The organism is [Clostridium] ammoniilyticum (assembly GCF_025566905.1).
GTDB classification, from domain to species: Bacteria; Bacillota_I; Bacilli_A; order Erysipelotrichales; family Coprobacillaceae; genus Faecalibacillus; species Faecalibacillus intestinalis.
This window is the reverse complement of record NZ_JAOQJR010000002.1, coordinates 196,060-253,730: the sequence shown is the minus strand read 5'-3', so window position 1 is coordinate 253,730 and position 57,671 is coordinate 196,060. Positions and strand designations below refer to the sequence as shown.

Annotated in this window: 63 protein-coding genes and 2 pseudogenes (2 of these 65 only partly in view); 60 read left to right on the top strand and 5 right to left on the bottom strand. The window is 29.2% G+C overall.

The features are described 5' to 3' along the window. The 22 genes from OCV55_RS03370 to OCV55_RS03265 all read left to right on the top strand — a co-directional run. Window positions 1-559: the 3' portion of a heme-binding Shp domain-containing protein gene (locus tag OCV55_RS03370; RefSeq protein WP_267309791.1), read on the top strand. Its footprint begins 314 nt before the window's first position; 559 of the gene's 873 nt are visible here — the last part of the coding sequence; the start codon falls outside the window, past its left edge; the stop codon is at window positions 557-559. Then, window positions 537-1,427 (top strand): heme ABC transporter substrate-binding protein IsdE, encoded by an 891-nt coding sequence (isdE, locus tag OCV55_RS03365; RefSeq protein ID WP_147579798.1) that lies wholly within the window; start codon window positions 537-539, stop codon window positions 1,425-1,427. The genes OCV55_RS03370 and isdE overlap by 23 nt, the downstream gene beginning before the upstream one ends. Further along, entirely contained in the window at window positions 1,414-2,391 is a 978-nt protein-coding gene (locus OCV55_RS03360) for a FecCD family ABC transporter permease (protein WP_147579797.1), read from the top strand. The genes isdE and OCV55_RS03360 overlap by 14 nt, the downstream gene beginning before the upstream one ends. Beyond that, window positions 2,381-3,139, top strand: coding sequence for an ABC transporter ATP-binding protein (locus tag OCV55_RS03355; RefSeq protein WP_147579796.1), 759 nt, complete (start codon window positions 2,381-2,383; stop codon window positions 3,137-3,139). The genes OCV55_RS03360 and OCV55_RS03355 overlap by 11 nt, the downstream gene beginning before the upstream one ends. Window positions 3,140-3,252: 113 nt before the next feature. Next, window positions 3,253-3,699 carry an S-ribosylhomocysteine lyase gene (locus OCV55_RS03350; protein ID WP_147579795.1) on the top strand — a complete coding sequence of 149 codons (447 nt, stop codon included), beginning with the start codon at window positions 3,253-3,255 and terminating at the stop codon, window positions 3,697-3,699. Window positions 3,700-3,761: 62 nt separating this feature from the next. Further along, window positions 3,762-4,298 carry a TetR/AcrR family transcriptional regulator C-terminal domain-containing protein gene (locus OCV55_RS03345; RefSeq protein ID WP_147579794.1) on the top strand — a complete coding sequence of 179 codons (537 nt, stop codon included), beginning with the start codon at window positions 3,762-3,764 and terminating at the stop codon, window positions 4,296-4,298. An 83-nt stretch (window positions 4,299-4,381) separates the two neighbouring features. Then, on the top strand, window positions 4,382-4,939 hold the full coding sequence (locus OCV55_RS03340; RefSeq protein ID WP_147579793.1) for a DUF308 domain-containing protein: 558 nt from the start codon (window positions 4,382-4,384) through the stop codon (window positions 4,937-4,939). A gap of 191 nt (window positions 4,940-5,130) precedes the next feature. Beyond that, complete coding sequence (locus OCV55_RS03335; RefSeq protein ID WP_117346468.1) at window positions 5,131-5,571, top strand: Hsp20/alpha crystallin family protein; 441 nt, start codon at window positions 5,131-5,133, stop codon at window positions 5,569-5,571. Between the two features lie 260 nt (window positions 5,572-5,831). Continuing rightward, a complete protein-coding gene (locus OCV55_RS03330; protein ID WP_147579792.1) occupies window positions 5,832-6,590 on the top strand; it encodes a TatD family hydrolase in 759 nt (252 codons plus the stop codon). 11 nt (window positions 6,591-6,601) lie between these two features. After that, window positions 6,602-7,531, top strand: coding sequence for a G5 domain-containing protein (locus tag OCV55_RS03325; protein WP_119362479.1), 930 nt, complete (start codon window positions 6,602-6,604; stop codon window positions 7,529-7,531). Between the two features lie 49 nt (window positions 7,532-7,580). After that, entirely contained in the window at window positions 7,581-8,195 is a 615-nt protein-coding gene (locus tag OCV55_RS03320; protein ID WP_147579791.1) for an RpiB/LacA/LacB family sugar-phosphate isomerase, read from the top strand. Between the two features lie 114 nt (window positions 8,196-8,309). Further along, window positions 8,310-10,172 (top strand): tRNA uridine-5-carboxymethylaminomethyl(34) synthesis enzyme MnmG, encoded by a 1,863-nt coding sequence (mnmG, locus tag OCV55_RS03315; RefSeq protein ID WP_147579790.1) that lies wholly within the window; start codon window positions 8,310-8,312, stop codon window positions 10,170-10,172. Between the two features lie 2 nt (window positions 10,173-10,174). After that, window positions 10,175-10,879, top strand: a complete 705-nt coding sequence (gene rsmG, locus OCV55_RS03310) for a 16S rRNA (guanine(527)-N(7))-methyltransferase RsmG (protein ID WP_022000792.1) — start codon at window positions 10,175-10,177, stop codon at window positions 10,877-10,879. Window positions 10,880-10,888: 9 nt separating this feature from the next. Continuing rightward, entirely contained in the window at window positions 10,889-11,662 is a 774-nt protein-coding gene (gene noc, locus OCV55_RS03305) for a nucleoid occlusion protein (protein ID WP_032091154.1), read from the top strand. Window positions 11,663-11,671: 9 nt separating this feature from the next. After that, window positions 11,672-12,466, top strand: a complete 795-nt coding sequence (locus OCV55_RS03300) for an HAD family hydrolase (protein ID WP_032091155.1) — start codon at window positions 11,672-11,674, stop codon at window positions 12,464-12,466. Between the two features lie 59 nt (window positions 12,467-12,525). After that, entirely contained in the window at window positions 12,526-13,848 is a 1,323-nt protein-coding gene (locus OCV55_RS03295) for a glycoside hydrolase family 32 protein (RefSeq protein ID WP_147579789.1), read from the top strand. Beyond that, window positions 13,832-14,137 carry a cysteine-rich small domain-containing protein gene (locus OCV55_RS03290; protein WP_147579788.1) on the top strand — a complete coding sequence of 102 codons (306 nt, stop codon included), beginning with the start codon at window positions 13,832-13,834 and terminating at the stop codon, window positions 14,135-14,137. The genes OCV55_RS03295 and OCV55_RS03290 overlap by 17 nt, the downstream gene beginning before the upstream one ends. A 37-nt stretch (window positions 14,138-14,174) precedes the next feature. Further along, complete coding sequence (locus tag OCV55_RS03285; protein ID WP_267309790.1) at window positions 14,175-14,576, top strand: MATE family efflux transporter; 402 nt, start codon at window positions 14,175-14,177, stop codon at window positions 14,574-14,576. 59 nt (window positions 14,577-14,635) lie between these two features. Beyond that, on the top strand, window positions 14,636-14,764 hold the full coding sequence (locus OCV55_RS03280) for a hypothetical protein (RefSeq protein ID WP_394802849.1): 129 nt from the start codon (window positions 14,636-14,638) through the stop codon (window positions 14,762-14,764). 120 nt (window positions 14,765-14,884) lie between these two features. Continuing rightward, entirely contained in the window at window positions 14,885-15,496 is a 612-nt protein-coding gene (locus OCV55_RS03275) for an MATE family efflux transporter (protein ID WP_267309789.1), read from the top strand. A 118-nt stretch (window positions 15,497-15,614) separates the two neighbouring features. Beyond that, window positions 15,615-16,391, top strand: coding sequence for a Cof-type HAD-IIB family hydrolase (locus tag OCV55_RS03270; RefSeq protein ID WP_119362486.1), 777 nt, complete (start codon window positions 15,615-15,617; stop codon window positions 16,389-16,391). A gap of 11 nt (window positions 16,392-16,402) precedes the next feature. Next, on the top strand, window positions 16,403-16,912 hold the full coding sequence (locus OCV55_RS03265; protein WP_147579786.1) for a pyridoxamine 5'-phosphate oxidase family protein: 510 nt from the start codon (window positions 16,403-16,405) through the stop codon (window positions 16,910-16,912). Window positions 16,913-16,934: 22 nt separating this feature from the next. On the opposite strand, the gene OCV55_RS03260 is transcribed toward OCV55_RS03265, so the two are convergent. Then, window positions 16,935-17,582, bottom strand: coding sequence for a cyclic nucleotide-binding domain-containing protein (locus OCV55_RS03260; protein WP_147579785.1), 648 nt, complete (start codon window positions 17,580-17,582; stop codon window positions 16,935-16,937). An 81-nt stretch (window positions 17,583-17,663) separates the two neighbouring features. Between OCV55_RS03260 and OCV55_RS03255 the strand changes: the two genes are divergently transcribed. Then, a complete protein-coding gene (locus OCV55_RS03255; protein ID WP_147579784.1) occupies window positions 17,664-18,083 on the top strand; it encodes a DMT family transporter in 420 nt (139 codons plus the stop codon). Then, window positions 18,080-18,517, top strand: a complete 438-nt coding sequence (locus tag OCV55_RS03250; RefSeq protein WP_147579783.1) for a DMT family transporter — start codon at window positions 18,080-18,082, stop codon at window positions 18,515-18,517. Before OCV55_RS03255 ends, OCV55_RS03250 begins: the two co-directional genes overlap by 4 nt. Window positions 18,518-18,529: 12 nt before the next feature. Here OCV55_RS03250 and OCV55_RS03245 read toward each other — a convergent pair whose 3' ends face one another. Then, window positions 18,530-19,594: an AraC family transcriptional regulator gene (locus tag OCV55_RS03245; protein WP_147579782.1), complete on the bottom strand. Its 1,065-nt coding sequence runs from the start codon at window positions 19,592-19,594 to the stop codon at window positions 18,530-18,532. Window positions 19,595-19,739: 145 nt separating this feature from the next. On the opposite strand from OCV55_RS03245, the gene OCV55_RS03240 reads away from it, so the two are divergent. Together OCV55_RS03240 and OCV55_RS03235 are read left to right on the top strand one after the other, a co-directional pair. Then, complete coding sequence (locus OCV55_RS03240) at window positions 19,740-21,605, top strand: beta-glucoside-specific PTS transporter subunit IIABC (protein WP_147579781.1); 1,866 nt, start codon at window positions 19,740-19,742, stop codon at window positions 21,603-21,605. A 1-nt stretch (window position 21,606) separates the two neighbouring features. Beyond that, the gene (locus OCV55_RS03235; protein ID WP_147579780.1) at window positions 21,607-23,040 is read left to right on the top strand and encodes a DUF1593 domain-containing protein; all 1,434 of its coding nucleotides are present in this window, start codon (window positions 21,607-21,609) and stop codon (window positions 23,038-23,040) included. Between the two features lie 12 nt (window positions 23,041-23,052). Here OCV55_RS03235 and OCV55_RS03230 read toward each other — a convergent pair whose 3' ends face one another. Together OCV55_RS03230 and OCV55_RS03225 are read right to left on the bottom strand one after the other, a co-directional pair. Next, window positions 23,053-23,346 carry a GIY-YIG nuclease family protein gene (locus tag OCV55_RS03230; protein WP_227352209.1) on the bottom strand — a complete coding sequence of 98 codons (294 nt, stop codon included), beginning with the start codon at window positions 23,344-23,346 and terminating at the stop codon, window positions 23,053-23,055. Then, the gene (locus OCV55_RS03225) at window positions 23,300-23,812 is read right to left on the bottom strand and encodes a dCTP deaminase/dUTPase family protein (RefSeq protein ID WP_147579779.1); all 513 of its coding nucleotides are present in this window, start codon (window positions 23,810-23,812) and stop codon (window positions 23,300-23,302) included. The genes OCV55_RS03230 and OCV55_RS03225 overlap by 47 nt, the downstream gene beginning before the upstream one ends. Before the next feature lie 160 nt (window positions 23,813-23,972). On the opposite strand from OCV55_RS03225, the gene trhA reads away from it, so the two are divergent. From trhA to dusB, 31 genes and pseudogenes are all read left to right on the top strand, one after another. Beyond that, window positions 23,973-24,638 (top strand): PAQR family membrane homeostasis protein TrhA, encoded by a 666-nt coding sequence (gene trhA / locus OCV55_RS03220; protein WP_117347692.1) that lies wholly within the window; start codon window positions 23,973-23,975, stop codon window positions 24,636-24,638. A gap of 251 nt (window positions 24,639-24,889) precedes the next feature. Continuing rightward, window positions 24,890-27,067 (top strand): anaerobic ribonucleoside-triphosphate reductase, encoded by a 2,178-nt coding sequence (nrdD, locus tag OCV55_RS03215; protein ID WP_117814008.1) that lies wholly within the window; start codon window positions 24,890-24,892, stop codon window positions 27,065-27,067. Next, window positions 26,992-27,360 (top strand): aldo/keto reductase, encoded by a 369-nt coding sequence (locus tag OCV55_RS03210; RefSeq protein ID WP_394802848.1) that lies wholly within the window; start codon window positions 26,992-26,994, stop codon window positions 27,358-27,360. The genes nrdD and OCV55_RS03210 overlap by 76 nt, the downstream gene beginning before the upstream one ends. Before the next feature lie 23 nt (window positions 27,361-27,383). Continuing rightward, window positions 27,384-27,863, top strand: a pseudogene (locus tag OCV55_RS03205) (aldo/keto reductase). Between the two features lie 92 nt (window positions 27,864-27,955). Next, the gene (locus tag OCV55_RS03200; protein WP_147579778.1) at window positions 27,956-28,498 is read left to right on the top strand and encodes a hypothetical protein; all 543 of its coding nucleotides are present in this window, start codon (window positions 27,956-27,958) and stop codon (window positions 28,496-28,498) included. Between the two features lie 83 nt (window positions 28,499-28,581). Continuing rightward, complete coding sequence (gene nrdG, locus OCV55_RS03195; protein WP_032091169.1) at window positions 28,582-29,136, top strand: anaerobic ribonucleoside-triphosphate reductase activating protein; 555 nt, start codon at window positions 28,582-28,584, stop codon at window positions 29,134-29,136. A gap of 70 nt (window positions 29,137-29,206) precedes the next feature. Continuing rightward, on the top strand, window positions 29,207-29,821 hold the full coding sequence (locus OCV55_RS03190; RefSeq protein ID WP_119362500.1) for a CDP-alcohol phosphatidyltransferase family protein: 615 nt from the start codon (window positions 29,207-29,209) through the stop codon (window positions 29,819-29,821). Beyond that, entirely contained in the window at window positions 29,818-30,678 is an 861-nt protein-coding gene (locus OCV55_RS03185; RefSeq protein WP_119364304.1) for a phosphatidylserine decarboxylase, read from the top strand. The genes OCV55_RS03190 and OCV55_RS03185 overlap by 4 nt, the downstream gene beginning before the upstream one ends. 2 nt (window positions 30,679-30,680) lie before the next feature. Beyond that, entirely contained in the window at window positions 30,681-31,448 is a 768-nt protein-coding gene (locus tag OCV55_RS03180; protein ID WP_022000815.1) for a ParA family protein, read from the top strand. After that, on the top strand, window positions 31,441-32,313 hold the full coding sequence (locus OCV55_RS03175) for a ParB/RepB/Spo0J family partition protein (protein WP_147579777.1): 873 nt from the start codon (window positions 31,441-31,443) through the stop codon (window positions 32,311-32,313). Before OCV55_RS03180 ends, OCV55_RS03175 begins: the two co-directional genes overlap by 8 nt. Window positions 32,314-32,429: 116 nt before the next feature. After that, window positions 32,430-33,299 carry an aldo/keto reductase gene (locus tag OCV55_RS03170; RefSeq protein ID WP_147579776.1) on the top strand — a complete coding sequence of 290 codons (870 nt, stop codon included), beginning with the start codon at window positions 32,430-32,432 and terminating at the stop codon, window positions 33,297-33,299. 94 nt (window positions 33,300-33,393) lie between these two features. Then, window positions 33,394-34,863 carry a family 1 glycosylhydrolase gene (locus OCV55_RS03165; RefSeq protein WP_147579775.1) on the top strand — a complete coding sequence of 490 codons (1,470 nt, stop codon included), beginning with the start codon at window positions 33,394-33,396 and terminating at the stop codon, window positions 34,861-34,863. 77 nt (window positions 34,864-34,940) lie between these two features. Further along, window positions 34,941-35,507, top strand: a complete 567-nt coding sequence (locus OCV55_RS03160) for a YybS family protein (RefSeq protein WP_147579774.1) — start codon at window positions 34,941-34,943, stop codon at window positions 35,505-35,507. A 44-nt stretch (window positions 35,508-35,551) separates the two neighbouring features. Beyond that, entirely contained in the window at window positions 35,552-37,507 is a 1,956-nt protein-coding gene (locus tag OCV55_RS03155) for a GGDEF domain-containing protein (RefSeq protein ID WP_147579773.1), read from the top strand. A gap of 5 nt (window positions 37,508-37,512) precedes the next feature. After that, entirely contained in the window at window positions 37,513-37,959 is a 447-nt protein-coding gene (rplI, locus tag OCV55_RS03150) for a 50S ribosomal protein L9 (RefSeq protein ID WP_022001324.1), read from the top strand. 11 nt (window positions 37,960-37,970) lie between these two features. Next, the gene (gene dnaB, locus OCV55_RS03145; RefSeq protein WP_022001325.1) at window positions 37,971-39,344 is read left to right on the top strand and encodes a replicative DNA helicase; all 1,374 of its coding nucleotides are present in this window, start codon (window positions 37,971-37,973) and stop codon (window positions 39,342-39,344) included. Between the two features lie 11 nt (window positions 39,345-39,355). Continuing rightward, on the top strand, window positions 39,356-39,970 hold the full coding sequence (locus OCV55_RS03140) for a thymidine kinase (RefSeq protein WP_032091176.1): 615 nt from the start codon (window positions 39,356-39,358) through the stop codon (window positions 39,968-39,970). A 191-nt stretch (window positions 39,971-40,161) separates the two neighbouring features. Continuing rightward, complete coding sequence (locus OCV55_RS03135; RefSeq protein ID WP_147579772.1) at window positions 40,162-41,136, top strand: AEC family transporter; 975 nt, start codon at window positions 40,162-40,164, stop codon at window positions 41,134-41,136. A 113-nt stretch (window positions 41,137-41,249) separates the two neighbouring features. Then, window positions 41,250-41,558 carry a PadR family transcriptional regulator gene (locus OCV55_RS03130; RefSeq protein WP_118573758.1) on the top strand — a complete coding sequence of 103 codons (309 nt, stop codon included), beginning with the start codon at window positions 41,250-41,252 and terminating at the stop codon, window positions 41,556-41,558. Between the two features lie 4 nt (window positions 41,559-41,562). Beyond that, window positions 41,563-42,726 carry a DUF2812 domain-containing protein gene (locus OCV55_RS03125; protein WP_147579771.1) on the top strand — a complete coding sequence of 388 codons (1,164 nt, stop codon included), beginning with the start codon at window positions 41,563-41,565 and terminating at the stop codon, window positions 42,724-42,726. A gap of 57 nt (window positions 42,727-42,783) precedes the next feature. Then, window positions 42,784-43,572 carry a YoaK family protein gene (locus OCV55_RS03120; protein ID WP_081919032.1) on the top strand — a complete coding sequence of 263 codons (789 nt, stop codon included), beginning with the start codon at window positions 42,784-42,786 and terminating at the stop codon, window positions 43,570-43,572. An 83-nt stretch (window positions 43,573-43,655) separates the two neighbouring features. Then, on the top strand, window positions 43,656-44,732 hold the full coding sequence (gene prfA, locus OCV55_RS03115; RefSeq protein ID WP_022002396.1) for a peptide chain release factor 1: 1,077 nt from the start codon (window positions 43,656-43,658) through the stop codon (window positions 44,730-44,732). After that, the gene (gene prmC / locus OCV55_RS03110) at window positions 44,732-45,589 is read left to right on the top strand and encodes a peptide chain release factor N(5)-glutamine methyltransferase (protein WP_032091181.1); all 858 of its coding nucleotides are present in this window, start codon (window positions 44,732-44,734) and stop codon (window positions 45,587-45,589) included. The genes prfA and prmC overlap by 1 nt, the downstream gene beginning before the upstream one ends. Before the next feature lies 1 nt (window position 45,590). Beyond that, the gene (locus OCV55_RS03105) at window positions 45,591-46,088 is read left to right on the top strand and encodes a GNAT family N-acetyltransferase (RefSeq protein ID WP_147579770.1); all 498 of its coding nucleotides are present in this window, start codon (window positions 45,591-45,593) and stop codon (window positions 46,086-46,088) included. A gap of 153 nt (window positions 46,089-46,241) precedes the next feature. Then, the gene (locus tag OCV55_RS03100) at window positions 46,242-48,422 is read left to right on the top strand and encodes a SpoIIE family protein phosphatase (protein ID WP_147579769.1); all 2,181 of its coding nucleotides are present in this window, start codon (window positions 46,242-46,244) and stop codon (window positions 48,420-48,422) included. 29 nt (window positions 48,423-48,451) lie between these two features. Continuing rightward, window positions 48,452-49,696 (top strand): tRNA lysidine(34) synthetase TilS, encoded by a 1,245-nt coding sequence (tilS, locus tag OCV55_RS03095; protein WP_267309787.1) that lies wholly within the window; start codon window positions 48,452-48,454, stop codon window positions 49,694-49,696. A 10-nt stretch (window positions 49,697-49,706) separates the two neighbouring features. After that, window positions 49,707-50,240 carry a hypoxanthine phosphoribosyltransferase gene (gene hpt, locus OCV55_RS03090; RefSeq protein ID WP_267309786.1) on the top strand — a complete coding sequence of 178 codons (534 nt, stop codon included), beginning with the start codon at window positions 49,707-49,709 and terminating at the stop codon, window positions 50,238-50,240. Window positions 50,241-50,252: 12 nt separating this feature from the next. Next, a complete protein-coding gene (gene ftsH, locus OCV55_RS03085) occupies window positions 50,253-52,202 on the top strand; it encodes an ATP-dependent zinc metalloprotease FtsH (protein ID WP_032091185.1) in 1,950 nt (649 codons plus the stop codon). 135 nt (window positions 52,203-52,337) lie between these two features. After that, window positions 52,338-53,207: an Hsp33 family molecular chaperone HslO gene (gene hslO / locus OCV55_RS03080; RefSeq protein ID WP_147579768.1), complete on the top strand. Its 870-nt coding sequence runs from the start codon at window positions 52,338-52,340 to the stop codon at window positions 53,205-53,207. Between the two features lie 36 nt (window positions 53,208-53,243). Beyond that, window positions 53,244-53,735 carry a DUF1307 domain-containing protein gene (locus tag OCV55_RS03075; RefSeq protein WP_032091186.1) on the top strand — a complete coding sequence of 164 codons (492 nt, stop codon included), beginning with the start codon at window positions 53,244-53,246 and terminating at the stop codon, window positions 53,733-53,735. Between the two features lie 141 nt (window positions 53,736-53,876). Beyond that, entirely contained in the window at window positions 53,877-54,854 is a 978-nt protein-coding gene (gene dusB, locus OCV55_RS03070) for a tRNA dihydrouridine synthase DusB (protein WP_147579767.1), read from the top strand. A 7-nt stretch (window positions 54,855-54,861) separates the two neighbouring features. Here the strand turns inward: dusB and OCV55_RS03065 are convergent, their stop codons facing one another. After that, window positions 54,862-55,200: an HAD family hydrolase gene (locus OCV55_RS03065; RefSeq protein ID WP_267309797.1), complete on the bottom strand. Its 339-nt coding sequence runs from the start codon at window positions 55,198-55,200 to the stop codon at window positions 54,862-54,864. A gap of 435 nt (window positions 55,201-55,635) precedes the next feature. Here OCV55_RS03065 and OCV55_RS03060 point away from each other — a divergent pair. The 3 genes and pseudogenes from OCV55_RS03060 to OCV55_RS03045 all read left to right on the top strand — a co-directional run. Then, window positions 55,636-56,758: pseudogene (locus tag OCV55_RS03060) on the top strand (MSCRAMM family protein); the annotation flags it as partial. Window positions 56,759-57,026: 268 nt separating this feature from the next. Further along, window positions 57,027-57,248, top strand: a complete 222-nt coding sequence (locus tag OCV55_RS03050) for a hypothetical protein (RefSeq protein WP_118536904.1) — start codon at window positions 57,027-57,029, stop codon at window positions 57,246-57,248. Between the two features lie 111 nt (window positions 57,249-57,359). Then, window positions 57,360-57,671, top strand: partial view of a recombinase family protein gene (locus OCV55_RS03045; RefSeq protein ID WP_048924247.1) — the 5' portion only. 315 nt of this gene lie beyond the right edge of the window; the window shows 312 of its 627 coding nt (coding positions 1-312); it begins with the start codon at window positions 57,360-57,362; the stop codon falls past the right edge of the window.

The window sequence follows — 57,671 nt, the reverse complement described above, 5'->3', positions numbered from 1 at the left end:
TTCAGCAACTAAAACTGGAAGTAGTAGTGCTAATGGAGATACTGTTAATCATTATAGATTACAAGTCAGTTCTTTGGAACTTTATATAAGTCCTATTATGTATGTAAATCCAATGGGAAGAGATGTACAGTTTTTTATTAAACCTAATATTTCCTCGGCAATAGCAGGAACAGGAATTTATAACAGTCAAATGATCCCTCAAAATACAGAAACCTCAACAAGTCAAAATACACAAACAAATACATCTAAATCAACAACAAATCAAACAACTCAAGAAGAAACAACTGAGGAAACACAAACACCAGAAACTACTGAAATTCAACAAGCAATAGTAGGAACAATTACAAAAGAATCACTTATGGAAAATGCGACAGGATTAAGTAATCACATTATTAATTCAAAAGGAAAAGTCGATAAAAAATTAAAACTAACAGTTAAAAATTTAAAACAAACAACGAAGGAAAGTACAACCAAAAAAGATAATACATTACTTATTGTAGGAATATGTATCGTATTTATTTTAGGAGGAATATTCTATGTTAAAAAAATTAAAAAGTAGTTTAGTATTTATCTGTTTAATATCTTTATTAACAGGATGTGTAAATCAAAATCAAGAAGTAACAAGTGATCAAGAAATTACAGTTGCTGCTACTTCTATTGCTGTTACAGAAATTTTAGATCAATTAAATATACCAGCTAAACAAGTTGTAGGAATTCCTCAAAGTGATAGTTATACAGTTCCTAAAAAATATCAAAAAACAACAAAGATTGGTAATGCAATGACACCAGATATGGAAAAAATATCTACATTGAAACCTGATTTAATTTTAAGCCCTAATTCATTAGAAAGTGATCTTTCAAGTAAATATGAAAAATTAAAAATAAGTTCAACTTTTTTAAATCTTAAAAACTTATCGGGAATGTATAAGAGTATTGAAGAATTAGGAAAATTATTTAATAAAGAAAAACAGGCTAAAAAGCTTGTTGATGAGTATGTTGACTATATGGTTTCTTTTAGAGAAAAATATCAAAATAATGTGAGTCAACGTGTTTTAATCTTAATGGGACTTCCAGGAGGAAGTTATGTTGTAGCAACTGAATCAAGTTATGTTGGAGATTTAGTAAGATTAGCAGGTGGAACAAATATTTATGGTGATGGAGAAGGAAAAGATTTTGTTAATGTCAGTGTAGAAGATATGTTAAAACAAAATCCTGATATTATTTTAAGAACATCTCATGCCATGCCAAAACAAGTTATGGAGTATTTTCAACAAGAGTTTTCGAATAATCAAACTTGGCAACAATTTGATGCTGTTAAGAATAATAAAGTATATGATTTAAATAATGAATATTTTGGAATGAGTGCTAATTTTAATTATCAAAAAGGATTAGAAACATTAGAAGGAATTTTATATGAAAACAATTAAAAAGCATCCCTTATTGTTTATATTATCTTTATTTATCTTATTATGTATTTCATTCTTTATAGCAATTAATACAGGAACGATCAAAGTCTCATTTATTCAATTATTAAAAGGACTCTTTGTAGAATATAACAAAGATGTTGCAAGTATCTATCAAATACGTTTTCCTCGTGTCATTGTTACTATGCTTGTAGGATGCGCACTTGCTTTAGCAGGTTTATTATTTCAAGTAGTACTAAAGAATCCTTTAGCAGATCCAGGTATTATTGGAATCAGTGCAGGAGCACAATTAGTTAGTTTATTAGTAGGTATCTTTTTACCTGATTTATATACCATCAAACCATTGTTAACATGTTTAGGAGGATTAATAACATTTATATTGATTTATAGTTTATCTTGGAAATCAGGATTAAAAACAATAAGAATTATTCTTGTCGGTGTTGCAATTCATTATACCTTAACAGCAATCATTTCATTTATTGAAAGTATTTCTTCATCTATTTCATCATCGGTAGATTCTGTTATTTTATATACCTGGAATGATGTTCAATTATTGATGATTTATATTTTACCTATTTTAATTATTTTATGCTTTCTTACAAAAGCATGTGATTTATTAGGATTAGAAGATCGTACATTATTATCTTTAGGAATAAATGTTAATCTTTATCGATTTATTATTTCTTTATTAGCAGTTATTTTATGTAGTGTTTCAGTAGCAATCGCAGGTGTGTTAAGTTTTGTAGGTTTACTTGTTCCTCATCTTGCACGTTTATTTGTAGGTAATAAGCATAGTTATTTAATACCGACAAGTGGCTTATTGGGAGCTCTTGTTCTTTTAATAGCTGATACCCTAGGGCGAGTCATTATTGCTCCTTATGAAATAACACCTGCTATTTTAATGGCTATTATTGGTGGTCCATTATTTATTATCTTATTAAAAAGGAGTTCAGTGCATGAAAGTTAAAAATCTCTCTTTTAGTTATAATCAAAAATCATTTATTAAAGATTTAAATATAGAATTTAAAGAAAATCAAATAACAACAATTATTGGATCGAATGGTAGTGGTAAATCGACTTTACTTATGTTATTAAGTCGTATCTATAAACCACAAACAGGCTTTATAGAAATTAATCAACAAGATATACAAAATTATAAAATAAAAGAATTTGCACAAAAGGTTGCTGTTGTTCACCAAAAAAATCAAATTAATGGTGATCAAGATGTAAAAACAATTGTAGGCTATGGAAGATTACCTTACCTCCATTATTCACAAAAATTATCCCAAGAAGATTATGAAATCATAGATTGGGCTTTAGAAGTAACCAACTTAAAAGAATACAAAAACAGAACATTAAAAAGCTTATCAGGTGGACAACAACAACGTGTTTGGATTGCTATGGCTTTAGCCCAAAAAACACCTTATCTTTTATTAGATGAACCGACAACTTATTTAGATATAAGATATCAATTAGAACTCTTAAGATTACTTAAAGAAATAAATCAAAAATATAAAATAACGATTATTATGGTTTTACATGATATTAATCAAGCGATTCAATATTCAGATAATATTATAGCTATAAAAAAAGGAAGAATAATTGTAGAAGGAAAATCAAATGAAGTGATTACAAGTGAAGTTATTAGAGAAATCTATGGGATTGATTTAAAGATGACACAATTATCTAAACAACCCTATGTATTTACAGTATAGGGGCAATGCCCCTTTTTCCTTGACAGGTAAATAGGATTAGAATATCCTTATAGCATATTAATTCTATATAAAATAAAGAAACTGTTACAAAATAAAATTGGGGGAATAAAAATATGGAAAGAATAACAAGTTTTAGCGTTGATCATCGTAAACTTACAAAAGGAGTTTATGTCTCAAGAGTAGATGGAGACTTGATTACATATGATATTCGTATGACACAACCAAATGTTGAGCCAGCTTTAAAACCAGAAGCAGCACATACCATTGAACATATTGGGGCAACATTACTTAGAAATGGAAAATATAAAGATCAAGTGATTTATTTTGGACCAATGGGCTGTATGACAGGCTTTTATTTAATCGTAAGAGATTTAGATTTAGAGATAATTAATGGAATTGTAAAAGATGTTTACACACAAATTGTTTCATGGAATCAAGAAATTCCAGGAGCGAAGGAAGAAGAATGTGGAAATTATACTTTTATGGATTTAGAAGAAGCTAAAAAAGCAGCAGATTATTTTGTAAACAGTAAATGGGAACATAAATATCATTTACTCTAAGAAGAAATTGTTCATATACAATTTCTTTTTTTTTGCTATAATGGGGTAAATGAGGTAAAGATATGAAGAAAACAAAAGAAATAATTATTGATGCGTTCTGGCAATTATTAGAAGAAAAACCCTTTAATAAAATAACAGTTCAAAACATTGTTGAACGTTGTGCATTAAATAGAAACACTTTTTATTATCATTTTCAAGATATCCCAAATCTTGCTGAATATACAGTAAAATTATGGGCAGATGAAATCATTCAAAACAATTATGAATTTGGTTCACCAATGACGTGTCTTTCTCCTTTGGTAGAAGAATTTATAAAATATAAAAAAGCTTTCCAACATCTTTATTCATCATCTCAAAAAGATGAATTTATTACATATATGAATCATGTCGCTTTACATATTGTTAAAATGTTTATGAAACAATCTTCACATTATGTATCAAGAAGTGAAGATGAAAAGGAAACACTAACACATTTTTATAAATGCTTAATGATTGGTATTTTAATTGATTGGTTAGAATGCCAAGGAGATTATGATTTAAAATTATTTGTAGAAAAAATCTATCATTTAATAGATAGTTCCTCACAGACTTTATTATAAGTCTGTTTTTTAGTTATTTTCTCTTTTTTGTCCATTTTATAATCAATAAAAGAGGACTATATTATAAGTAGGAAGTGATACATATGAAAACATTAAATAAAGTAAAAACAAGTATTTGGATCAACGCACTTAGTGCAATTATTATTGGGATTTTATTCTTGATCAATCCTCAAGAATCATTTCAAATGATTACGATTATTGCAGGAATAATTATTACAGCAACAGGTATTCTTGATTTTATTTATTATTTAAATGGTTGGCTTGATATTTATTTTATGAAGAATACATTATTAAGTGGTTTTCTAAAATGTTTGTTAGGAATCTTTGTGTTAACACATATACCACTTATGACAACTTTCTTCTCTTATATTTTTAGTTTATATATTATTATTAGTGCTTTATATTGTTTTGAAGCCTATACGTTTATTAAATCAATGATAAGTTATTCTTTAACTTTTGATTATGTTGTTGTCACAATTTTAATATTTACAGGTCTTGCGATGTTCTTTTTAGCACCAAGTACAGTGATTTCATCTTCATTTGTAATTGGTATATTATTTTTAATTAATGGAATATCTAATCTCTTTATTGCCTTTAGATTAACAAGAATTATTAAACAATACAGAACCTATATTCAATAAGCAGAGAAATCTGCTTTTTTTAAATAATTAAAACATTTTAGCACTCACCTCTTGACAGTGCTAAAGCCAAGAGCTATAATGTATTTAGAAATTAGGAAAGGTATTAATAAAGAACCTAGTTTCAAGAGTTAACACCGCTTGAAGTAACGATGCTAATGACTAAGCATTTATATTGAAAGGGGAAATGACTTATGATGATGCCTAGCTTATTTACAGAAAACTTATTTGATGATTTCTTTAATGATTTCGATGAAGATTTCTTTGGAAAGAAAAATCCATTATATGGAAAACATGCAAGAAATATGATGAAGACAGATGTCAGAGAAACAGATACGACATATGAAGTAGATGTTGACTTACCAGGCTTCAAGAAAGAAGATATCAATGTCAACTATGAAAATGGATATTTGACAATATCAACAAGTAAAGGCTTGGATAAAGATGAAAAAGACAAAGATGGACGTTATATCCGACAAGAAAGATATGTTGGAAATATGACACGAAGTTTCTATTTAGGAGATATTCCAAAAGAAGATATAAAAGCTAAATATGAAGGTGGAGTACTTCGTTTATCAGTTCCTAAATCTGATATGAAACAAATTGAAAATACTTCTACAATAAGTATTGAATAATATGAAATGAGAAATCCTACGGGATTTCTTTTTTTTGTATCATAAATTTAAAAAGTGGGCATATATTATAATGAGCATATCATAAAATACCATATTTATAAGCATATATTTGTTTAAATCCTAAAAATTGACAAGATATATTTTTATTCATTCAAAAAAGCTTATGATAAAATGAAGGGAAAATATTTTCGGATAGGAGTATTTTTTTAGAAATTTGACAAAATAAAGATATTTTGTTAGTATTCACCGGGGTGAGATTTATGTACTTTGATACACATTGTCATTTAAATAGTGAACAATTATATGAAAATAGAGATGAATTTATTAAACATGCTTTAGACAATCAAGTAGAAATGATGATTGTTGTAGGGTATGATCTTGAGTCTTCCAAAAAGGCAGTTGAAATTGCTAAAGAGCATTCCTTTATCTATGCTGCTGTAGGTATTGGACCTAATGACTGTTTAAACACAACTACTCAAGATTTACAAATCATCGATGAGTACTTAAACGAACCAAAGGTCGTAGCACTTGGTGAAATTGGATTGGATTATTATTGGGATGATGTTCCTAGCGATAAACAAAAAGAAATTTTTCAACAACAAGTTGATTTTGCTAAAAAACATCAAAAACCAATTATTATTCATTGCAGAGATGCTTATGAAGATACTTATGAAGTGCTTAAAAGAAATGGACATCCAGGAATTATGCATTGTTATAGTGGATCAGTGGAAATGGCTAAAAGATTTATTGATTTAGGTTTTTATATTTCTTTAGCTGGACCAGTCACTTTTAAAAATGCAAGAGTTCCTAAAGATGTGGCAGAAAAAATAGGTTTAGAGCATTTATTAATTGAAACCGACTGTCCTTATTTAACACCACATCCATATCGTGGTAGTTTAAATGAGCCTGCAAATGTTGTGTATATTGCCCAGGAAATAGCGAAGCTAAAGAACATGGAGATAGAAAGCGTTGCAAGTCAGACAACGTTTAATGCTAAAAAAGTATTTGGCATTAAATAGGAGGAAAATTAATGAAAACAATTAAACAAATCATTTCAGATGCAGACCCCCGACTGAAAGGGGTATTAATGATTATGATTGTCTATGTAATGGTTATGGCTACAACTGTTACATCAGGCGCAACTCAAGAAATTAAAGGTTATAAAGAAACTATTGAAATTCAGTATCAAGATGGTAGTCAAGAAGCTAAAGATTATTTAGTTAGACAAGATACTGTTAAAAATGTATTAAAAGAATTAGATGTAAACTTAGGAACTAAAGATACAGTTAATAAAGATATGGCTTATATTGTACAAAGTAAAGATCTACTTCAAGTCAATCGTATTAGCGAAGAAGAAGTAGAAGAAATACAGTATGTTGATTCTCAAACGATTGAAACAACAGGTTTACATTTATTTACAACAGAAGTTGTTCAACAAGGACAACGAGGACAAATTAATAATAAAGTGAAAGTCACTTATGAAAATGGTAAAATTGTCAAAAAAGAATTGTTATCAAGTGAAGTTGTAACTGAAAAAACAGATACGATTATTGCACATGGGACAATTCAACCTGGGGCTTATTTTACTGGAAAACTGACAACTTATGGTGGCGATTGTGCAGGAGGAAATGGAACTTCATCATCAGGGATTTCTTTATCACCAACAACTGGTGTTAAAGGAAGTCATAGTGCAAAGTTAAGTTATAAAGGTGGAAGTTATTATTGTTTAGCAGCAGATCCATCTATTCCTTTTGGAACAATTATTAAGATTACAAATCACAACTTAGGTATTGAATCAACAGCGTATGGTATTGTTGTTGATAGAGGTGGAGCTATTAAGAAAAATCATATTGATATTTTTAATGGAACAGAAGCTGGCAAATACTTTAAAGGTGGTACGTCAAATAATACACAATTTGAAATCGTATCTGTTGGTAGTGGCAAGAATTTTTGGAAATAGATAACAAGTATATCTCAAATGAGGTATACTTTTTTTGTGGGGTGATGATATGAAAATAGGTGTTATTCAAGCTTCATCGCAAATAGAAAAAAATGCTATTTTATATGAATGTACAAAAGATTATGGGGAAGTTATTAATTTTGGTTGCTTTGAAGATGAAGAAAATTATTCCTATGTTGAAATTGCTTTAGAAATTTGTTTGTTGATTTCAAGTCAAGCGGTAGATTTTATAGTGACAGGATGTTCTTCAGGACAAGGAATGATGATTGCTTGTAATAGTCTACCAAATTTAATTTGTGGCTATTTACCAACACCACAGGATGCTTATTTATTTGGAAGAATCAATGATGGTAATGTGGCTTCTTTACCATTAGGTCTTAACTATGGGTGGGCTGGTGAAATTAATTTAAAAGCAACTCTCCAACAATTGTTTGAAGAACCTTTTGGAATAGGGTATCCTTTAAAAGATGCAAAGCGAAAACAAGAAGATACAAAGAAAATAAAAGCTTTAAATCAATTATGTAAAAAAGATATTATTGAGTTTTTAAATGAAATCGATTCATTATTCATTAATAAAGTTTTATCTAAAAAGAATGTGATCGATTATATTTTAGAACAAGGAAAAGATCAAAGAATAAAACAATGGATTTTAAACAGGAGGTAATCCTGTTTTTTTATGAAAAAAGAGTGATAAAACGTACGAAACTCATCTTTTTTCCTCGTCAAAAAAGCAATGTTGGTGTACAATGGAAAAGAATTGAAAGGGAGTGTAAGTGATATGTATGACGTAATAGTTGTCGGAGGGGGACATGCTGGAATTGAAGCTAGTTTAGCACCTTCAAGAATGGGATTAAAAACATTACTTGTCACATCAAATATAAATAATATTGGGTCAATGCCATGTAATACTTCTATTGGTGGACCTGCTAAAGGAATCATTGTAAGAGAAATCGATGCTCTTGGTGGACAAATGTCTAAAACAGCAGATAAGACTTACTTACAAATGAAAATGTTAAATACCGCAAAAGGACCAGGAGTCCAATCTTTAAGAGCACAAGCTGATAAAAAAGCATATCCTCGTTATATGCAAAAAGTGGTTAAGGAACAAGAAAACCTCGATTTAATTGAAGGGATGGTTGAAGATTTAGTTGTTGAAGATCAAACAGTTAAAGGAGTTATTCTTGATGATGGAACAACTTATTTATCGAAAACTGTTATTCTGACAACAGGTACTTATTTAAAAGCAGAAATTCTTGTTGGACATAGTAAACATGCTAGTGGACCAGATCAACAAAAAGAATCAAAATTCTTATCTGGAAAATTAAAAGATTACGGATTTAGAATTCAAAGATTAAAAACAGGAACACCACCACGTGTTGAAATCAATAGTATAGATTATTCAAAAACATCATTACAACCAGGAACAGATGCAAAACTAGCCTTTAGTTTTACCACAGATGAATATGTTCCTATTGAAAAACAAACACCATGTTATCTAACTTATACAAATGAAACAACACATAAAATCATTCATGATAATCTAGAAAAATGTGCAATGTATAGTGGACTTGTTAAAGGAATTGGACCACGTTATTGTCCATCCATTGAAGATAAAGTTGTTAAATTCTCAGATAAACCTCAACATCAAATCTTCTTAGAACCTGAATCAAAAGAAATGAATTCAATCTATGTACAAGGTTTTTCAACATCTATGCCACATGATATTCAAGAACAAATGATTCGTACTTTACCAGGATTAGAAAACTGTACAATCTTAAAATATGCTTATGCGATTGAATATGATGCGATTGATCCATTACAATTATGGCCATCACTTGAAACCAAAGTCATTAAAAACTTATTTACTGCTGGGCAAATCAATGGAACAAGTGGTTATGAAGAAGCTGCTGGACAAGGTTTAATGGCAGGTATCAATGCAACACTTAAAGTAAGAAATGAAGCACCTCTTGTCTTAAAAAGAGATGAAGCTTATATTGGTGTCATGATTGATGATCTTGTTACTAAAGGAACAAAAGAACCTTATCGTATGCTTACATCAAGAGCGGAATATCGTTTATTAATTAGACATGATAATGCTGATGAAAGACTTTATGATTATAGTCATAAAATTGGACTTGTTAAAGATAAAGAATATCAAAGATATCAAAATAAAATGAAAGGGATCTATGATGAAATTGAACGTTTAAGTACTATTCGTTTTACCCCCAAAGATGATATCAATGAAATGTTGGAACAAAACAATTCTTCGCATTTAAAAGAAGGGGTTTCTGCAAAAGAACTTATTACAAGACCTGAAATCACTTATGATATGATGTTACCTTATATTGATGCACCTGAATTAAGTGAGGAACAAAGAAGAAGAATTACTATTTTAATTAAATATGCAGGATATATTGAAAAAGCTAAAAGACAAGCGCAAAAACAAATCAAAATGGAAGAAAAACATATTCCAGAAGATATTGATTATGAAGATGTTAAAAACTTAGCTTTAGAAGCAAAACAAAAATTATCAGAAATTAGACCACTTACCATTGGTCAAGCTTCTCGTATATCAGGAATCAATCCTGCAGATATTTCAGTTTTATTAATTTATTTAAAACAAAAATATAACGGAGAATAAGAATGAATGAATTAGAATTTCAAAATATACTTAAAGAAAAAGGAATCGAAGTAAGTGAACATCAACTTCAACAATTTCAAAAATATTATGAAATCTTAGTTGAATGGAATGAAAAAATGAATCTTACAGCAATTACGGATAAAGAAGATGTTTATTTAAAACATTTCTATGATTCAATTACGATTGCTTTTGATTTTGATTTCAATAATCAAACCTTGATTGATGTAGGAGCTGGTGCTGGTTTTCCCTCAGTTCCTTTAAAAATCCTTTATCCAAATTTAAAGATTACAATCGTTGATTCCTTAAATAAAAGAATTACTTTCTTAAATCATTTATTTAAAGAACTGGAATTAGATAACTGTCAAGCAGTGGCTGCACGTGCAGAAGAATACGCTAAAGATCATCGTGAAAGTGTTGATATCGTGATGGCAAGAGCGGTAGCACGTTTAAATATTCTTGATGAACTTTGTTTACCACTTGTTAAAAAGAATGGTTATTTCTTATCTTTAAAAGGAAGACAAGCACCAGAAGAAGTAAAAGAAGCTAAAAAAGGTATTCAATTATTAGGTGGACAAATAGAAAGTACACATGATTTTACACTTGCAAATCATGATGATTTTAGAAGTAATATTATTATTAAAAAAGTAAAAGAAACACCAAAGAAGTATCCAAGAATGTTTTCTAAAATAAAAAAGAGTCCATTGTAGGAGGGTATCATGTTTAATAATAAATTAAAAAATATAGATATTAATAAAATACAAGCAAATGAGAATCAGCCAAGAACTGTTTTTAATGAAGAAAAAATTGAAGAATTAGCTGCTTCTATTAAAGAAAATGGTTTAATACAACCTATAGTTGTAAGAAAAGTAAATGGAATTTACCAAATTATTGCAGGTGAAAGAAGATATCGTGCTTGTTGTTCTTTAAATATGAAACAAGTACCATGTGTTATTGAAGATTATGATGATAAGCAAACACAAACACTTGCTATTATTGAAAATATTCAAAGAGAAGACTTATCACCATTAGAAGAAGCAAAAGCTTATCAAGCTTTAATTAAAGAATATGGTTATAGTCAAACAGAGCTTGCAGATATTGTTGGTAAAAAACAATCAACGATTGCGAATAAATTAAGATTATTAAAATTAAGTGATGATGTTCAATTTTCTTTAAATCAAAAACAAATAACAGAAAGACATGCTAGAGCAATGCTTTCATTAAATGAAGAAAAACAACAAGAAGTCTTAAGAGAAGTTTTAAAGAAAAAACTAACAGTAGCTGATACAGAAAGACTTATTAAAAAAGAACCAAAACCTAAAAAGAAAAAAGCATCAGCCGATGTTAAAAAAACAATTTCAAGAAATGTGAAAATTGCTTTAAATACATTACAACAAGCAATTGGAATGATTGAAAAAACAGGAACATCACTTCAACAAGAAACAGAAGATTTAGAAGATGAATATGTTATTACAATTAGAATACATAAGTAGAGGGTTAAGATGAAGTTACTAGCAACAGATATGGATGGAACATTTCTAAGAGATGATAAATCCTACAGTGAAGAATTTAATGATTTATATAAACAAATGTTAAAAAAAGATATACAATTTGTCATTGCATCAGGAAATCAATATGAAGCATTAGTTTGTAAATTTGATGATGATATTAAAGATGATCTTTATTATCTTTGTGAAAATGGAACAAAGATTGTCTATCGAGGAGATGTTATTTATAAACATTGTTTAGAAACTGATGATTATCAACATGCATTAAATATTTTAAAAGAAGATGAAGAATGTATGTTAGTTGTATCAGGAGTAAAGCATGCTTATATTTTAAAGAAGTTTGAAGATAGAAAAGATTTTATTACATTATTTATTAAAAATATTGTTTTTGTAGACTCATTTGATGAAATAGATGATGAAATATTAAAATTTTCAGTTGCTAACTTTGATGGTAAAATTGAAGATAGACTTGAAGTGATCAAGAAAAGGATAAATCCTAAATTTAGAGTTGTAACCACAGGAAATGTTTGGTTTGATATTTTTTATAAGACAATTAATAAAGGAACTTCCTTACAACATCTTCTAGATTTGTTAGGAATATCTAATGAAGAAGCAGGTGCTTTTGGTGATCAAATGAATGATTATGAAATGTTACAAACTGTAAAATATGGTTATGCGATGGCTAATGCCATGCCCCCAGTTAAAGAAGTTGCTTATCAAGTTATTGATAGTAATGAAAATGATGGCGTTATTTTAAAAATAAAAGAAATCTTAAAAGGTAACTATTAAACAATGCGTAAGCATTGTTTTTTTTGTATAATAAAGACGTTAAAACAAGGAGGAAGACTATGAAACCAAAATTACATTTTACAGCACCTTATCATTGGATCAATGATCCAAATGGACTTATTTATTATAAAGGAAACTATCATATTTTTTACCAACATTTCCCATATGATAATAAATGGGGAACAATGCATTGGGGACATGCTATTACAAAAGATTTTGTCAATTTTGAACATCTTCCAATTGCTTTATATCCATCTAAAGATTTTGATAGAAATGGATGTTTTTCAGGATCAGCAATTGAAATCGATGGCCAACTTTATCTTTATTATACAGCTATTAAATACGCTAAAGAAAATCCAAGTAATGTACATAATCAATATAGTGATGATGATTTAAGAGCCTCACAAGCACTCGTTGTAAGTAGTGATGGAATTCATTTTGATAATGTTAAAAATAAAAAACAAATCATTCCCATGATTCAAGAAGCTTATATTGGAGATTATCGTCATACCAGAGATCCTAAAGTATGGAAAAAACAAGATGGAAAATATGCCATGGTTATTGGGAGTAAAGTAGCTTATGAAAATGACTACTGTGGAAAAGCACTTTTCTATGAAAGTGAAGATGGAATTCATTTTGAATATAAAAACAGCTATCAAGAACCAACTATTGGAAATATGTGGGAATGTCCAGATGTCTTTAAAATCAATGATCAATTCTTTATGATTTTCTCACCAGAAAATACAGATCTACCACCAAAACCAAATAGTAATGCGCGTTATATGCCGATTGATTTTGAGGAAGATACACTTACTATTAAAGATCATGGTGATTGGCCTTATTTAGATCATGGTTTAGATTTCTATGCACCACAAACGTTCTTATCAAAAGATAATGAAAGAATTTTACTTGGTTGGCTTAGAATGAGAAAACCAGTTCAAGGAGAAGAATGGATTGGAATGTTTATCATGCCAAGAATTCTACATGAAAAAGATGGTAAAATCATTCAAGAATTGTATCCTGAAATAAAAAACTCATTTAATCAAGAAATTCAAGATATTTCATTTGATCAACCATTCCAATTAAAGACAACACTTAATAAGGATAGTTCTTTAAATCTTGGTGGTTTTAAAATTGATATTCAAGATGATTGTCTCCATTTAAATAGAGAAGAAGTTTCTATTCAAGAAAATAAGGTATGTAATGATGTTGTTTCACCTAAATTACAAGGACATTATGATATTGAACTTTATTATGATCATCATGTTTTTGAAATCTATATTAATGGTGGTGAATATGTGATGTCACAAGTTGTTTATGATTTAAATGATCAAGTTATTATTCAAAATACAGAGTATAAAGTCTATGTCAGATCATTATAAATTCTTTAGTCATAAACAATGTGAGTATTATCCTTGTCATCAATTAGATGAAATTAATTGTTTGTTTTGTTATTGCCCATTATATATTTTAAAAGATTGTAAAGGTCATTATAAAATGATAGGAAATATTAAAGATTGTAGTGGATGTACTTTACCACATCAAAAAGAAAACTATGATTATATTATTTCTCGTTATCAAGATGTTGTAAAAGCTTTTCAATTACTTAACAATAAAGATACAAATGATAAGATAGAAGCACCAGAGGGTATTGAAGACAATGCTGGATAAGGTTTAGACCTTATCCAGTTTTTTTTATGAGGAAATTATGGAACAAAGACTTTTAAAAGAAAATGTGTTTAAAGCATTAATGATATTTGCCTTGCCCTATATGTTTTCAAACTTCTTACAAGTATTATATGGTTCGGCAGATTTATTTGTTGTAGGACAATTTGGACATACCTTTGATGTCTCAGGAGTTTCGATAGGAAGTCAAACGATGGCTTTAATTACTAATCTTATTTTAGGACTTACTACAGGGGTTACGGTTTTATTAGGACAATATCTAGGAAGTAAATCTTATCGAGATTTATCGAAAACGATTGGTGGAGCTATTGTTTTATTTTTAATCATTGCTTTAGGTTTAACTTTTGTGATGTTGTATTTTAATAATGAAAATACACTTTTAATGAATACACCAAAAGAAGCTATTGAAGCAACGAAAAGCTAATTAAGTATATTATCTTTATTGTCGGATATAATGTTGTCAGTAGTATTTTAAGAAGATTAGTGGATAGTAAAACACTTTTATTGTTTGTTTTTATTGCGTGTATCATTAATATTATTGTTGATTTTGTTTTAGTAGGATATTTTCATTTGGGAACAAAAGGGGCTGCCATTGCCACTGTATCAGCATAAGGGTTTTCTTTTCTCTTTGCATTAGTTTATTTATGTAAAAAGGGAATAGGGTATTCGTTCTATAAAGAAGATATTTGTTTTTCAAAATATATTCAAAAGATAATGCAAATAGGTTTTCCTTTGGGATTACAAAGTGTATTTGTTAATATATCATTTTTAATTATTACGATTATTGTTAATCAAATGGGCTTAATTGCTTCTGCTTCTTTAGGTGTTGTTGGAAAATTAATGGAATTTTTAATGTTAACAGCCATTGCCTTAGGAAGTGCTTTAGCTTCTCTTATTGTTTTAAATGCAGGAGCTAAACAATATAAGCGTGCTAAACAAACATTAAAATATGCAATCATGATATCTCTTGCCTTCGCAATTGTTGTAACAACGATTTGTGAAATCGATGGAACAATACTTACGCGTATTTTTACCAATAATCAAGATGGTATTAAAAATGGTGCCTTGTATTTAAAAACGTATTCTATTGATTGTTTACTTACAAGTTTTTTATTCTGTATTAATGGTTATTTAAATGGTTACGAAAGAACTGTCTTTACGATGGTACATAGTTTAGTAGCGGCTTTTGTTGGAAGAATTCCTTTAACTTTATTATTTTCTAAAATACCAAACGTAACACTGTTCCATATGGGAATTGCTGCCCCATTATCTACAATGATTTCTTTAATAATGATCTTTATTTATTTTAAGAAAACAAAATTTGATAATATTAAAGAGAGATAAGTTACATTATTACTTAGAAAAAAGAAATATTTTATTTTTTTTGTAACAATATATCTTTTTTATAAATTCTATTGCTTAGTTTATTTTGAATCTTTATGATTAAAGATAGGTGATGAAAATGATTAAAGCGATATTTTTAGATATTGATGGAACATTGATTTCGGGGAAAAGACCTTCTATAAAAAAAGAAGTGATTGAAGGATTAAAACAAGTAAGGAAAAAAGGAATTCAATTGTTTATAGCCAGTGGAAGACATATGTTAGAGCTAGAAGAACTAAAACTTGTTGAACAGTTTGAATTTGATGGCTATCTTTTATTAAATGGTGGCTATTGTACAATAGGTTCACAAATTATTTATGATAATAAAATACCTCAAGAGGATTTAAAAGAAATTGTAAAGATTGTAAAAGAAAACAATTATCCTTGTTTATTTATTGAAAGCAATCAAATGTATATTACTCATGTAAATCAAAGAGTCATAGATGCTCAAGCATCTATTTCAACAATGATTCCACCAATAAGTAATCAAATCAATATAGATAACATTTACCAAGTAGATCCTTATGTAGATGAAAAAGGAATAAAAGAAATTATAAAAAATACCAAACATGTCAAAGTCACAAAATGGCATGACTATGCCTATGATATTGTTCCCAAAACAGGTGGGAAAGCAGCGGCTATTCAAGCTGTTTCAAAACATTTTGGTTATCAAAAAGAAGAATTAATGGCTTTTGGTGATGGACATAATGATATTGAAATGTTAGATGTCGTAGGTTATCCTATTGTGATGGGAAATGGCAGTGATGAAGTAAAACAACATGCATGTTATATTTGTGATGATGTTGAAAAAGAAGGAATTTTAAAAGGATTAAAACATTTTAATCTTATTGACTAGGAGAAAAGAGTATGAGAAGAAAAGATAGAGAAATTACTGATTTTGATGAAATGATGAAAATTATTGCAAAGTGTGATACTTGTCGTTTAGCGCTGTTTGATGATGAATTTCCCTATATCATTCCTTTAAATTTTGGTACAAATATTGAAAATGGACAACTTTATCTATATTTCCATAGTGCTAAAGAAGGAACAAAACTTGATTTAATAAGAAAAAATAATAAAGTTACTTTTGAAATGGATTGTGAACATAATATTATTATGTATGATGAAAGAATGTCATGCACAATGGGGTATGAAAGTGTCATTGGACATGGTATTGTAGAATTTGTCGAGGATAAAAATAAGATTGCTGCGTTAAAAATCTTAATGAGACATTATCATGAAGAAGATTTCAAATTCAATGAAAAAGTCGCAATGATGACAGAAGTTTTCCGTGTAAAAGTATTAGACATGACAGGTAAAAGAAGAGATAATATTCATCCTGAAGAAAAAGTAAAAAGACATATTACGTTAGAGTAAAACCTTGGCATTGCCAAGGTTTTTAAAACTGATAAACATCTTCACCTAATAGATTTAAAGCATTTAAATCAATAATTTGATAAGTACCACGTTTAGTTTTCTTTATATATTCCTTATCTAAAAATAATTGAAGAATACGTTGGAGTTGACGATAACTACAACCAATCAATTCAGCAACGACTACAAAATTATCTTGAACAATAGAGTTTTTATGAGAAACAACAAAGTAAGCCGCTAATCTATTTTCAACTGGATAATTTAATGAAATAGACTGATTCTGAGTTGATTTAGAAAGCTTGCTGGCAAGATTTTTTGCGATGGTTTTCATAAAGAAAACATCATTCATTAATATTTCATGATATTTAGAAAGGGAAATAGTTGCACAAATACAATCTTCATAAGCAATCACATTATTAATAATAGGAGATTGAGTGATAAATTCTAAATCACCAATAATAGAGTAGGGACTATTAAAACTGCATAACATACTATTTCCATTCGCATTAATATGGTTTACTTTCACTTTTCCTCTTAAAAGAATATAAATATAATTAAGCTTTTCACCTTGATGTAATAAATATTCGTCTTTATTTAATTTTTTGATTTCAATATATTGATAATTATCAACGTGAAGAATTTCTAATTTTTTTAATTCATTTAAATAATTCATCTAAATCACCATCACCAATATGACATATGTCGTATTTATAATCAAGTTCAATCACTATAATTCTTTCTGGAGGTGATCTTGATGAATTTTGTATTAGCCACATTATGTGGGATTATTGTAACGACAATGAATGTATTTAATGGGCAATTATCAGATTATACAGGGGTCTATTTATCAACAGTTATCATTCATTTAGTTGGTTTAGTTACTTTTTTAATTATTATGAAAATCAAAGATAAGAAAGTTTGTTTTAAAAAACAAATTCCTATATATATGTATTGTGGAGGATGTATTGGGGTATTAACTGTTATTTTTAATGTTTTTGCGATTGGTAAGATAGGAGCTTCTTTAATGACAGCACTAGGATTATTAGGACAAATGATGACATCTTTGTTGTTAGAAAATAAGGGATGGCTAGCGACATCTATTCGAAAATTAAATATAGGAAAGATCATAGGATTAGCAGTTGTTTGTTTAGGAATAGGAGTGATGTTATTATGATTTCTATTATATTTTCTATTCTATCAGGAGTTACAATTGTTTTAAGTCGTAGTGTCAATGGGATGCTTTCTAAGAAAATGGGAGCTTATCAGGGAACGTTTTATAATTACTTTACAGGCTTTATAACAAGTTTGATTTTAATGCTTGTTTTGATGATTGTTGGTGTTCAACATATAAATATTTCTTTAGATAAAACGAATTTGATGATGTATTTAGGTGGAATCATAGGGGTTTTTAATATCTTGATTTTAAATATTATTGTCCCTAGAATATCACCTGTTATCCTTACTTTATTAAGCTTTATTGGACAACTTGTCAGTGGGATGGTGATTGATGCTTTTGTATATAACATGTTTTCTATTTCAAAGATTTTAGGATGTTTGATTGTTATTGCTGGTTTAGTGATTTATCAATTAAGTGAAGAAAAAGCATAAAAGAAGATCAGTTTAGATCTTCTTTTTGCTTTCTTGATATTGTTTTCGATAATCAGCAGGTAAGCCACCGAATTGTGAAGAAAATTGTTTATAGAAATAGTTTAAATTAGAAAAACCATTTTCTTGCGCTATTTGATAAATAGGTTTGTTTGTATTAATTAACTGATTACTAATAGCTTCCATTCGATAATAATTGATTAAACGTTTAAAAGATAGACCAGTTGATTGATGGATCATTCTTGAAAGATAGTCAGGGTTATAGCCAAAACATTGGGCTGTTTTTATTAAGGAACATGATTGATAATGATGTTGAATATATTGAATGATTTCTGTAATATAACTTTTATTTTTGTTTCTAAAATGTTCTTCCATATTGGCTTGATATCTTTGTGTCATTTTAACAAAGAGAAGTAAGAAATAAGAATCTATAATAGTTGTTAAGAATAAAGAAGGATCTAAATACTCACATAAAATACTTTCAATTAAATTATTTATATCTTCATAATCATCCTCTCTGTTTTTGAAAATAACATAATCTTCATGTTTGGCCGTATGATCTATGATATTTGTTAGAAATGTTGTAATTGGATTGGAAGATGTAAATTTAGAAATAAATGCTTCATTAAAATATGATCGATTCATTTGAAAATTAAAAATGATATCGTTTTCTGAAGGTGGAAGAATTGTATGCTTTGAATTAATATCTAATAATAAGATATCACCAGTATGTAAAATAATTTCTTTGTCATTAACCATTGCATAACAATGGCCAGAGTAAACATATTTCAATTCTATGTAGTTTCTAATATGAATAGGGATAAAAGAAAAGCGTGTTTGTTTTGTACAAAAAATTGGTAAATTCAATACATCATCTGTTATCTTTTGATTGTCATAGAAAATAGCATGTTTTCCATTTATTAAATCAAGTTTATCTTGTTTTGTAAGTTGAAAAGAATAATTTTTATCTAATAAATCTATGTTTTTAACATAATCACCTGTATGACTTGGATGTGTTTTATAATATTTTTCTCTATTTGTTAAAGGAATAACCTTGTTTCTAAACTCTAATTTATTCATTTTTTATCACCGGGTTAATCTTAACATGAAAAGTAGGATTTTGACAGTGTTATAGTAGGATAGTGGTATTTTAAATAAACCAAATATTCTATATGATAATAGTGTAAGTTAACTTAACAAGTAAAAAACATGGAGGAATAAGATTATGGCAAAGGATTATACTTTGTTAGCGAAAACAATCGTTGAAAATGTGGGCGGTGATGAAAATGTTATTTCTTTAGTTCACTGTGCAACGAGATTAAGATTTGAAGTTATTGATAGAAATAAAGTAAATTTTGATATTTTAAAACAAACAGAAGGTGTTATTACTGCCATGGAAGCAGGTGGACAAATTCAGGTTGTTATTGGAAATAAAGTAGATCAAGTTTATGATGCTGTTTTAAAGTGTTCACATATTAATTCAGATATACAAAATGAATCAAAAAGTGAGAAAAAGGGCGTATTAAATACATTGTTAGAGACAATTTCTGGAATCTTCTCACCAATGTTAGGTGTTATGTGTGGTGCAGGGATGTTAAAAGCGTTACTTATTTTATGTACGACTTTTAAATGGTTAACACCAGAAATGGGAACTTATCGTATTCTTTATGCAGCCGCGGATAGTGTTTTTAATTTCTTACCAATTATTTTAGGATATACAGCTGCAAAAAAATTCAACTGTAGTCCATTTGTGGCTATGGCTATAGCAATGTCATTAGTTTATCCAGATATGACAGCTGCTTTTTCTGGAGGAGAAAAACTTACATTTTTAAATATTCCAGTAACATTAGTAAGTTATACATCTTCTGTCATGCCAATTATCATTTCAATTTATGTTATGAGTAAATTTGAAAAATTATTGAAGAGGATTTTACCAGAGGTATGTAAGTTATTTTTAACACCATTATTAGAATTAATGATTATGGTTCCTGCAACATTTTTAGTTATTGGACCAATTATGGATCAATTTGGTAAATTACTTGCCTCAGGGTATACAGGATTAGTTGGAATTAATCCGATTATAGCTGGTGGAGTAATTGGATTATTATGGCCTATGGCTGTTATTTTTGGATTACATTGGGGATTCTTTCCTATTGTTATGAATAATATTGCAACTTTAGGAAAAGATACATTATTTGTTATTACTGGACCTAATAATATGGCACAAGCGGGAGCAACACTTGGTGTGTTTTTAAAAACAAAAGATAAAAAATTAAAAGAATTATCCGGTTCAGCTGCATTTTCTGCCGTTCTTGCAGGAATTACAGAACCAGCTATTTATGGTGTTACATTACCATATAAAAAACCGTTTATTATCGGAGCAATCTTTTCTGGAATTGCGGGAATGATTGTAGCTGCTGCTGGAACAGCGATACCAACAGTTTTAGGAACTTCATTACTATCGTTACCAGGTTATATTGGTCCTGGATTTGTTGGATTTGTTATTGCATGTGCGATTGCATATTTTGGATCAGCAATCTGTACTTATTTATTTGGATTTAATGATTCAATGTTAAATAAAAACTCAGAAAAAGAAGAAAATACTCAATTAAATGATGAAATCACTTTAAAAGATGAAACACTATCAAGCATTGTAGAAGGAGAAATGATTCCTCTTGAAGATGTGAAAGATCCTACATTTGCAGGGAAAATGATGGGTGATGGTGTCGCTTTTAAACCAAAGAGTGGATGTGTTGTTTCACCAGTTGATGGTAAAGTAATCATGGTTGCTAAAACTGGACATGCTATTGGCCTTAAATCAAACAATGGAGCAGAAATTCTTATTCATATTGGAATGGATACAGTAAATATGAATGGAAAAGGTTTTGATGTTAAAGTACAACAAGGACAAGCTGTAAAAAAAGGTGATTTATTAGTAGAGGTTGATTTACAAGAAATTGCAGATGCAGGATATGATGATATTATTCCTGTCATTCTTACTAATACAGTAGCGTATGATCAAATTATTCCTATGGAATATGGTAAAAAAGAAGAACAAGAAAATATTATTGAGTTAAAGGTAAAAAAGTAATATGGAAAAAATAAGAACAATAATTACACAAGATGCAGAAGTAGATGATCAAAATTCGTTACGTCATATTCTTCTTTATGCAAATGATATTGAAATTCAAGGTATTATACAAACATCTTCTGTTTTTCATTGGATTGGTCAAAGGGGAACACAAGGCCCAGAAGATAAACCTGATTATGATAACGTCTACCGTTGGACGGGAACAGCTTGGATGAAGGAAGTCATTGATAATTATGAATCAGTTTATGAAAACTTAATTCGTCATGATAAAAACTATCCTACACCACATTATTTGCGTTCAATAATCAAAGTAGGAAATATTGGTTATCCGGGAGAAATGGATAACCCTACTGAAGGTTCAAAACTTATAAAAGAAAGAATATTAGATGATGATTTAAGAACGCTGTATATTCAAGTATGGGGTGGAACAAATACAATAGCTAGAGCATTATTTGATATTGAACAAGAATATAAGGATTCATCTTGTTGGCAAGATTTAAAGAATAAAATTGAAAAGAAAGTTGTTATAACAGCATGTGGTGAACAAGATAATACTTATAGAGATTACATTGCCGAAGTTTATCCAAATATACAATTTGTCAAATGTTTACAAATGAAAAGTTATGGCTATGCTTGGAATATGATGCCAGAAGGTAATAGTAAAGAAAATTTGAAAGCAGATTTCTTTAAGAAAAATATCTTACATCATGGGGCATTATTAGATAAATATGCAACATGGGCTGATGGACAATATTATGAAGGAGAACCTGAAAGATGCCAATTTGGTGTTAATAAAGAATTAATGAAAAATTGGTGGGGTATAAAAGCTGGAATGGGAGAGCATGTTCATTATGATTTCTTATCTGAAGGAGATTCACCAACTTATTTTTGTTTATTTCCATGGGGATTACGTGGTTTAGAAAATTTCTCTTATGGTAGTTTATCAGGAAGATTTGAAAAAGATAATTCGCAAAAAAATAGTAAGGGTGAATTATTAAATTATTGGAACCCTGTAGATGATGCTTATACAGATATTCATGGAAAAACAGTTTATACAGAATCGATGTGGGGATATGTTGAACATATTCAAAATGATTTTGCTGCAAGAGCTAATTGGTGTATTTCTAATATTAATGATGAACAACCACCAGTAGTTGAAATTGAAGAATCCAAAGATTTCCTTGTAACAAAAGGACAAGAAATACAATTTCATTTAAAAATGCAAGAAAATGTAGATTACTTTATCAAATATTATCAAGATGCTTCTTCATATAAAAAATGTATTGATACACATATAAATAATAATGTTATAAGTATTAACCTTCCAACTGATTTAAAAAATAAAGATCAACTACATTTTATTATAGAAGGTAAAAATAAAGATAAGCATAGACTTGCAAGATTTGCTCAAATCATTTTTACAGTAAATGAATAAAAGAAGATCAGTTTAGATCTTCTTTTTGCTTAATATGAGCTTTTCTTTTTCTGATCTTTTTAATTGTTTAATTTGATACTCTCTTTTTAAAGCCTCGCTTTTATGTTCAAAAGTTTCAAAATAAACAAGTTCGACTGGTCTTCTTGCCTTTGTATATTTAGCACCTTTACCAGCGTTATGGGCCTCAATACGCTTTTCTAGCTGATTTGTCCAACCAGTATAAAGTGTTTGATCACGACACCTTACGATATAAACGTAATTATTTTGTTGTTGAGCCAAAGCCACCATTTCTTTCTTCAGTGACATCATCATCTTCAACAATTCCAAATTCAAAGAAAATACCTTGAACCATTCCTTGTCCTGCTGTTAAAGAAAGAGATTTATCTTCATTACTATCATTTGTAAGTTTTACAAACATATGACCTTCATTATCACTATTATAATAATCACTATCAATAATACCTACTGTATTATTAAGTTGTAAACGATATTTAAATCCTAAACCACTACGAGGATATAAACCTAATACCCAACCATTTTCAATACGTACACGAATACCTGTAGGAATTTTAATAGTTTGTCCTGGATTTAATTCAAAATCAATAGGACTATAGAAATCATATCCAGCTGATCCTTTTGTGGCACGTTTTGGAAGTTGAATGGAATGATAGATTTCTTCTACTTCTTTTTCATTATATTGAGGAAATGAATCCATGAAATCATTTTTAAATTGGTTATATGATACTTTTTCAAATTTTGCGATTTTTTTCATAATTTTTCTCCTTTTTACTTCTCTATTATAGAGGAAAAAAGAAAACAAGAAAATAAATAATTTCATCACTTGACATAGGGAAATGAGATTGTTATTATATGTGTAAATTATAAGATATAGTATTAAATACTACATAAGATAGTTAAAAGAGGTAATATGTATGAAAAGAACAAAATTAGATGATCGTGTTTTACCTGTTTATACAAAGGGTGAAGAAATATTTAATATGGTAACTCATATTGTAGGTGGGGCGATGGGAATAGCCGCATTAGTTTTATGCATTATTTTTTGTCATGATGGTTATGGCTTATTTTCAGGGATTGTTTATGGAATTTCGATGATTCTTCTTTATACAATGTCAGCTATCTATCATGGTTTATCACCTAAGCTTAAAGCAAAGAAAGTTTTCCAAATTATGGATCATTGCAGTATCTTTGTATTGATTGCGGGAACTTACACACCGGTTTTACTTTGTTCAATAAGAGAAGTTGATGCTAAATGGGCTTGGATTTTATTTGCAGTCATATGGATCATGACGGTGATTGGAATTACGTTAAATGCAATCGATATTAAAAAATATCAAACTTTTTCAATGATTTGTTATTTAGTGATGGGTTGGTGTATTATTTTTAAAATCAATCTCTTACCACAAGCAATAGGAATGAATGGTATTTGGTTACTTGTTTCAGGAGGACTTGCTTATACAATTGGTGTTATTTTCTATGTATTACAAAATAAGATTAAATATATGCATAGTATTTGGCATTTATGGATTTTAGTTGGTTCTATCTTACATTTTTTATGTATTATCTTATATGTTCTTTAGAATTTATAAAAATCATAAATATATTTTTTACAAAGTCCTTTGTTTATATAAACATTGGATTTTTTTATTTTGTAAAAACGTAAAAGAACTATAAAATCAATATTATTTGTGATAGAATGGATTGGACGTCGAATTATTTTAAGTAAAATAATTCGAAAAAAAGTATGGGCCAATAGAGCATAAAAGTATATTTTTTTTTTTTGATTGGCTATAATACAAATACATAAAAAATACGAAAGGGGATATTTGGCGTGAAAATAATAAAAAGAAATGGGCAAGAAGCAATTTTTGATGAAGTAAAAATTACTAATGCAATTATTGGTGCTAATAAAGAAGTTGTTGAAACAGAAAGACTTTCTGAAGAAGAAATAGATAATATTACAAATGACATTAAATATAAATGTCAAAAAATGAAAAGAGCATTAAGCGTTGAAGAAATTCAAAACTTAGTAGAAGATGAATTAATGAAATTAAATGCTTTTTCTGTTGCCAGAAAGTATATTACATATCGTTTTCAAAGAGCACTAGCAAGACAATCTAATACAACTGATGATCAAATTTTAAGTTTGATTGAATGTGCAAATGAAGAAGTTAAACAAGAAAACTCTAATAAAAACCCTACAGTAAATAGTGTACAAAGAGATTATATGGCTGGAGAAGTTAGTAAAGATTTAACAAGAAGAATTTTACTTCCAGAAGATATTGTAAAAGCACATGATGAAGGATTGATTCATTTCCATGATGCTGATTATTTCTCTCAACATATGCATAACTGTGATTTAGTAAATCTAGAAGATATGTTACAAAATGGAACAGTTATTTCAGAAACAATGATTGAAAAACCAAAGAGTTTTTCTACTGCATGTAATGTAGCTACTCAAATTATTGCTCAAGTAGCAAGTTCTCAATATGGGGGACAAAGTATTACATTATCTCATTTAGCACCATTTGTTGATGTAAGTAGACAAAAATTTAGAAAAGAAGTTAAAGAAGAATTTGAAACTATTGGTTTAGAATTAGATGATGAAAAAATCAATGCTTTAGCTGAAGAACGTTTGAAAAAAGAAATTACTAAAGGGGTACAAACAATTCAATATCAAGTTGTTACTTTAATGACAACAAATGGACAAGCACCATTTATTACTGTCTTCATGTATTTAAATGAAGTACCTGAAGGACGTTTAAGAGATGACCTTGCTATGATCATTGAAGAAACACTTAAACAAAGAATGAAAGGTGTTAAAAATGAAAAAGGTGTTTATATTACACCAGCATTCCCTAAATTAATCTATGCTTTACAAGAAAACAATATTGAACCTAATAGTCAATATTATTATTTAACAGAACTTGCTGCAAGATGTTCAGCAAAACGTTTAGTTCCTGATTATATTTCTGAAAAAGTAATGAAAGAATTAAAAGTTGATCAAAATGGAAATGGTCAATGTTATCCATCAATGGGATGTAGATCTTTCTTAACACCTTATATTGATGAAAATGGTAAACCAAAATACTATGGACGTTTCAATCAAGGAGTTGTGACAATCAACTTAGTTGATGTGGCTTGTTCATCAAAAAGAGATATGAACAAATTTTGGCAAATCTTTGATGAAAGATTAGATTTATGTTATAGAGCTTTAATGTGCAGACATGAACGTTTAAAAGGAACACCAAGTGATGTGGCACCTATTTTATGGCAACACGGAGCATTGGCTCGTCTTAAAAAAGGTGAGACAATTGATAAATTATTATACGGTGGTTATTCAACAATTTCTCTTGGATATGCTGGATTATATGAATGTGTTAAATATATGACAGGTAAATCACATACAGATCCAAGTGCAACACCATTTGCAATTGAAGTGATGCAACATTTAAATGATGCATGTACAAAATGGAAAGAAAAAGAAAATATTGATTTTTCACTTTATGGAACACCAATTGAATCAACAACTTATAAATTTGCAAAATGTTTACAAAAACGTTTTGGTAAAATTGAAGGTGTTACAGATAAAAACTATATTACAAACAGTTATCATATCCATGTAACAGAACATATTAACGCCTTTGATAAATTAACATTTGAATCTCAATTCCAAAAATTATCACCAGGTGGAGCTATTTCTTATGTAGAAGTTCCAGATATGCAAGATAATATTGATGCGGTATTAGCAGTTATGAAACATATTTATAATAATATTATGTATGCTGAATTAAATACAAAGAGTGATTATTGTATGGCTTGTGGATATGATGGAGAAATCCAAATTGAAAAAGATGAAAATGGTAAACTTATTTGGGTATGTCCAAACTGTGGAAATAAAAACCAAGATATGATGTCTGTTGCTAGACGTACATGTGGTTATATTGGAACACAATTCTGGAATCAAGGAAGAACACAAGAAATCAAAGAACGTGTATTACACTTATAGAGATGAAATTTTCATCTCTTTTTTTCTATTTATTAACCAAAAACCAAAGAATGGAAAATGGTAAACAAGTTGTTGATGGAAATCTTGAAGGTATTAAAAAATCTTTAGAGGGCTCTCTTAAAAGATTAAAAACAGATTATATTGATTTGTATTATTTACATCGCGTTGATCCTAATGTACCAATTGAAGATATTGCGTATTTAATGAAGGATTTTATTAAACAAGGGAAAATCAAACATTGGGGATTATCAGAAGCAGGAATTGAAACCAAGCCCATGCAATATGTCTTTTAACAGCCGTAGAGAGTGAATATTCAATGATGTGGAGAGAACCAGAAGATAAGCTTATTCCTTTACTTGAAGAACTAGGTATTGGTTTTGTTTCTTTTGCTCCATTATGTAAAGGATTTTTAAGTGATGCTTATGATAAAAATGGTTTTCATGCAAAATTAAATGCACCAAGATTTAGTGAAGAAGCGCTTAAAAAGAATCAAGTAGTTGTTGATTTAGTTAATAAAATTGCAAAAGAAAAAAAGGCAACAGTTGCATAAATTTCTTTGGCTTGGGTATTAGCACAAAAAGATTTTATTGTACCTATTCCAGAAACAACAAAGTTGGAAAGATTAAAAGAAAATATTAAAGCAACCGAAATCAAATTTACAAAAGCAGAAGTTGAATCAATGAATCAAGCATTATCTCAAATGGATATCGAAAGTAGAAGGTTTGAACCAGGTTCTGATTTTGAAAAAAGAGTTGGTTTATATAAAGACGAGACATTCTCGCTTTTTTTGTTATGAAAAAAATTTGATGAATTGATAAATTTGTAAAAATATGTCGATTATATCTAAAAAATATGTAATACTGAAAGAAGTGAGGAAAGGAGAATAAGGTGAAAGATATTTATTTATTACTAACAAAATCAGATACTTTTATTTCTAAAGCAATTTATTTAATGACGCAAGACAGTTATACACATATTTCTATCTCTTTTGAAGAAAATTTACAACCGATGTATAGTTGTGCTAGAAAATATACTTACTCTCCAATTCCTGCAGGAATTAGAAATGAGTCATTTGAAAAGGGATTCTATAATAAAAATCAACATATTCCTTGTGCATTATATAAACTTACTGTTAAGAAAGAGATATATTATAAGGCAAAATTTATTTTAGAATCTATTTTAAATCATTCTCAAGATTATAAATATAATTTAATGGGATTGGTTTTATGTAAATTGGAAGTTCCTTATCGTAGAAATCATTATTATTTCTGTTCAGAATTTGTAAGTGAAATCTTGGCTTATAGCCAAGCTATAGAATTACCTAAGCTTCCTTGTTTAATGAAACCATCGGATTATTTATTATTTGAAGAATTAGAGTGTTTATATCAAGGAAATATTGGAGAACTTATAAAATATAGAGGTTTATGTTAAAGGATGATACATCCTTTTTATTATATCAATAGAATCTATAAAGAATTGTTGTATAATAGGAAAATATGAAAAGAGGAATTGAAATGAATTATGCAGAAATTAAGAATTTTGATATCGCTAATGGCTTAGGAGTTAGAGTTTCTTTATTTGTATCAGGATGCACGCATCACTGTAAGAATTGTTTTAATCAAATGACATGGGATTTTAAATATGGAAAAGAGTTTAATCAAGAAGTAGAAGATTTAATTATTGATTATTTAAAACCAGAACATATAACAGGATTGTCTTTACTTGGAGGAGAACCAATGGAACCAAGTAATCAAAGAGCGTTATTACCGTTTATTAAAAGAGTAAAAGAACTTTATCCACAAAAGGATATTTGGTGTTATACAGGTTATCTCTTTGATCAAGAACTTTTAAGTGAAAGTCGAGCAAGATGTGAAGTAACTGATGAATTGTTATCTTATATCGATGTTCTAGTAGATGGTAAGTTTATTGAAGAACTTAAAGATTTAAGTTTAAAGTTTAGAGGATCGTCTAATCAAAGAATTATAGATGTTAAACAAAGTTTAGAAAAAGATGAAATTATTTTATATAAAGATTTGAATGAAAATAGAAATTTTCAAAAATATGAATAAGACGATATACACTACATAATTAGATAAAATTATGCTATAATATTTTCGTTAATTATAGAGGGAGTAGAATATGATAGGATTTTATAGTTATACTGTCATTCTTACATATTTATCATTAGTTTTTGCAATGGTAGGAATCCACTTATCAGTCATTGGACTTTATCAATGGTCATTTATTTGTTTAATGATGTGTGGTATTTGTGATACCTTCGATGGAATGGTCGCAAGAAGTAAGAAAAATCGTACAGAAGAAGAAAAGAAGTTTGGAATTCAAATAGATTCTTTATGTGATCTTATTTCTTTTGGTGTTTTTCCAGCAATACTAGGATATAATTTAGGATTATCTTCAGTAGGGTGGCTTGCTATTGAAATACTTTATGTATTAGCAGCAGTTATTCGTTTAGCTTATTTTAATGTTACTGAAGAAACAAGACAGCAACAAACAACAGAAAAAAGAAAGTATTATCAAGGTTTACCAGTTACAACTTCAGCCTTTATTTTACCTTTTGCATTTGCTTTAAGATATGTTATTTTTGGTTTAGATTACTTATATGGAACTTTAATGTTAATTACAGGTGTTTTATTTGTTGTTGATTTTAAAGTGCCAAAATTAAAAGGGAAAGGAATTATTGCACTTGGTGTTCTAGTTGTTATTGAACTTGTGCAAATTCTTTGTTTTTCATGATTAAAGATCGTCAAGGACATATCGTTAAAGAATTAGAGGGTCAAAATAAATTATTAAAAAAATTATATAGCACATCTGCTGGTAGATGTGCTTTAAAAATCTTAGTATCACCATTTGTTACACACTTAGGTGGTTTATATATGTCTTCACCATTTTCAAAGACAAGTATTTCTTCGTTTATTAAAAACAATGATATTGATATGAGTCAATATGAAGAAAAGAAATATAAAAGTTATAACGATTTCTTTACAAGAAGAATAAAGGATGGTCAAAGACCATTTGACAATTCTAAAGATGTATTGATGGCACCTGCTGATAGTAAACTTACTTACTATCCAATAAATGATGATACGATTTTAGAAATCAAGGATACAAAATACCAATTAAAAGATTTATTACAAGATGAAACATTGGCTAAAGAATATGATGGTGGAATATGTCTTGTATTTCGTTTAGCTGTTGATGATTATCATCGTTATAGTTATGTAGATGATGGTCAAATTGTTTCCCATAAGAAAATCAAAGGTATTTTTCATACTGTTAATCCTATCGCAAATGATTATTATCCTATATACAAAATGAATAGTAGAGAGTACACTGTGATTGATTCAAATAACTTTGGTAGAATGATTCAAATGGAAGTAGGAGCAATGATGGTTGGTAAAATTGTCAATTATAAACATAGTATTGCTACTAAAGGAGAAGAAAAAGGTTATTTTGAATTTGGTGGATCGACAGTTGTAATGATTTTGAAAAAAGATACTGTCAAAATAGATGATGATATTATAAATAATTCTAGTGAGAACATTGAAACAAGAGTATTACTAGGACAAACGATAGGACATAAAGGGGTGTAAAGATGTCGAAGGTTATAGCAATTACAAATCAAAAGGGTGGTGTTGGTAAAACAACGACAAGCGTTAATTTATCAGCTGCACTTGCGAAGATGAATTATAAAGTGTTACTTATAGATATGGATCCTCAAGCAAATGCAACACAAGGTATTGGTATCGATAGAGATTATATTGAATTATCAACATATCATGTTTTAACAGGAGAAGTTGGTTTAGAAAAAGTAATTCAACATTCTTATATTGAAAATCTAGATGTTGCACCAGGAGAAATAGATTTAGCAGGGATAGATTTAGAATTAGCACATGTAAAACAAGGAAGAGAAGTGCGTTTAAAACAATCATTAGATAAAATTAAAGATTATTATGACTTTGTTTTTATTGATTGTCCACCAGCCCTTGGTTTATTAAATACAAATGCATTAACTTCATGTGATACAGTACTTATCCCAGTACAATGTGAATACTATGCACTTGAAGGTTTAACACAATTGTTAAATACAATTAAATTAACACAAAATCATTTTAATAAAAAACTTTCTATTGAAGGTTTATTATTAACAATGTTAGATCAACGTACAAATTTAGGATTGGAAGTTTCTCAAGAAGTAAGAAAGTATTTTAAAGAAAAAGTTTATAAAACTGTTATTCCAAGAAATATTAAATTATCTGAAGCACCAAGTGCAGGAATCTGTATTTTTGATTATGATGGATCTTCTGTTGGGGCTCAAGCTTATAAAGAACTTGCAAAGGAAGTGTTGAGTAGAAATGGCTGAGAAAAAGAAAAAATTAAATAAAGGATTAGATGCTATTTTTGGTGGAGATATTACATCATTAATTGATGATATTGAACATAATACACCTGAAAGTAGTCAAGAAAAAATCAAATTAGATGAAATTAGACCTAATCCTTATCAACCAAGAAAAGTATTTGATGAACAAGCTTTAAATGAACTTGCTTTATCAATTCAAGAACATGGTATTTTCCAACCAGTAATTTTAAAGAAATCTGTTCAAGGATATGAAATTGTTGCTGGTGAAAGAAGATGCCGTGCAGCAAGAATGGCACATTTAGAAGAAGTTCCAGCAATTATTGTTGATTTTAGTGATCAACAAATGATGGAAATTGCTTTATTAGAAAATATTCAAAGAGAAGATTTAAATGCCATCGAAGAAGCACAAGCTTATCAAACGATGATGGAAAAACTTAAACTTACACAAAATGAATTAGCTAAACGTATTGGAAAATCAAGAACACATATTACAAATACACTTAGATTATTGAACTTACCTGAAAAGATTCAAGAATATGTATTAGATGGTTCTTTATCAATGGGACATGCAAGAGCTTTAATTACATTGGATAAAGAAAGAGCATTAAAGATTGCTAAAAGAGTTATTGATGAAAAGTTATCTGTTAGAGATGTTGAAAATATTGTGAAAGGCTTTGAACTTCAAGAAGCTAGAAAGAATAAACCTAAGGTTGAAAAATCTAAAGAATATCAATATGTTGAAGGATTACTTAGAAAAAAATATCGTACGAGAATCAAAGTAGATGATAAGTCTATTACAATTAAATACTCTGACACAGATGATTTAAATAGATTATTAGAATTAATGGGTGTTATTGAAGAAAGTTAAAACTTGGGTAAAACCAAGTTTTTTCTATGCGAAAAAAACATAGTAGAATGCAAAATCAATATTGTACATTTTCTTACTTTTATCTCAAAATAAAAGTAAGAAAAGAGGGAAATACAATGGAATATCAAACATTAAATAATGGGTTAAAAATGCCTATAGTAGGTTTTGGTGTCTTTAGAGTACCAGATAAAAAAGAATGTGAAGAATCAGTATATCAAGCAATTAAAGCAGGATATCGTTTAATTGATACAGCAGCTTCTTATACCAATGAAGATGCGGTTGGTGCAGGTGTTAAACGTGCTATTGAAGAAGGTGTTTGTACTAGAAAAGATTTATTTATTACTTCTAAGATGTGGGTACAAGATATGAAAAACTATGAAACTGCAAAGAGAGCAATTGATGCATCGATTGAAAAAAGCGGTTTGGGTTATTTGGATTTATATCTTTTACATCAAGCGATGGGTGATTACTTTAGTGCATGGAGAGCAATGGAAGATGCGTATAAAGAAGGAAAATTAAAAGCAATCGGTGTTTCTAACTTCTATGCACATGTTCTTGTCAATTTTGTAAATACAGTAGAAATCAAACCAATGGTCAATCAAGTAGAACTTCATCCATACTATACACAAGAAAAAGCAATAGAAACAATGAAATATTATGATGTTATTCCTGAAGCATGGGCACCACTAGGTGGAGGAAGATATAATCCATTTGAAGATGAGATGTTAAAAGGAATTGCAGCTAAATATAATAAATCAGTAGGACAAGTCTTACTTAGATGGAATGTACAAAGAGGTGTTGTTGTTGTTCCAAAATCAACACATGTAGAAAGAATAAAAGAAAATATAGATATCTTTGATTTTGAATTAAATGAAGAAGAAATGAAACAAATCTCATCATTAGATATGGGTTATTCAGGATCAAGAGCTAAACATTTTGATGTTGAATTTGTGGAAATGTGTTTAGCTAAAAAAATACATGATTAATGAGTAAGTATGATTATTTTCATTAAATGAAATAATCATGCTTTTTTTATATAAGGTGTTAAGATGGTTTTAGAGAAAAGCGGAGGATATTAAAATGGTAAAAAAATTTCCAGAAGGATTTTTATGGGGTGGCGCTGTTGCTGCTAACCAATATGAAGGTGGATGGAACGAAGGAGGAAAAGGTGTTTCTGTTTCAGACTGTGCCCGTCACCATTTAGATGTAGATGTTCAAGATTATGCTAAACAAAATGAAATTTCTACAAAAGAAATTTTAGAAGCAATGAAAAGTGATGATACAAGTCTTTATCCAAAAAGACATGGTTCAGATGGGTATCATCATTATAAAGAAGATATTAAATTATTTGCTGAAATGGGATTTAAAGTATTTAGACTTTCTATTGCTTGGTCACGTATTTTCCCAAATGGAGATGACAAAGAACCAAATGAAGAAGGTTTAAAATTCTATGATGATCTTTTTGATGAATGTCATAAATATGGTATTGAACCTTTAGTTACAATGTCACACTATGAACCACCAATCAACTTAGTATTAAATTATAATGGTTGGTATGATCGAGAAATTATTGATATGTTTGTTAAATATGTAGATGTCATTACTGATCGTTATAAAGATAAAGTCAAATATTGGCTAACTTTTAATGAAGTTGATTCAATGATTCGACATCCTTATACAACAGGAGGACTTGTAAGAGATCGTTTTGAAGGTAAAAACTTTACAGAAGTTATTTTCCAAGCAATGCATCATCAATTTGTCGCAAGTGCTCTTGCAACAAAAATTGCGCATGAAAAAAATCCAAACTGTAAAGTAGGATGTATGCTTACAAAATTAACTTATTATCCATATACTTGTAAACCAGAAGATGTTTTACAAGCACAACAAGATATGAGAAGTACGTATTGTTATAGCGACACTCAAGTCTTTGGAGAATATCCTGCTTATTTATTAACTAAATTTAAAAATGAAGGTTTAAATATTAAAATGGAAGAACGTGATTTAGAAATCATGAAAAAATATCCAGTTGATTTTGTTTCATTTAGTTATTATTCATCAAGCTGTGTTGCTAAAGATGATGCTGGATTAAAGAAAACAGCTGCTAATACTAATATTGCGATTAAAAACCCTTATATTCCAAGTTCTGATTGGGGATGGCAAATTGATCCAATCGGTTTAAGAGTTTCTTTAGTAGATTTATATGATCGTTATAGAAAACCATTGTTTATTGTAGAAAATGGTTTAGGAGCTAAAGATGAACTTATTGATGGTAAAGTAGATGATCAATATCGTATCGATTATTTTGATGCTCACTTTAGAGAAATGTATAATGCAATCTGTGAAGATGGTGTTGATTTAATGGGTTATACATCTTGGGGATGTATTGATTTAGTATCTGAAAGTACAAAACAAATGTCTAAACGTTATGGATTTATTTATGTAGATGCAGATGATTTAGGTAATGGTACTTATAAAAGATATAAGAAGAAATCATTTGATTGGTATAAACATGTTATTGAAACAAATGGAGCTTGTTTATTTGAAGACTAGAGATTCTAAGGAATCTCTTTTTTCTTTATATAAGTGACAGATAAGCGATAAAGTTGTATGATAATCACGGTGATGAAATGAATAGAGAAAAGACAAAACAAATTGTAACAGGAGCATTTATGGCAGCCCTTTTTGGCGTGTTATCGGTTGTAAATGTTTATACAGGAACGATGTTCGATATTATTTTTATTTATCTAATGACAGTTGCGTTAGCTTATTATACGTTTAAGTTTAATGCAAAGATGGCTGTTCTTGTCTTGTTTACAAGTACGTTTATTTTATTTTTAACAGGTGAATTATTTTTTACTTTGTATTCTTTTTTTACTTTACCATTAGGTATTTTATATATTTATTGTATAAAAAAGAATATTGATGGTAAATGGATTTTAAGAGTTTATAGCATGTTGAAGAATTTTGTTGTTTTATTTTTATTGAATTCTTTACTAGGTTTAAATACTTTTACAGATGCGAAAGATATTTATTATAGTATTGTAGGACTTTTTCCTCTTTTAGAAAGTGATTTTTTAAAGAATGGAATGTTTATTATTTTATGGATCGTCTTATCTTTTTCAGAAGTTTATATTATTAAAGTTTATACGAATCTATTTATCCTTCGAATGAATAAAAATAAGATGATGAAATAAATGAATTCATGTATAATATAAGGTAATAAAGAGGAGGGTATTTCATGATTAAGAAGCTTATGCAACTTAGAAATACAATAGTTGCTTTATTAGGTATAGAATTTGTATTAGCTTTATTAACTTATATGTTTTTACAAAATCGTGTTACTTTAGCTTTAATGATTTATATTTTAATAAAAAATGTTGTTTGTATCATTGTTCTCTATTATCTCCATAATATGTTTAGTGAAACAACTTATAGTGTTAAAGAAGCATTAAATAATGAATCAAAGAATGCTTTGATTTTTGGTGGAATAGGGCTTATTAAATATGATGAAAATAGAAATGTTGTTTGGGTCAGTGATTTATTACACGAACTTGGTATTCGTATCGTAGGGAAGAAATTACTTGAATGGCAACCTTTACTCGCAATACTTTTTGAAGATGAAGATGTTAGAACAATAGATATTAATTCTAGAAGATATGAAGTTTATAATTCTAGAAATAATCGTTTATTATTTTTAAAAGATGTAACAGATTTAACAACGATTGAAAAAGAATATAATGATCAACAATTATGTGTTGCCTATTTAACAATTGATAATTATGATGATTCTATTGAATATGCAGATGAACAAAAATCAGTCATGATTGAAACAACTTCAAGACAAATGATTTTTGATTGGGCCAAAGATAATGGAATTATCTTAAAAAGATATAAAGAAGATGGTTATTTAGCTGTTTTTAATGAAAGAATTTATCGTAAACAAGTAGAAGTTCATTTTTGTATTTTAGATGAATTTAAACAAAAGATGGAATCAATTGGTGCCGTGATGTCTTTATCAATGGGAATAGGAAGAGGATCTAAAGTTTTACGTGAATTAGATGAACTTGCTTTTAGTGCTATTTCTTTATCGTATTCACGTGGTGGAGATCAAGTGGCAGTAAAAACATTAGATGAAGAAATTCGATATTTTGGTGGAAATAGTGAAAATAGTGAAAAAGCGAACCGTGTTAGAGCACGTGTTATTTCACAAACACTAGCAAGTTTAGTAAAACAAAGTCAAAATGTCTTTATTATGGGACATAAGCAATCTGATTTAGATTCTTTTGGAGCGAGTTTAGCGGTTGCTAAGTTTGTTAAAGCATTTGAAAAGTATGCTTATGTGATTGTTGATGAAAATTCTTTAGAAGAAAAAACAGGAAATATTGCACGTCGTTTAATGGCAGAAGATTTATATAAAGGAAAAATTATTTCTCCTGCAAAAGCTATTGATTTAATTGATGAAGATGCATTACTTATTTGTGTTGATAATCATAAGCCAGCATTGGCTATTAGTGAAGAACTTTTGGATAAGGCTGAAAAGATAGTCGTGATTGATCATCATCGTCGAGGGGAAGACTTTGTTGATTCACCAATTTTAACTTATTTGGAACCAGCTGCTTCTTCAACTGTAGAATTAGTGGTTGAATTATTTGAGTATCAAAGAGTTGAAATTGAAGTTTTACCAACAGAAGCAACTGTTATGTATGCAGGAATGTTGGTGGATACAAACTATTTTAGAAATCATGTTGGATCACGTACTTTTCAAATTGCTTCAAAGCTTAAAGAAAAACAAGCGAATGTTTCTAGAGCTTATGAGTTCTTGCAAGATGATTACAAAACGACACAAGAAAAAATGTCTATTTCAGCTAATGCATATCGTTTTGGAAATGATATACTAATAGCATATGGAAATGAAGAAGAAATTTATACAAGACCTCTACTAGCGAAAGTTGGTAATGAGTTATTAAATATTGCTGAAATTAAAGCGGTATTTGTTGCAGGACGCGTAGATAAGGATAAGATTGCTATTTCTGCTCGTTCTAAGACAGAGGTTAATGTACAGTTGATTATGGAAAAACTTGGAGGTGGTGGTCATTTTTCAATGGCTGCTTGTCAGGTTGAAGAAAAAACTGTTAAGGAAACGATCGATAAGTTAGAAGAAGCTATTGATCAATATTTGGATGAAAGAGGGTAAAAAAGATGAAAGTAGTTTTATTAGAAGATGTTAGAAAAGTAGGTAAAAAAGGTGATGTTGTCAATGTATCTGATGGATATGGACAAAACTTCTTAATTAAAAATAAATTAGCTGTTAAGGAAACAGCAGGTGCTAAAAAGATTTTAGAACAACAAAAAGAAGAAGCAAGATTACAAGATATTGAAAATAAGAAAAATGCGGAAGCACTAAAAGAAAAAATTGAAGGTATTACATTAGAATTTGTTTTAAAATCTGGTAAAGATGGTAAAACGTTTGGAAGTGTTTCAACAAAACATATCGTTGAACAATTAAGAGAAAAATATGATATTAGAGTCGATAAAAGAAAATTTATCAATGCACATCCAATTGGAGCATTAGGATATTCAAACTTAAAAGTTGAACTATATAAAGGAGTTATCGCTACTATTAGAGTTCACTTATCTGAAAAATAGGAGGGAGATTTATGCCAAGAGTTTTCCCACATGATTTAGAGGCAGAACGTTCTTTACTGGGATCTATGCTTATATCAAAAGAAGCTTGCCAAGATATTTTGAATAAGTGTGAAGATAGAGATTTTTATGAAGAATCACATAAAGTATTATTCAATGCAATGAGTGAACTTTCGAGACAAAATATACCTGTTGATGTTACAACGATTACTTCTTATCTATTAGATCATAGCCAATTAGATAAAGTAGGTGGAGTAGAATACTTAAGACAATTAAGTGATTCAGTTCCAACTTTAGCTCATAGTGAATATTATTTAAAGATTATTCATAATAAATCGATTTTAAGAAAAATCATCAATGAAACAACAAAAATAGCTGAAAATGCTTTTGGAGATATTGAAGATATTGATGGTTTTATTGATGAAAGTGAAAAAACAATGTTGGCCATTACGAGAGATCGTAATGCTGGAGAGTTTGTTGACGTAAAAAAAGTTATTAGAGAAGTAACGGATCGTTTAAATAAATTACAAAGTATAGATGGTAATATTTCAGGTATTCGTACAAATTTTAGAGATTTGGATAAAATAACATCAGGACTTCAAAAAGGAGACTTGATTATTTTAGCGGCACGTCCAGCAATGGGGAAAACAGCTTTTGCCTTAAATATTGCCCATAATGTTGCTTTTAAATCAGAAGATCCAGTAGCTATTTTTTCATTAGAAATGCCTGCGAGTCAATTAGTGCAAAGAATTATTTGTTCCATGGGTGGAATTGAAGGTTCTACCATGAGAACAGGTGAAATCTTGAAAACAAATGCAAATAAATACTATGCGGCAGCTGAAAGAGTCAGTAAATGTAATTTATACATAGATGATACGCCAGGAGTTAAAATCAATGAAATTGTCGCTAAATGTCGAAAATTAAAGCAAGAACATGGTTTAAAATTAATTGTTATCGATTATCTTCAATTAATTACTGGAAGTTCCAATAATCGAGAATCAAGACAACAAGAAGTCTCAGATATTTCAAGACAATTAAAAATGTTGGCCAGAGAATTAGATGTTCCTGTTATTGCTTTATCACAGTTATCACGTTCAGTTGAACAAAGACCAAATAAACGTCCAATGATGTCTGACTTGCGTGAATCAGGAGCCATCGAACAAGATGCCGATATCGTTACCTTTATTTATCGAGAAGGATATTATAAAGCAAGTGAAGGAAAAGAAGAGGAAGATAATGGTTTAACAGAAATTATTATCGCTAAACACAGAAATGGAGCAACAGGTGAAGTTAACCTTGCTTTTGAAAAGAATTTTAGTAGATTTACAGATTTAGCACCTATTGGTCCTGATGGAAGTAGTGCGGGTGTAAGAGATGTAAGAGGTTAGGAGAAGAAAGAATGTATCACCAATATCGAGAAGGATATATAGAAGTTATATGTGGATGTATGTTTGCAGGAAAAACAGAAGAATTGATTAGACGAATCAATGTTTTATCTTATGCGAAACAAAAAATATTAGTATTTAAACCTAAAATAGATGATCGCTATTCAGAAATAGAAATTGCATCACATTCAGGAAGAAAAGTCCCTTGTTTTGCAATTGATGATCCAGAAGAAATCTTAGATAAAGTGACAGATGATGTACAGGTTGTCGCTATTGATGAAGTTCAATTTTTTAATTCAAAGATCGTAGATGTTTGTGAATATCTTGCTGATAAAGGCGTTCGTGTCATGGTTGCAGGTTTAGATAAAGACTTTAGAGGTGAAGCATTTGGTGTAATGCCTGAACTTCTTACAAAAGGAGAATTTGTGACAAAGCTTACAGCTGTTTGTGCAAAATGTGGTTCACCGGCTACACGTACACAAAGACTTGTAGATGGCAAGCCAGCATCTTTTGATGATCCTGTTGTTTTAGTAGGAGCAGTTGATCATTATGAACCAAGATGCAGACATTGTCATGAAGTTGTCAACAAACCTATAAAAATTAAAAGAAGAACTAAAAGTTCACAATAAATTAACATAGATCCATTATTATAAGGGTGTAAAAGAAAACCTCCCCTTAATATAAACAAAGAAAAGGCACATGTTGAGATAACATGTGTTCTTTTTTATATCATCTAATAAATAATTATCAATATAATAAAAATGATTTATACACTTAAATAGTGTACTATTCTAATAACTACTAGAGGGAAAGTGGTAATTTGAAAATAATATCTTTACAACTAGAGATATTCATCATCATTATTATAGGATACATATTTTCTAGAAAGGGAATTATTACTAAAGAAGTTAGAAAAAAATTAACAGATATCGTTATTGATCTTATATTGTCTTGTGCTATTATTAAATCATTTATGATGAAATTAACATCAGAGATTATAAGAGATACAGTTGTTATTTTTATTGTTTCTTTTGGTATTCAACTTTCTTATAGTGTATTTAATCGTATTTTTTATAATCGCTTTGATGATTCAAAAGCAATTATTTTAAAATATGCGACTATTGTTTCTAATGCAGGATTTATGGGATTACCAATTGTAGAAAGTATTTATGGGCAAACTGGTTTATTATATGCTTCAATTGCTTTAATACCGCAAATAATCTTTATGTGGAGTGCAGGTTTATCATTATTTACACAAACAGATTCTAAAAATATGATCAAAAAAGTTACATTTCATCCATGTATTATTGCTGTTTATATTGGTTTGCCTTATTTAGGATTTAATTTAGATTCTACAATTATTGCAGTGATTATTATTTCTTTATATCATGGAGCTTATATTAGTGAAGTTGTTAGAAGTGGGATTGAGTCTGTTTCTCGTGGACAATTTGAAGCAGCTGAGTCTCAAGGTTTTACTTTTGTTCAAACAATCATATATATTATTTTACCCCAAACGATTAAATTAGTTATTCCTCAATTGTTACAAACAATTATTACAATATTTAAAGATTCTTCTTATTTAAGTACAATTGGTGTAGTTGACTTTATGTATCAAGGTAGACGTTTAATGGCTCATTTTTTTCAAGCAGATCAAATTATGTTTATCTTTGTTTATATGGCAGGAATTTACTTTATTATTAACTTTGGTTTATCGTTAGTAGTAAGACATATGACTTCAAAGAAACGTGAAGCTAAAAAACGTATGAAATTAAGTAGAAAGTTACAAACTGTATAGCCCCCTTATAAGGACAATGGAAACATTGTTCTTTTTTTTGTTGCTATATATCGTTTAACGATATATCATAAAAATGAAGAAAGTATCGCTAAACGATATAGGAGATGAAATAAATGCCAAAAAGAGAAATGGAAGTATTGACCCCACAAATGTATTATGTATTACTTGTTTTACATCAACCAATGCATGGCTATGAAATTATGAGTGAAATTACTCGGATTACTAATGGTGAAATCACTGTAGGAGCAGGTTCTTTATATACTTTATTACCAAAGTTTGAAAAAGAATGTTATATCAAATTAGTGAAAGTAGAAAATAATAAAAAAATCTATCAAATTACAAATCTAGGAAAAAAGAAATTACAAAAAGAAAAAGAAAGGATGCTTAAACAAATTTCATTATTAGATCAAATAGGAGGATAAAGATATGAAATACAAAGATGTCTTAAGAAATAGTTTGTATTTAGATGAAGAGTTACAAGATTATTTTAATGAAATGTCTAAAAAAGGATGGCGTTTAGATTTTGTTGGTTATTATTATCGATTTATAAAAGATGAACATGTTTATAAGTATCAAATAGATTACACCCCTATATCTAGTGAATATCAAGATATTTTAAAGGAAATGGGGTATCACGAAGTAAGAAATTTATTTGATGATTTTAGAGTTTTAGAAAATGAAAATGTTGATGCACCTGATTTAAATACAGAATTTGTTTTTGATAAAAATAATAAAATGAAACAATTTAAAAAGATTCGCTATTTTATTTATCCAATTTTAGCTTATTTCTTATTTTGGTTAGGTAAGATTTTTATAAAAGATATTGTAGAGATAGGTAAACCTGTTCTTTATTATGAAGGATTTGGTTCATTGTTGATGGGTATTGTTTTTATTGTTTTATCATTTGTACTCTTATTTGTGACAATTTTAAATTTTTCTATTTTATATGCATTAAAAAATGATAAAGATTTAAAAAGTTTAAAGAAACTAAACAGTATTAAAGATCATTTAAGTATTCTATTTTATATTTTGTTAGTAATAAGTGGTGTTTTTTACTTATTAAAATCATTTATAACATTAGATTTAAAAGTCATTGTTTATCTTTTACTTACATGTATTATAGGAGTAGTTTTATCACGTATTATTAAAAATAATAAATATAACAGTGCCATTGCTGCTTTTGTTGCTATTGCTATTTGTGGACTTATTTTTCCTCAGGTACAAATGGATGATTCATTATTTGAAAGCAGCACTGTTAAAACAAAAATTACAAATTATGAAAAAGATATAAAAGATACAACATGTACCTATCCACAATTAGATGTCTTGATTAAAAAAGATAAGTATAAAGATGAAATCTTTAAATACATCATTATCAAAACAGAACATGATACAAGAGATAATCAAAATTTTGAAAAAGCAGTAAATACAAAATCTAATGTCTCATGGGACAGTAATAAAACACAATATGTTCATTATGAAAAAGCTATTCAATCCTTTAATAAAAAAGGAAATACATATGACAATGGAACATATGTAATCAAAATATTAAAAAATAGAATTATAACGAAATATAAAGAAAACAAATAGTAGAATTTCATCTTGATAACAATTTATCATAGGATTATAATATTCGCGGTGAGAAATATGAAAGATTATGACGAAGTAGAACAGAATGTTGAACAATTAGAAAATGAATTAGAAGAGGTAGAGGAAGAGCTTGAACAAGAAGAAGAAGGCTTTCTAGAGTGTGAACGTTGGCGTTGTTTTTTATTATTGATTACTGTAGGTGGATTCTTTGGTGCTTATACTTTTTCAGTTAAAGGTGGCGTTTTCTGTAATGCCCAAACGGCTAATATTGTTTTATTTGGAATGGCTTTAGGAAATATGGATTGGTCGAGAGCAGCTTATTTATTGATTCCTATTAGTTCTTATTTTATTGGAACCATGGTTTCTGAATATTTAGCTTTAAAAATAAAGAAATATAGAAAATTAAGATGGGATACTATTTTAATTGGTATTGAAATTATTACGGTTATTATTCTTGGATTGTTACCAAGTAGTGTTCCAGATCAAGTCTTTCAAGTAACGATTAACTTTATCTGTGCTATGCAGTTTAATACTTTTAGACAAGCAGAAAAGGTTGGGATGGCAACCACTTTTGTCACAAATCATATCAGACAAACAGGAAGTTTCTTTGTTCGTTGGTTAAGAAAAAGACATGAAAAGAAATATTTAAATCGTTCTTTAAGACATTTATGTATGATTTTATGTTTTATAGCTGGAGCAATTTTTTCAACTGTTTTATGTGCTTATTTTAAAGATCGTGCAATTTGGGGTGCCCTTATTTTCTTAGTTATTTTACAAGGGGACTTATTATATGCTGATTTAGTTAAAGAAAAAGAATTATTAGATCAAGTTCCAAATGGGCATTAACGCCCATTTTTTCTTGTTTAAATCGTATATTTCATGTATTATTATTGTGCTATGAGTATAAAAAATTAATGGAGGTAAAAGCTATGAATGAAAGTATGTTAGATAGATTAGTATCTATGGAAAATAGATATGAAGAATTAGGTCATATGTTGATGGATCCAGATATTGGTACTGATATTAAAAAAATGACAGATGTTACAAAAGAACAAGCTTCTTTACAAGCTGCTTATGATTTGTTTCAAGAATATAAAGAAGTAAAAGATGGTATTGATGGTGCTAAAGAATTAATGAAGGAAAATGATCCTGAAATTAAAGAAATGGCAAAAATGGAATTAGATGAATTAGAAGAAAGAATGCCAGATATTATTAAAAAATTAGAATTAGAATTAATTCCTAAAGATCCAAATGATAATAAAAACGTTATTATGGAAATCCGTGGGGCTGCTGGTGGAGATGAAGGAAATATCTTTGCAGGTGATTTATATAGAATGTATGTAAAATATGCTGAAAGCCAAGGATGGAAAGTAGAAGTTATGGAAGCTGAAGAATCAGAAGCTGGTGGTTTCTCACTTATTTCATTCAATGTGATTGGCGATGGTGTTTATGGTAAATTAAAATATGAATCTGGATCACACCGTGTTCAACGTGTTCCTAAGACTGAAACACAAGGACGTGTGCATACTTCAACTGCGACAGTTTTAGTTATGCCAGAAATGGAAGAAGTTGATGTACAAATCAATAAAAGTGATTTAAGAATTGATACTTATCGTGCAAGTGGTGCCGGAGGACAACATATCAATAAAACAGATTCAGCTGTTCGTATTACTCACTTACCAACAGGAATTGTGGCAACAAGCCAAGATGGACGTTCTCAACATGATAACCGTGATAAAGCAATGAAAGCTTTAGTAGCACGTGTTTATGATTACTTCCAATCTCAACAAACAGAAGCAATTGATAGTGAAAGAAAATCGAAAGTTGGTACAGGAGATCGTGCTGAAAAGATCAGAACTTATAACTATCCTCAAAACCGTGTAACAGATCATCGTATTGGACTTACAATTCAACAATTAGATCGTATTATTGAAGGTAAATTAGATGATATTATTACAGCATTAATCAATGAAGATCAACGTCTTAAATTAGAAGGACAAAAATAATGAAAACAGTTAGAGAATTAATTAAAGAAGCCGAAAGTAAATTGGATGATGAACATAAAGATGTCAATGTCGCAAAAGTCTTATTTTATCATCTTGCTAAAAAAGAACCTCATGAGCTTTATTTAATGATGAATGAAGAAGTAGAACCTGAATTAGAAAAAGCTTTTCTTGCAGGAATGGAAGAATATTATCAAGGAAAACCTATTCAATATATTAAAGGTTGTGAAAGTTTCTTTGGTAGAGATTTTAAAGTGAATGAAGATGTATTGATTCCTCGTTATGAAACAGAAGAATTGGTAGAAAATATCTTATATCGTATTGATGATTACTTTAATGATTATAAAGAAATTCATTTATGTGATGTAGGGACAGGAAGTGGTGCTATTGCGATTACTCTTGCTTTAGAAGAACCACGTTTAAAAGTCATTGCGACAGATATTTCTAAAGAAGCTTTAGTTGTTGCTCAAGATAATGCGAAAACATTAGGGGCGAATGTTGAATTTAGAAATGGAGATATGTTACAACCTTTATTAGATACACATGAAAAAGTAGATATCTTTGTTTCTAATCCACCTTATATTCCTAATGATCAAGATATTGAAGCAATGGTTAAAGACAATGAACCTCATGTAGCATTATTTGGAGGAAATGATGGTCTTTATTTCTATCGTAAGATTTTTAAAGAAGTAAAACCTTTATTAAATGATCGTGCTTTATTAGCTTTTGAAATGGGATTTGATCAAAGAGAATTGATGGAAACAGCAATCAAGGAATTCTTTGGAGATTACCCTTTTGAAATTATTAAAGATATTAATGGAAAAGATAGAATGTTATTTATCTATTATAATTTAAAATAATATGAATATAGAAACAGAAAGACTCATAATCAAGCCACTTACATTAGATGATGCCAGACGTTTTAGTGAATATCGTGATAAAGAAGAAGTTGCAATGTATCAATCATGGGATGAATATCCTTTAAATAAGGCTATTAACCGTATTGAATATTGTCAAAAACATCCATTTCATGGACAAATTGGTAACTACCAATTTGGTCTTTATTTAAAAGAAAATAATCAGCTTATTGGAGATATTTTTATTGAAATAGATGGGCATACAACTTTTACTTTAGGATATACTTTAGATAGTGTTTACTGGTCTAAAGGATATGCAAGTGAAGCATTAAAGAGTGTATTTAAGGCAATGCATGAAACATATTCTTTTAAAATATGTTTATGTCATGTATATGAAGATAATATAAAATCAATTAAACTATTAGAAAGAAATGGATTTGATAAAATCCATAAATCTTGGTTTTACCAAGATGTACTTTATCGTAAAATGTTAAATAAATAGAGAAAATAGAATTATTCATATTTTTTCTTAAAATGAGTGTGGTCTTGCTAAGTAGACAAATCAAAATAAAAGGCATCAATTTAAAGATGTCTTTTTTTTAGTGACAAAATATTCAAAATAAACTCTATATAATGATTACGAGGTGGAAATAAAATGGATTTAGTTATCGTCAATAAACAAAAACACGTGCACTATATTTTACCAATCATTATATTTTTTAGTACCATTATTTTAAGCTATGCTAAAATACAAGAAACAGCCTTACCTTTTTTATTACCTTTATTTATTGTATCGTTTTATAGTGGATATTTGTATCTTATATGCTTTTTAACAGCGATTATAGGAATATCGATTATTAATCAAGATACATTTACAATTGTTGTCATCATTACTTTATTACTGACAATTTATCTTCTTAACTTTACACATCTATTAAGAACAAAGTATATTTCTTTTATTATGACAGCAATTTTGATTCCATTTTTTTATGCGAATCATTACAACATCTTACAAACAACAGTTCTAGTCATGTTAACGTTATTTAATTGTTATCTTGATCAAGAAATTATTCCTTTAATTATTCATCAAAATAAAAATGTTTTAAATATAAAAAGATTACAAGCTTTAATTGTTGTTGTCTGTACATTATTTATTAGCTTTATTCCTTTTAATACAACATATACAATGATTTTTTTAAGATATTTCTTATTGATTTCTATTTACTATTTATCAATTGAAAAAGTCATGCCTATTATTTTATATCTTTCTATTCTTTTAATGCTCATTGCTCCTTCATTAAAAGATGATGTCTTATCCTTAATATTACCAATGAGTTTCTTTTTTATGATACAACCTAAAAACAAATATCTATTCATGTCTATTTTCTTATTATCACATATTACACTACCATTTTTTATTAATTACAATTACTTCTATTATGCCTTTGTGATTCTTGTTCCAGTTTTTTTATTTATGATTTCTCCACAATTTAAAAATAAAAAAATAAAGATCAATCCAGAATTTATAGAAATAAGTTATCAAGAACAACTTAAAAGTAAAGCAGATGCTTTTGCATCTTTATTTCATCAACTCACAGAAGTTTTTAAAGAAGAAAATCAAGAAACCCACTTATCTGAATATGTGGGATATGTTTATGAGGATGTGTGTCATCATTGTTCTTCTAAAAAATATTGTTTTTATAGTCAAGAAGGAATGAGTCGTTTAGGTAAGTTGATTTCTAAGGGAATTCAAAAAGATTTAGAGGTAGATGATTATAATTATATTTATCAACATTGTTTAAAGCCGGATGATTATTTAAAGAGTTTAAAGAATCATCAAAAAGGTTATTTTAAGATGTTAAAAGTTAATCATGCACATGATCATTTAAAAAAAGATTTATTTCAAGAGTTTTCAATCATGGGGCATGTTTTTCAAAACTTTTCTAAAAAGATAGATGAACAAGATAATGAAAAGAAAATCTTAGAACATTTAAAAGCGTATCATTTTGAAGTGTATTATTTAAAGAAAATAAAAAAAGATTATGAAAATTATATGTTAGAAATAGGAATAGAAGATATAGATGAAAAAACTGTAACAGAAGAACTTATTCCTATTTTAGAAAATTATTTAAATGAATCATTAGATCTTGTCTCTATTAAAAAACAACATCTTCAAATAGGTTATACTTCAATTTTATTAAAACATGAACTTAAATATACATTACAACTTGCGAAAAAACAATATGCTTTAGATCAACAATGTGGAGATAGTATTCTTACTTTTGGTTTAGATGAACATCATTATGTAGCTTTATCTGATGGTATGGGACAAGGTTATATTGCTTATAAGGAAAGTAAATTGACATTAGATGTCTTAAGTCAATTGCTTAAAAATGGCATTCAATTAAGAGATACATTGAATACTTTAAATACGTTATTAAAGATAAAGAATCAAGGAGATATGTATACGACATTAGATTTATTTGATTTTAATTTAATGAATTCAAGATTAAAAGTAATTAAATATGGAGCTTATGAAAGTTATTTAATAAGAAATCATCAAATAGATGTTTTACATTCACATTCTTTACCAGTAGGAATGGCTTCTACAATGAAGATGGTTTCTTATGATATGAAAATCAAAGAAAATGATATATTGATTCTTACAAGTGATGGAGTAGGAGAACATTTCTTTGATTTATTAAAAAAATATCAAGAAGAAATTGAAAAGATGTCAGTTTATGAAATTGTTTCCTTTCTTTTTCAAAAATCTTTTCAAAAGAAAGATCTAGATGATATGAGTATTATTGTTATTAAAGTGGTCAATAGAAATTAGAGATATGCTATAATACAAGCGGTGAGATTATGTTAGATGAAAGTTTGTTAGATAAAAATAGAAAATATCTTGTAGGAGTATCAGGTGGCGTCGATTCGATGGCTTTATTAGATATGTTGGTTAAAAAAGCATACAATGTCATTGTTGTACATTATAATTATCATTTTAGAGAAGATAGTGATCTTGATGAAAATCTCGTACGTAGTTATTGTCAAAATCATCATCTTCCTTTTTATGTAAGACAAGGAGATAAAAAAGAATATCAAAAAGGCAATTTTGAAATGTTAGCAAGAGAAAAAAGATATGCTTTTTATAAAGAAATAGGTGATTTAAATGGAATTGATACGATTATTTTAGGGCATCATTTAAATGATCATTTAGAAACGATCGTGATGCAATTACAAAGACATAATACAAAGGGATATTTGGGTATAAAAGAACAATCTTATGTTAAAAATATGCATGTTGTAAGACCCCTATTAAAGTTAAAAAAACAACAACTTATAGATTATTGTACTAAAAATCATCTTGAATATCATGAAGACTATACAAACTATGATACACGTTATACACGTAATCATGTAAGACATATCGATTTAAAAAAATATAGTGAACAAGAATTATTAGAAAAGGCAAGTAAACATAATAAACAATACAAAAAACAACAAGCTAATCTCCAACAAATTTATCAAGAATATGATCAAAATCATTTCTTGTATTTAGATAAGTTACCAACAGAATCATTAGATCAAATCATTTATTATATGTTAAAAAAAGATATCTATCCACCACTTATAACAGAAAACTTAGTACAAGAAATTATTAAACAAACCCATTCACAAAAACCAAATATCGAAATATCATTACCTGTTAATTTTGTGTTCATAAAAAAGTATAATAATATAGCCGTTAGAAAAAAAGAAATTGACGATACTTATTATGTAAAGTATGAATCTTTTTATAAAGATCAACAATTACATTATTTTTTAACAGATCAAGGACATCTTCACGATGGTGTTTTTCTTTCAAAAGAAGACTTTCCAATAGTTATCAGATGTTTTAAAAATGGTGATACAATCAAAACATCTGGAGGAACAAAAAAGGTCTCTAGGCTATTTATAGATCGTAAAATTCCTAGAGATGAGCGTAAAATATGGCCAATCGTTGAAAATTGCCATGGTGAGATCATTTTGATCCCACATATCGCCAAAAATATCAAGTATTTATATACAAAACCAAATGTTTTTGTGATAAAATATGACACATGTAAGTGAGGTGTAAGGTATGCACAAGGATATAAAAGAAATATTATATACAGAAGAAGAAATTAAGGCTAAATGTGATGAATTAGCAAAACAAATTGATCAAGATTATGCTGGTCAAGAAATTTTATTAGTTGGTTTATTAAAAGGTTCAGTTCCATTTATGGCAGAACTTGCTAAACATTTAAAAAGTGATGTTAAGTTCGACTTTATGTCAGTAAGTAGTTATAGTGGTGTTGAATCTAAAACATTAGTTGTTAGACAAGATATTAAAGAAGATATTCGTGGTAAGAATGTTTTAATCGTAGAAGATATTTTAGATACTGGAAAGACTTTATATAACGTTAAAGAAATGTTAGAAAAAAGACATGCTAAGAGTGTTAAAATCGTGACTTTATTAGATAAAGAAGAAGGTCGTGTTTTTGATATGAAAGCTGATTATTCAGGATTTAAAATTCCTAATGCCTTTGTTGTAGGATATGGTCTTGATTTTAATGAACGTTATCGTCAATTACCTTATATAGGTGTTTTAAAAGAAGATTGTTATAAAAAATAGTTAGGAGATTTTATGGGAAATAAAAAAGGATTGTTGAAGTCTATCCTACCATGGCTTATTGTACTGATGGTTATTTCTGTGGCAATTCCTTTCTTTAATCAAAGTGAATCGTCAGAAATTAGATATGATAAGTTTATAGAGATAGTTCAAAAAGAAAAAGTAAAAGATGTAGAAATCGTTCCTAAATCATTAGTCATTGATGTGAGTGGAACATATTCTAAAAAAGCAAGCAATGGTAAAAAAGAAGATACTAAATTCTCTGTTGTTATTCCAAGAACAGAAACAGAATTAGATTCTTTAATTAGCTTGTTAGATGAAAATGGTACAAAAATCAATGTTGTCAATGATGCTGAAAGAAATCAATTATTGAACTTCATTGTAAGCTTATTACCATACTTGATCTTATTTGGAGGAATGTTCTTCTTCTTGAAGATGATGTCAAATACTGCTGGTGGTAATAATAAAGCCTTTGAATTTGGTAATTCAAGAGCTAAACTAGAAAAAAATTCTAAAACACATTTTAGTGATGTTGCTGGAATGGATGAAGAAAAAGAAGAAGTTAGAGAATTAGTTGACTTCTTAAAAACACCAAAAAAATTTGCTGATATGGGTGCTAAGATCCCACGTGGTGTTTTACTTGTAGGTCCACCAGGGACAGGGAAAACATTACTTGCTAGAGCGGTAGCAGGTGAAGCAAACGTTCCATTCTACTCAATTTCAGGTTCTGAATTCGTAGAAATGTTCGTTGGTGTTGGGGCTGGACGTGTAAGAGACATGTTCAAAAAAGCAAAACAAACAGCACCATGTATTATCTTCATTGACGAAATTGATGCAGTTGGTCGTCAAAGAGGTACTGGTATGGGTGGAGGACACGATGAACGTGAACAAACACTTAACCAATTATTAGTTGAAATGGATGGTTTCTCTGGAAATGAAGGAATTATCGTTTTAGCAGCTACAAACCGTGCAGATGTCTTAGATCCAGCTTTACTTAGACCAGGTCGTTTCGATAGACAAATCCAAGTAGCTAATCCAGATAAACGTGCACGTAGTCAAATCTTAAAAGTTCATGCAAGAAATAAACGTTTTACACCAGATGTTAATTTTGATAACATCGCTCAACGTACACCAGGGTTCTCTGGGGCTGAACTTTCAAACGTTTTAAATGAAGCTGCCTTACTTGCTGTAAGACAAAATCATGATTTAATTACAATGGCTGATATTGACGAAGCGGTGGACCGTGTTATGGGTGGACCTGCTAAGAAATCACGTAAATATACGGAAAGAGAAAGACGCTTAGTGGCTTACCATGAAGCAGGACATGCTTTAATAGGTTTAACTTTAGAAGATGCCAATAAAGTACAAAAAGTTACAATTGTTCCTCGTGGACAAGCAGGTGGTTATAACTTAATGACACCTAAAGAAGAAACATATTTCCAAACTAAGAGTCAATTAAAAGCAACTATTTCAGGATATATGGGTGGACGTGTGGCTGAAGAAGTCTTCTTTGGAGATGTAAGTTCAGGAGCACACAACGATATTGAACAAGCAACTCGAATTGCGAGAATGATGGTTACTGAATTAGGTATGTCTGAACTTGGACCTATTCAATATGATTCTGAAAATGGACAAGTTTTCTTAGGTAGAGATTATACACAAAGAAGTAATACACATTCAGGACAAATTGCTTATGAAATTGATGTTCAAGTACGTAAAATTATTGATGCTTGTTATCAAGAAGCAACAAATATTATTGAACAAAATAAAGAAAAACTTATTTGTATTGCAGAAGCATTACTTGAACATGAAACATTATCTGGTGAAGATATTGAATCTTTATACAATACAGGTAAAATGTTAGAACATCATGATGGAACTTTAACTGAAGAACCTGTTCAAGAAGTTAAAGAAGAAAAACCATCAATTGATGATCAAGATGATTTATTAGATGAAATGAAATAAAGCGAATTTCGCTTTTTTTCATTTAGAAAGGGGATAAATATGAGTACACGAACAAAGAGAATTGTAATCATCTTAATCGCTTTAAGCATGATTATTCCGATATTTTCTTCCGTGTTCTTTTTATAGAAAAGAAAAATGAAAGATTATTTAGTAAGAGGATTAGTCAATAGTAAAAATTGTCGTGTGTTTGCCTGCCAAACAACGAATTTATTAGAAAAAGCAAGACAAGAACATGATTTATGGCCAACAGCATCTGCTGCTCTTGGAAGAATGATGTCAGCTACTCTTATGATGGCTGCAATGAATAAAAATAATGAAAAAATGACTGTCACAATTAATGGTGGAGGACCAATTGGTACGATGATGGCTGTTACGCGTGGTGATGGACATATTAAAGGTTTTGTAGGTGATCCACATGTTCATTATACTTATAATGATACTGGACATTTAGCAGTAGGTGTGGCTGTTGGAACACAAGGAACGTTACAAGTGATTAGAGATATGGGGTTAAAAGAACCCTTCTGTGGAACAGTACCACTTCAAACAGGTGAAATTGGTGATGATTTTTCTTATTATTTCATGGCAAGTGAACAAACTCCATCAGTTGTTTCTGTAGGTGTTTTAGTTGATGAAACAAATGAAATCTTATCTTCAGGTGGTTTTATTATTCAATTATTACCAGAAGCTACTGAAGAAGATATTTCTTATATTGAAGAAAAAATAAAAGATTTCCCTGCTGTTTCTTCATTGATTCATGAAGGAAAAACACCAGAAGAAATCTTAAAAATGATTTTTGATAATGTTGAAATTACAGATCGACAAGATTTATTCTTTACTTGTGATTGTTCAAGAGAAAAGATGATCAATGCTTTATCAACTATTGGAAAACAAGAACTTCAAAGTATGATTGATGAAGATCATGGTTGTGAAATTACATGTCAATTCTGTAATACAAAATATCAATTTAGTGAAGAAGAATTGCAAAATTTAATAAATCGTTTATAATCACATTGAAAAATGTGATTTTTTAAAGGAGAAAAAATGGAAAACAAGAAGAAATTAATAGCTTTAGTAATAGGAATTATACTTATTATCTTAGTAGGTGGACTTGTTTTCTATCTAACAAGTCATTTAACGAAAACAACGATTTGTAAAGGAAAACTAGATATGATTACAACGGAAGAAGTGGAAGTCATTTCTAGTGATGAAAAAGTTAAAGAAACAAAAACACAAGTTACATATGATTACAGTGATTATGTTTCAGATATGTATCCTATTTCTTACTACAAAGATTATATAAAAAATAGTAATAAGTTTTATAAAGATATAAATGGTGTTAAAGCTTCTTTAAAAGTTAAAGGAAATAAAGTAATTTATACAGTTGATATTCAATACGATAGTGATTATATGAAGGATTTAGTAGAAGCAGGACTTGTAAGTACTAATGGAAGTTATAAGGATATAGAGTATATCTCTTTACAAGATACATTAAAAAATCAAGAAAATGCTGGTTTAACGTGTAAAGAAAAATAAAGGCTCATGCCTTTATTTTTCTAGGAAATCAACTCTTATTAAGATAACTTATATCTATTTAGGGGAGGAAAATAGAGGGAATATATAAGTTATCTGTTTATATTATGTACAATTGTTTAAATTATATACAGGAGGAATTAAATTTTGAAAATTAGAGATATAGAAATCAAAAATCCCGTAATTATGGCACCAATGGCTGGTATTACTAATATGGCTTTCCGTAAAATTGTGAAAGAATTTGGGGCAGGTCTTGTTTATTCTGAAATGGTCAGTGATAAAGCAATTTGTTATGGAAACCAAAAAACAATTGAAATGTTACAAGTAGATGAAGGAGAACATCCTGTAAGTATTCAATTATTTGGTGGTGAAGTAGAAAGTATGGTACAAGCGGCAAAATTTATTGATCAACATTCTAATTGTGACATTATTGATATAAACTGTGGATGTCCTGTTAATAAGGTTTTAAAGGCAAATGCGGGAAGTAAACTTCTTCAAAATCCTCAATTAATTTATGATATTGTCAGTAATATTGTCAAAAACGTAAGTAAACCAGTAACTGTTAAAATTAGAAGTGGTTTTGATAAAGAACATATTAATGCGGTAGAAGTTGCAAAACTTATTGAAAAAGCAGGAGCAAGTGCAATTGCTGTTCATGGAAGAACACGTTCACAAATGTATGAAGGAAAAGCTGATTGGTCGATCATTAAAGCTGTTAAAGAAGCAGTTTCTATTCCTGTTATTGGTAATGGGGATATTCGAAGTGTAGAAGATGCGAGAAGAATGCTTGAAGAAACAGGATGTGATGCCATCATGATTGGACGTGCAGCGCTTGGAAATCCATGGCTTATTAAGCAAGTTGTCGAAAGTTTAGAACATGAAACAGATATTCCTGAACCAACGTATAAAGAAAAAATAGACTGGTGTTTAACTCATGCTAAAAGATTAATGTCTATTGAACCTGAACGTATTGCGATGTCACAAATGAGAGGACATGCACCATGGTATATTAAAGGATTAAAAAATTCTTCAGCTGTTAAAAATGAACTTTCAAAAGTCAATACATATGAAGAATTAGAAAAGATTCTTAAAGATTATGAACAATTTTTAGATACACTATAAAAAGCAACTAAGCGTTGCTTTTTATAATATATTCAATAACTTCATCCAACGATTTTAAAAGAGTTGTACATCTTTTTTGATGTAAATCATCAGGATTTTTTAAATCAGGAATGCAAATAACGGGAATATGTGCTTGATAAGCACTATCAATACCTGCTTCACTATCCTCTAATACGAGCGCTTCTTCAGGGAAAACATCGAGTTTTTCACAGGTTTTTAAAAAGATATCAGATGCCGGTTTTCCATGCTCAACTTCAAATCCATAAATGATATCATCCATATATTGCTTAATTTGATGTTTTTCTAATAAACTTTGGGCACGTTTTTCATGACTTGATGTCGCAATGATTGTTTTAAAGTGATGTTATTTTAAATGTTTAAGGAGTTCTTTGGCTCCAGTTTTAAATCAACACCTTCATTTTTTATATATTCACTTTCATATTCGTGAAATACATCAATAGCTTTATCGATATCATAATCAAGATGATATTGTTCTTTAATAAAGTTAAGTGATGTGATTAATTGTTTTCCCGGGAAATCTTTTATGTATTCTTTTAAAGTAAATGCAAAAGCGATATGAACACTTTAAAATCAATTCACTAGACAAAGAAAAGTCCACAACTACGCTGTTTCAGCAAGTACCCTAAAAAATATAAAGAAAGGTATGTATAGAAAAGTACCAACGAATGAGGAACGCCCACAAAAAAGCGTTCCTTTTCTTATTCAGACATTCAAAATTGAGCGTTTATTTTTTTACCCAAAATGAAAAGAGCATTTAAGAATGAAGAACATATTAAAACGAGTTTGTACGGGCTTTCTCGCATTGGCAACGGTAATCACTATCTTGCCGGCAATAACGACTCATGCAGCAGAAAAACAATACTGGACTGAAAGTGCCGAGCGTGTCGGCTTTATAGAACAGGTAATGAATGACGGTTCTATCAAAGCAACATTTAATGAGGGCTATATGAAAGTCGAGGGAGAAACTGCTTATTGTATCGACATCAACACGGCTTTCAAAAATGGCTACAAGATACGAGCAGACGCAAGTACGCGTATGAGTGCAGACCAAATTTCTGATGTGGCTTTATCTATTGAATATGTGAAACAGTATGCTAAAACACATCAGGAATTAAATTACAAACAAGTCTATCTATTAGAACAAGTTGTTGCTTGGCAGAAATTGAGTGTGCATTTGGGTTGGCAGTGCGACAACGTGCGTGCGACATATAGTGAAATTCCAAAGGCTACACAAGAGGAAGTGTTTGCAGGCGCAAAAACCTTTGTGAAAGAAAATAAAGGACGCTATGAATGTGGCGGATATATTTATTCCGGCGAGGGTCAGGAACGTGGACAGTTTTGGGCGAAGTTGAATGTTGGAAATGCAAAACTTCAAAAGGTTTCAAGTAATACAGGTATTACCAATGGCAACGCCAACTATTCTATTATCGGTGCGACTTATGGTGTCTTTGCTGATAAAGAGTACCAAAAACAACTTGCCACCCTTACAACTGATGAAAACGGAAATACAGATGTTGTCGAGGTAAAAGCTGGAACTGTCTATATTAAGGAACTTTCTGCACCAGCAGGATATAAAGTGGATAAAACTGTATAATTCCTTAAAGGTTGAAGCTGGAAAGACAGTATCAGATACACCAAAAGTAACGGACACTTTGATTGAGCTTTTCAAGATTGATATGGAAACACAGAAAGACAATCCGCAAGGGAACGCTTCTCTAGCAGGTGCAGAGTTCGAGTGGAAATATTATGATGGTTTCTATACAAAAGATAATCTTCCATCAGAGCCAACACGCACTTGGACAACAAAGACAATCGCTGAAAAAGAAAGTGACGGTACAATCCATTATATAACGAAATTATCAGATACATACAAAGTATCCGGCGGCGCATCAAAGTGAACGTATCTGTGAAATACTTGGATAACCTGACAAAAGCAGAACAGATTTCACAGTATGTATTGCTACTTCATAAGGATAGTAATTGGAAGATCATAGGATAAGTTTTCCATACTTTTATTTTAAATATTTCATCGGTAGGCTGTATCGTGAGGGTGTGGTCTGCCTTTTTCTCTTTTCCTGTCTTAAAAACGCTGACGAATAAAATGTTGCCCGATATAATGAGGATATCAAAAACGCAAAGGAGTGAACTCTGATGTTTGAAAGAAAAATCAATTTCGTAAAGATGTATGTCAAGCAAAACGGAATGTCTGTCAAAGAATACAGAACCTATATGCAGGCTCGCATTGAAGATATGAAAACTAGGCCTAAAAACAAGGGATTGGTTCTATGGTATATTTGGAAAGAAAACGTCAAGTGTAGAGCAGTATTTTCAAGTCTGTGCAAAGGTAGCAAAAAAGAGGTTAAAAAGATATAGGCGTACATTTCTTTGATGAGATGTACGCTTTTCATATTATGATATTTTGAAATTTTATCTTCCATGAAATTTATAATTTCTCTTATAACAAAATAATCAGGAGGGATTATAATGAAAAAATACGCTTATATTCGCGTTTCAAGTAAAGACCAAAATATTGCAAGACAGGTAACGGCAATGCAGAATATTGGGATTTTAGAGAACGATATGTATATTGATAAACAATCAGGTAAAGATTTTCATCGCGAACAATATCAGATGTTAATAAAGCGATTACAATCGGGTGATGAACTTTATATTAAATCAATAGATCGTTTAGGACGAGATTATGATGAGATACAAGAACAATGGCGTTATCTTACCAAAAAGATCAACATTAATATTATTGTATTAGATTTTCCACTTTTAGATACTAGGAATCGA

Excerpts from the sequence above, each read along its gene's own strand:
- isdE (WP_147579798.1), top strand. The coding sequence starts at position 537 with ATGTTAAAAAAATTAAAAAGTAGTTTAGTATTTATCTGTTTAATATCT.
- OCV55_RS03360 (WP_147579797.1), top strand. The coding sequence starts at position 1,414 with ATGAAAACAATTAAAAAGCATCCCTTATTGTTTATATTATCTTTATTT.
- OCV55_RS03355 (WP_147579796.1), top strand. The coding sequence starts at position 2,381 with ATGAAAGTTAAAAATCTCTCTTTTAGTTATAATCAAAAATCATTTATT.
- OCV55_RS03350 (WP_147579795.1), top strand. The coding sequence starts at position 3,253 with ATGGAAAGAATAACAAGTTTTAGCGTTGATCATCGTAAACTTACAAAA.
- OCV55_RS03345 (WP_147579794.1), top strand. The coding sequence starts at position 3,762 with ATGAAGAAAACAAAAGAAATAATTATTGATGCGTTCTGGCAATTATTA.
- OCV55_RS03340 (WP_147579793.1), top strand. The coding sequence starts at position 4,382 with ATGAAAACATTAAATAAAGTAAAAACAAGTATTTGGATCAACGCACTT.
- OCV55_RS03335 (WP_117346468.1), top strand. The coding sequence starts at position 5,131 with ATGATGATGCCTAGCTTATTTACAGAAAACTTATTTGATGATTTCTTT.
- OCV55_RS03330 (WP_147579792.1), top strand. The coding sequence starts at position 5,832 with ATGTACTTTGATACACATTGTCATTTAAATAGTGAACAATTATATGAA.
- OCV55_RS03325 (WP_119362479.1), top strand. The coding sequence starts at position 6,602 with ATGAAAACAATTAAACAAATCATTTCAGATGCAGACCCCCGACTGAAA.
- OCV55_RS03320 (WP_147579791.1), top strand. The coding sequence starts at position 7,581 with ATGAAAATAGGTGTTATTCAAGCTTCATCGCAAATAGAAAAAAATGCT.
- mnmG (WP_147579790.1), top strand. The coding sequence starts at position 8,310 with ATGTATGACGTAATAGTTGTCGGAGGGGGACATGCTGGAATTGAAGCT.
- rsmG (WP_022000792.1), top strand. The coding sequence starts at position 10,175 with ATGAATGAATTAGAATTTCAAAATATACTTAAAGAAAAAGGAATCGAA.
- noc (WP_032091154.1), top strand. The coding sequence starts at position 10,889 with ATGTTTAATAATAAATTAAAAAATATAGATATTAATAAAATACAAGCA.
- OCV55_RS03300 (WP_032091155.1), top strand. The coding sequence starts at position 11,672 with ATGAAGTTACTAGCAACAGATATGGATGGAACATTTCTAAGAGATGAT.
- OCV55_RS03295 (WP_147579789.1), top strand. The coding sequence starts at position 12,526 with ATGAAACCAAAATTACATTTTACAGCACCTTATCATTGGATCAATGAT.
- OCV55_RS03290 (WP_147579788.1), top strand. The coding sequence starts at position 13,832 with ATGTCAGATCATTATAAATTCTTTAGTCATAAACAATGTGAGTATTAT.
- OCV55_RS03285 (WP_267309790.1), top strand. The coding sequence starts at position 14,175 with ATGGAACAAAGACTTTTAAAAGAAAATGTGTTTAAAGCATTAATGATA.
- OCV55_RS03270 (WP_119362486.1), top strand. The coding sequence starts at position 15,615 with ATGATTAAAGCGATATTTTTAGATATTGATGGAACATTGATTTCGGGG.
- OCV55_RS03265 (WP_147579786.1), top strand. The coding sequence starts at position 16,403 with ATGAGAAGAAAAGATAGAGAAATTACTGATTTTGATGAAATGATGAAA.
- OCV55_RS03260 (WP_147579785.1), bottom strand. The coding sequence starts at position 17,582 with ATGAATTATTTAAATGAATTAAAAAAATTAGAAATTCTTCACGTTGAT.
- OCV55_RS03255 (WP_147579784.1), top strand. The coding sequence starts at position 17,664 with ATGAATTTTGTATTAGCCACATTATGTGGGATTATTGTAACGACAATG.
- OCV55_RS03250 (WP_147579783.1), top strand. The coding sequence starts at position 18,080 with ATGATTTCTATTATATTTTCTATTCTATCAGGAGTTACAATTGTTTTA.
- OCV55_RS03245 (WP_147579782.1), bottom strand. The coding sequence starts at position 19,594 with ATGAATAAATTAGAGTTTAGAAACAAGGTTATTCCTTTAACAAATAGA.
- OCV55_RS03240 (WP_147579781.1), top strand. The coding sequence starts at position 19,740 with ATGGCAAAGGATTATACTTTGTTAGCGAAAACAATCGTTGAAAATGTG.
- OCV55_RS03235 (WP_147579780.1), top strand. The coding sequence starts at position 21,607 with ATGGAAAAAATAAGAACAATAATTACACAAGATGCAGAAGTAGATGAT.
- OCV55_RS03230 (WP_227352209.1), bottom strand. The coding sequence starts at position 23,346 with ATGTCACTGAAGAAAGAAATGGTGGCTTTGGCTCAACAACAAAATAAT.
- OCV55_RS03225 (WP_147579779.1), bottom strand. The coding sequence starts at position 23,812 with ATGAAAAAAATCGCAAAATTTGAAAAAGTATCATATAACCAATTTAAA.
- trhA (WP_117347692.1), top strand. The coding sequence starts at position 23,973 with ATGAAAAGAACAAAATTAGATGATCGTGTTTTACCTGTTTATACAAAG.
- OCV55_RS03210 (WP_394802848.1), top strand. The coding sequence starts at position 26,992 with ATGTGGTTATATTGGAACACAATTCTGGAATCAAGGAAGAACACAAGA.
- nrdG (WP_032091169.1), top strand. The coding sequence starts at position 28,582 with ATGAATTATGCAGAAATTAAGAATTTTGATATCGCTAATGGCTTAGGA.
- OCV55_RS03190 (WP_119362500.1), top strand. The coding sequence starts at position 29,207 with ATGATAGGATTTTATAGTTATACTGTCATTCTTACATATTTATCATTA.
- OCV55_RS03185 (WP_119364304.1), top strand. The coding sequence starts at position 29,818 with ATGATTAAAGATCGTCAAGGACATATCGTTAAAGAATTAGAGGGTCAA.
- OCV55_RS03180 (WP_022000815.1), top strand. The coding sequence starts at position 30,681 with ATGTCGAAGGTTATAGCAATTACAAATCAAAAGGGTGGTGTTGGTAAA.
- OCV55_RS03175 (WP_147579777.1), top strand. The coding sequence starts at position 31,441 with ATGGCTGAGAAAAAGAAAAAATTAAATAAAGGATTAGATGCTATTTTT.
- OCV55_RS03170 (WP_147579776.1), top strand. The coding sequence starts at position 32,430 with ATGGAATATCAAACATTAAATAATGGGTTAAAAATGCCTATAGTAGGT.
- OCV55_RS03165 (WP_147579775.1), top strand. The coding sequence starts at position 33,394 with ATGGTAAAAAAATTTCCAGAAGGATTTTTATGGGGTGGCGCTGTTGCT.
- OCV55_RS03160 (WP_147579774.1), top strand. The coding sequence starts at position 34,941 with ATGAATAGAGAAAAGACAAAACAAATTGTAACAGGAGCATTTATGGCA.
- OCV55_RS03155 (WP_147579773.1), top strand. The coding sequence starts at position 35,552 with ATGATTAAGAAGCTTATGCAACTTAGAAATACAATAGTTGCTTTATTA.
- rplI (WP_022001324.1), top strand. The coding sequence starts at position 37,513 with ATGAAAGTAGTTTTATTAGAAGATGTTAGAAAAGTAGGTAAAAAAGGT.
- dnaB (WP_022001325.1), top strand. The coding sequence starts at position 37,971 with ATGCCAAGAGTTTTCCCACATGATTTAGAGGCAGAACGTTCTTTACTG.
- OCV55_RS03140 (WP_032091176.1), top strand. The coding sequence starts at position 39,356 with ATGTATCACCAATATCGAGAAGGATATATAGAAGTTATATGTGGATGT.
- OCV55_RS03130 (WP_118573758.1), top strand. The coding sequence starts at position 41,250 with ATGCCAAAAAGAGAAATGGAAGTATTGACCCCACAAATGTATTATGTA.
- OCV55_RS03125 (WP_147579771.1), top strand. The coding sequence starts at position 41,563 with ATGAAATACAAAGATGTCTTAAGAAATAGTTTGTATTTAGATGAAGAG.
- OCV55_RS03120 (WP_081919032.1), top strand. The coding sequence starts at position 42,784 with ATGAAAGATTATGACGAAGTAGAACAGAATGTTGAACAATTAGAAAAT.
- prfA (WP_022002396.1), top strand. The coding sequence starts at position 43,656 with ATGAATGAAAGTATGTTAGATAGATTAGTATCTATGGAAAATAGATAT.
- prmC (WP_032091181.1), top strand. The coding sequence starts at position 44,732 with ATGAAAACAGTTAGAGAATTAATTAAAGAAGCCGAAAGTAAATTGGAT.
- OCV55_RS03105 (WP_147579770.1), top strand. The coding sequence starts at position 45,591 with ATGAATATAGAAACAGAAAGACTCATAATCAAGCCACTTACATTAGAT.
- OCV55_RS03100 (WP_147579769.1), top strand. The coding sequence starts at position 46,242 with ATGGATTTAGTTATCGTCAATAAACAAAAACACGTGCACTATATTTTA.
- tilS (WP_267309787.1), top strand. The coding sequence starts at position 48,452 with ATGTTAGATGAAAGTTTGTTAGATAAAAATAGAAAATATCTTGTAGGA.
- hpt (WP_267309786.1), top strand. The coding sequence starts at position 49,707 with ATGCACAAGGATATAAAAGAAATATTATATACAGAAGAAGAAATTAAG.
- ftsH (WP_032091185.1), top strand. The coding sequence starts at position 50,253 with ATGGGAAATAAAAAAGGATTGTTGAAGTCTATCCTACCATGGCTTATT.
- hslO (WP_147579768.1), top strand. The coding sequence starts at position 52,338 with ATGAAAGATTATTTAGTAAGAGGATTAGTCAATAGTAAAAATTGTCGT.
- OCV55_RS03075 (WP_032091186.1), top strand. The coding sequence starts at position 53,244 with ATGGAAAACAAGAAGAAATTAATAGCTTTAGTAATAGGAATTATACTT.
- OCV55_RS03050 (WP_118536904.1), top strand. The coding sequence starts at position 57,027 with ATGTTTGAAAGAAAAATCAATTTCGTAAAGATGTATGTCAAGCAAAAC.